This window comes from Helicobacter pylori (assembly GCF_015904775.1).
GTDB classification, from domain to species: Bacteria; Campylobacterota; Campylobacteria; order Campylobacterales; family Helicobacteraceae; genus Helicobacter; species Helicobacter pylori_DM.
On record NZ_JADZNC010000011.1, the window covers coordinates 1 to 52555 of the forward strand.

Annotated in this window: 46 protein-coding genes, 4 tRNA genes and 2 pseudogenes; 16 read left to right on the forward strand and 36 right to left on the reverse strand. The window is 38.6% G+C overall.

All coding sequences use genetic code 11. The features are described 5' to 3' along the window. Positions 1-474: 474 nt before the first annotated feature. The 9 genes and pseudogenes from I6852_RS05925 to I6852_RS05965 form a co-directional block, all read right to left on the reverse strand. Positions 475-1854, reverse strand: a complete 1380-nt coding sequence (locus I6852_RS05925) for an MFS transporter (protein WP_197291805.1) — start codon at positions 1852-1854, stop codon at positions 475-477. A gap of 256 nt (positions 1855-2110) precedes the next feature. Then, a complete protein-coding gene (locus I6852_RS05930; protein ID WP_231626143.1) occupies positions 2111-3367 on the reverse strand; it encodes a DUF262 domain-containing protein in 1257 nt (418 codons plus the stop codon). Positions 3368-3661: 294 nt separating this feature from the next. Next, positions 3662-3805: pseudogene (locus I6852_RS08015) on the reverse strand (DUF262 domain-containing protein); the annotation flags it as partial. 62 nt (positions 3806-3867) lie between these two features. Next, complete coding sequence (locus tag I6852_RS05940; RefSeq protein ID WP_197291803.1) at positions 3868-4581, reverse strand: amino acid ABC transporter permease; 714 nt, start codon at positions 4579-4581, stop codon at positions 3868-3870. Beyond that, positions 4565-5335 (reverse strand): amino acid ABC transporter substrate-binding protein, encoded by a 771-nt coding sequence (locus I6852_RS05945; protein WP_197291800.1) that lies wholly within the window; start codon positions 5333-5335, stop codon positions 4565-4567. Before I6852_RS05945 ends, I6852_RS05940 begins: the two co-directional genes overlap by 17 nt. Positions 5336-5402: 67 nt before the next feature. Beyond that, positions 5403-6536, reverse strand: a complete 1134-nt coding sequence (alr, locus tag I6852_RS05950; protein WP_197291799.1) for an alanine racemase — start codon at positions 6534-6536, stop codon at positions 5403-5405. A 6-nt stretch (positions 6537-6542) separates the two neighbouring features. Next, positions 6543-7895, reverse strand: a complete 1353-nt coding sequence (locus tag I6852_RS05955) for an alanine/glycine:cation symporter family protein (protein ID WP_197291798.1) — start codon at positions 7893-7895, stop codon at positions 6543-6545. 40 nt (positions 7896-7935) lie between these two features. Next, positions 7936-9168, reverse strand: a complete 1233-nt coding sequence (locus I6852_RS05960; RefSeq protein WP_197291797.1) for an NAD(P)/FAD-dependent oxidoreductase — start codon at positions 9166-9168, stop codon at positions 7936-7938. A gap of 22 nt (positions 9169-9190) precedes the next feature. Further along, positions 9191-9568, reverse strand: a complete 378-nt coding sequence (locus I6852_RS05965; protein ID WP_197291796.1) for a RidA family protein — start codon at positions 9566-9568, stop codon at positions 9191-9193. A gap of 314 nt (positions 9569-9882) precedes the next feature. Here I6852_RS05965 and I6852_RS05970 point away from each other — a divergent pair. From I6852_RS05970 to I6852_RS06005, 8 genes are all read left to right on the forward strand, one after another. Beyond that, positions 9883-9957: transfer RNA gene (locus I6852_RS05970), tRNA-Gly, on the forward strand. Positions 9958-9996: 39 nt separating this feature from the next. Beyond that, positions 9997-10083 (forward strand) — tRNA-Leu (locus tag I6852_RS05975). 58 nt (positions 10084-10141) lie between these two features. Beyond that, positions 10142-10216: transfer RNA gene (locus I6852_RS05980), tRNA-Cys, on the forward strand. A gap of 47 nt (positions 10217-10263) precedes the next feature. Continuing rightward, a tRNA-Ser gene (locus I6852_RS05985) sits at positions 10264-10351 on the forward strand. 126 nt (positions 10352-10477) lie between these two features. Then, positions 10478-11968, forward strand: coding sequence for a Na+/H+ antiporter NhaC family protein (locus I6852_RS05990; RefSeq protein ID WP_197291795.1), 1491 nt, complete (start codon positions 10478-10480; stop codon positions 11966-11968). 315 nt (positions 11969-12283) lie between these two features. Next, positions 12284-12646 carry a hypothetical protein gene (locus I6852_RS05995; RefSeq protein ID WP_000953827.1) on the forward strand — a complete coding sequence of 121 codons (363 nt, stop codon included), beginning with the start codon at positions 12284-12286 and terminating at the stop codon, positions 12644-12646. 101 nt (positions 12647-12747) lie between these two features. Then, a complete protein-coding gene (locus I6852_RS06000) occupies positions 12748-13401 on the forward strand; it encodes an IS607-like element IS607 family transposase (protein WP_001042546.1) in 654 nt (217 codons plus the stop codon). Beyond that, positions 13376-14653: an RNA-guided endonuclease InsQ/TnpB family protein gene (locus I6852_RS06005; protein ID WP_197291794.1), complete on the forward strand. Its 1278-nt coding sequence runs from the start codon at positions 13376-13378 to the stop codon at positions 14651-14653. The genes I6852_RS06000 and I6852_RS06005 overlap by 26 nt, the downstream gene beginning before the upstream one ends. A gap of 225 nt (positions 14654-14878) precedes the next feature. Here the strand turns inward: I6852_RS06005 and I6852_RS08120 are convergent, their stop codons facing one another. The 4 genes from I6852_RS08120 to accD all read right to left on the reverse strand — a co-directional run bounded on the left by I6852_RS08120 (position 14879) and on the right by accD (position 17434). Beyond that, complete coding sequence (locus I6852_RS08120) at positions 14879-15004, reverse strand: hypothetical protein (RefSeq protein WP_269434517.1); 126 nt, start codon at positions 15002-15004, stop codon at positions 14879-14881. 71 nt (positions 15005-15075) lie between these two features. Then, positions 15076-16089: a LapA family protein gene (locus tag I6852_RS06010; RefSeq protein ID WP_147746617.1), complete on the reverse strand. Its 1014-nt coding sequence runs from the start codon at positions 16087-16089 to the stop codon at positions 15076-15078. Positions 16090-16098: 9 nt separating this feature from the next. Continuing rightward, the gene (rlmH, locus tag I6852_RS06015) at positions 16099-16551 is read right to left on the reverse strand and encodes a 23S rRNA (pseudouridine(1915)-N(3))-methyltransferase RlmH (protein WP_150145589.1); all 453 of its coding nucleotides are present in this window, start codon (positions 16549-16551) and stop codon (positions 16099-16101) included. A gap of 13 nt (positions 16552-16564) precedes the next feature. Then, positions 16565-17434 carry an acetyl-CoA carboxylase, carboxyltransferase subunit beta gene (gene accD, locus I6852_RS06020; RefSeq protein WP_197291793.1) on the reverse strand — a complete coding sequence of 290 codons (870 nt, stop codon included), beginning with the start codon at positions 17432-17434 and terminating at the stop codon, positions 16565-16567. An 80-nt stretch (positions 17435-17514) separates the two neighbouring features. Between accD and recO the strand changes: the two genes are divergently transcribed. Both recO and I6852_RS06030 read left to right on the forward strand, forming a co-directional pair. Continuing rightward, positions 17515-18129, forward strand: a complete 615-nt coding sequence (gene recO, locus I6852_RS06025; RefSeq protein WP_001161261.1) for a recombination protein RecO — start codon at positions 17515-17517, stop codon at positions 18127-18129. A 10-nt stretch (positions 18130-18139) separates the two neighbouring features. Beyond that, on the forward strand, positions 18140-18796 hold the full coding sequence (locus I6852_RS06030; RefSeq protein WP_197291792.1) for a CinA family protein: 657 nt from the start codon (positions 18140-18142) through the stop codon (positions 18794-18796). Positions 18797-18798: 2 nt separating this feature from the next. On the opposite strand, the gene I6852_RS06035 is transcribed toward I6852_RS06030, so the two are convergent. From I6852_RS06035 to glyS, 17 genes and pseudogenes are all read right to left on the reverse strand, one after another. Next, entirely contained in the window at positions 18799-19365 is a 567-nt protein-coding gene (locus I6852_RS06035) for a hypothetical protein (RefSeq protein ID WP_000476715.1), read from the reverse strand. 64 nt (positions 19366-19429) lie between these two features. Further along, positions 19430-20062, reverse strand: a complete 633-nt coding sequence (rdxA, locus tag I6852_RS06040) for an oxygen-insensitive NAD(P)H-dependent oxidoreductase RdxA (protein WP_197291791.1) — start codon at positions 20060-20062, stop codon at positions 19430-19432. Further along, positions 20059-20913, reverse strand: a complete 855-nt coding sequence (gene lgt / locus I6852_RS06045; RefSeq protein WP_197291790.1) for a prolipoprotein diacylglyceryl transferase — start codon at positions 20911-20913, stop codon at positions 20059-20061. Before lgt ends, rdxA begins: the two co-directional genes overlap by 4 nt. 8 nt (positions 20914-20921) lie before the next feature. After that, on the reverse strand, positions 20922-21650 hold the full coding sequence (locus I6852_RS06050) for an RluA family pseudouridine synthase (RefSeq protein ID WP_197291789.1): 729 nt from the start codon (positions 21648-21650) through the stop codon (positions 20922-20924). An 11-nt stretch (positions 21651-21661) separates the two neighbouring features. After that, positions 21662-22843, reverse strand: a complete 1182-nt coding sequence (waaA, locus tag I6852_RS06055) for a lipid IV(A) 3-deoxy-D-manno-octulosonic acid transferase (protein WP_197291788.1) — start codon at positions 22841-22843, stop codon at positions 21662-21664. Next, entirely contained in the window at positions 22844-23623 is a 780-nt protein-coding gene (locus I6852_RS06060) for a zinc ribbon domain-containing protein (RefSeq protein WP_197291787.1), read from the reverse strand. Between the two features lie 9 nt (positions 23624-23632). Continuing rightward, positions 23633-24364, reverse strand: coding sequence for a GTP cyclohydrolase I (locus I6852_RS06065; protein WP_197291786.1), 732 nt, complete (start codon positions 24362-24364; stop codon positions 23633-23635). Position 24365: 1 nt separating this feature from the next. Next, positions 24366-25262: a glycine--tRNA ligase subunit alpha gene (glyQ, locus tag I6852_RS06070; protein WP_197291785.1), complete on the reverse strand. Its 897-nt coding sequence runs from the start codon at positions 25260-25262 to the stop codon at positions 24366-24368. A 13-nt stretch (positions 25263-25275) separates the two neighbouring features. Continuing rightward, a complete protein-coding gene (locus I6852_RS06075) occupies positions 25276-26214 on the reverse strand; it encodes an NAD(P)H-dependent glycerol-3-phosphate dehydrogenase (RefSeq protein ID WP_079357176.1) in 939 nt (312 codons plus the stop codon). Positions 26215-26345: 131 nt separating this feature from the next. Beyond that, a pseudogene (gene acpP / locus I6852_RS06080) lies at positions 26346-28214 on the reverse strand (acyl carrier protein). After that, the gene (locus I6852_RS06085) at positions 28211-30547 is read right to left on the reverse strand and encodes a dynamin family protein (protein WP_197291784.1); all 2337 of its coding nucleotides are present in this window, start codon (positions 30545-30547) and stop codon (positions 28211-28213) included. The pseudogene acpP and the gene I6852_RS06085 overlap by 4 nt, the downstream one beginning before the upstream one ends. A 2-nt stretch (positions 30548-30549) precedes the next feature. After that, the gene (locus I6852_RS06090; RefSeq protein ID WP_197291783.1) at positions 30550-32196 is read right to left on the reverse strand and encodes a dynamin-like GTPase family protein; all 1647 of its coding nucleotides are present in this window, start codon (positions 32194-32196) and stop codon (positions 30550-30552) included. Positions 32197-32727: 531 nt separating this feature from the next. After that, positions 32728-33009, reverse strand: a complete 282-nt coding sequence (locus I6852_RS06095) for a DUF3240 family protein (protein WP_000880322.1) — start codon at positions 33007-33009, stop codon at positions 32728-32730. A gap of 10 nt (positions 33010-33019) precedes the next feature. Further along, a complete protein-coding gene (locus tag I6852_RS06100) occupies positions 33020-36079 on the reverse strand; it encodes an efflux RND transporter permease subunit (RefSeq protein WP_197291801.1) in 3060 nt (1019 codons plus the stop codon). Further along, positions 36079-37143: an efflux RND transporter periplasmic adaptor subunit gene (locus tag I6852_RS06105; protein ID WP_197291782.1), complete on the reverse strand. Its 1065-nt coding sequence runs from the start codon at positions 37141-37143 to the stop codon at positions 36079-36081. The genes I6852_RS06100 and I6852_RS06105 overlap by 1 nt, the downstream gene beginning before the upstream one ends. Further along, positions 37140-38435, reverse strand: coding sequence for a TolC family protein (locus I6852_RS06110; RefSeq protein WP_197291781.1), 1296 nt, complete (start codon positions 38433-38435; stop codon positions 37140-37142). Before I6852_RS06110 ends, I6852_RS06105 begins: the two co-directional genes overlap by 4 nt. Then, positions 38425-40530, reverse strand: coding sequence for a glycine--tRNA ligase subunit beta (glyS, locus tag I6852_RS06115; protein ID WP_197291780.1), 2106 nt, complete (start codon positions 40528-40530; stop codon positions 38425-38427). Before glyS ends, I6852_RS06110 begins: the two co-directional genes overlap by 11 nt. A 112-nt stretch (positions 40531-40642) precedes the next feature. Here glyS and I6852_RS06120 point away from each other — a divergent pair, with 112 nt between their 5' ends. Genes I6852_RS06120 through gatC form a run of 3 tightly spaced genes read left to right on the forward strand, consistent with a single transcriptional unit; the run spans position 40643 to position 43509 of the window. After that, positions 40643-41725 carry a hypothetical protein gene (locus tag I6852_RS06120; protein WP_197291806.1) on the forward strand — a complete coding sequence of 361 codons (1083 nt, stop codon included), beginning with the start codon at positions 40643-40645 and terminating at the stop codon, positions 41723-41725. Positions 41726-41737: 12 nt separating this feature from the next. After that, positions 41738-43213, forward strand: coding sequence for a 2,3-bisphosphoglycerate-independent phosphoglycerate mutase (gpmI, locus tag I6852_RS06125; RefSeq protein WP_197291779.1), 1476 nt, complete (start codon positions 41738-41740; stop codon positions 43211-43213). A 14-nt stretch (positions 43214-43227) separates the two neighbouring features. Then, positions 43228-43509, forward strand: a complete 282-nt coding sequence (gatC, locus tag I6852_RS06130; protein ID WP_197291778.1) for an Asp-tRNA(Asn)/Glu-tRNA(Gln) amidotransferase subunit GatC — start codon at positions 43228-43230, stop codon at positions 43507-43509. Between the two features lie 105 nt (positions 43510-43614). Here gatC and I6852_RS06135 read toward each other — a convergent pair whose 3' ends face one another. After that, entirely contained in the window at positions 43615-44925 is a 1311-nt protein-coding gene (locus I6852_RS06135; RefSeq protein ID WP_197291777.1) for an adenosylmethionine--8-amino-7-oxononanoate transaminase, read from the reverse strand. Positions 44926-45054: 129 nt separating this feature from the next. On the opposite strand from I6852_RS06135, the gene I6852_RS06140 reads away from it, so the two are divergent. The 3 genes from I6852_RS06140 to ftsZ all read left to right on the forward strand — a co-directional run bounded on the left by I6852_RS06140 (position 45055) and on the right by ftsZ (position 49303). After that, the gene (locus I6852_RS06140) at positions 45055-46518 is read left to right on the forward strand and encodes a peptidylprolyl isomerase (RefSeq protein ID WP_197291776.1); all 1464 of its coding nucleotides are present in this window, start codon (positions 45055-45057) and stop codon (positions 46516-46518) included. Between the two features lie 15 nt (positions 46519-46533). Beyond that, positions 46534-48015: a cell division protein FtsA gene (gene ftsA, locus I6852_RS06145; RefSeq protein WP_197291775.1), complete on the forward strand. Its 1482-nt coding sequence runs from the start codon at positions 46534-46536 to the stop codon at positions 48013-48015. Positions 48016-48145: 130 nt separating this feature from the next. Then, positions 48146-49303 carry a cell division protein FtsZ gene (gene ftsZ, locus I6852_RS06150; protein WP_079336012.1) on the forward strand — a complete coding sequence of 386 codons (1158 nt, stop codon included), beginning with the start codon at positions 48146-48148 and terminating at the stop codon, positions 49301-49303. Positions 49304-49659: 356 nt separating this feature from the next. Here ftsZ and I6852_RS06155 read toward each other — a convergent pair whose 3' ends face one another. From I6852_RS06155 to I6852_RS06170, 5 genes are all read right to left on the reverse strand, one after another. Then, positions 49660-50484, reverse strand: a complete 825-nt coding sequence (locus I6852_RS06155) for a hypothetical protein (protein ID WP_197291774.1) — start codon at positions 50482-50484, stop codon at positions 49660-49662. Continuing rightward, positions 50466-50801: a hypothetical protein gene (locus I6852_RS06160; protein ID WP_197291773.1), complete on the reverse strand. Its 336-nt coding sequence runs from the start codon at positions 50799-50801 to the stop codon at positions 50466-50468. Before I6852_RS06160 ends, I6852_RS06155 begins: the two co-directional genes overlap by 19 nt. 183 nt (positions 50802-50984) lie before the next feature. Next, positions 50985-51116 carry a hypothetical protein gene (locus tag I6852_RS08125; protein WP_258220373.1) on the reverse strand — a complete coding sequence of 44 codons (132 nt, stop codon included), beginning with the start codon at positions 51114-51116 and terminating at the stop codon, positions 50985-50987. A gap of 42 nt (positions 51117-51158) precedes the next feature. Beyond that, on the reverse strand, positions 51159-51983 hold the full coding sequence (gene mscS, locus I6852_RS06165; RefSeq protein WP_077648538.1) for a small-conductance mechanosensitive channel MscS: 825 nt from the start codon (positions 51981-51983) through the stop codon (positions 51159-51161). A gap of 134 nt (positions 51984-52117) precedes the next feature. Next, positions 52118-52309 carry a hypothetical protein gene (locus tag I6852_RS06170; protein ID WP_128029371.1) on the reverse strand — a complete coding sequence of 64 codons (192 nt, stop codon included), beginning with the start codon at positions 52307-52309 and terminating at the stop codon, positions 52118-52120. Positions 52310-52555: the final 246 nt, after the last annotated feature.

Consider the following 52555-nt stretch of genomic DNA (forward strand, 5'->3'; position numbering starts at 1 on the left):
GATTACACGAACTCTTTTGTTTTTAATGAAGGGGCTAGCCATTTTAAGGTGTTTTTTAATTATGGGTGGGTGTTTTAGGGTGAGAAAATATTAGAGGGCTTGACTTTAATCAAGCGATAATCTCATTGTGATGCGCTCCATAGGGGCTATGGAGTTTTAGTGAGGTTGCAGAGAGGAATTATACCCCCCACCCCCTTAAGAGTTTTACAACAAAATGAAATCTAAAACAACAAGTTCAAAAATCTTTGAATGTTAAAAATCTCATCATCACCAAAAATCCACCAACGCTAAAACACCCCATTAAGACTTAGATAATCACACTTCCTTTAATTTTTTAGCTTCTTCCCTTGTTTCACGAAATTCCTCTATATTTTCCCATTCTAATTTTAGGTTCAATATAGTTTCTTTTTTTAAACATGGTCTGATGAAAATCGGCTCAATCTTGATTGAATGATTCAAAGGTTTGCGCATCCTTCATGCTGTGGGCGACACTTCGGTATCACTGGATTTGCGGTAAATTGGCGCCATTAAAAGCGATGTAATAAAGGCAATTAAAGAAACTATGAGGATATAAAAGCTTAAACCATAACTTTGCAAACTTTCAGGTGCTGCTATGGCTTTTGCATTTAACCAGCTTGAAAGTTGAGGGGTAAAGCCAGCGGTTATAGCATAGGCTATATTATAAGCGAAAGAAATCCCACTAAAACGGATTCTAGCGCTAAACACATCGCTCATAAAAATAGGGCAAAAATTCATAATACCTGCACAAAAACAAGCTAAAAAGTATAAAACTATGGTATTGACTAAACTTGGTGTGTTAGAATAAAATTCTTTAAAGAATAAAAAGCCAAAAAAGGCAAAGGCCACACTAAAAGCCATACAAACTTTGTGCGGTTTGATTTTATCGGCCAAAAACCCGGTTAAAATAATAGAACTTACAATACCAACAAGCCCTAAAATTTGAAAATAGGTTTTTTCAAACGGAGTGAAATTAAAATTAGGATGCGTAAGGGTAAAATTGGGAACAAAAAGGATAAAAATCAAAATACAAGCGGTTAAAACCCAAGTGATAAGCATGGAGATTGATATACCAAAGAGAGAGTTTTTAAACACCTCTTTAAGCGGGAATTTGACTAAGGCATCGTCTTGCTTCATTTGCTGAAAAATAGGAGTTTCTTCTAAAAAGCGCCTCAAATACACAGAAATGATACCAAAAACCCCTCCAAGACCAAAGGCAACCCTCCAAGCCCAAGCTTCAACAACAGGCTTGTCAAAAACCATATAAATCCCTATATAAACCAAACTCCCAAGCAAAATCCCAGAAACTACGGAAGCGGTTAAAAAACCGATATAAGTGTTTTTTTGGCCTTGCGGGGCATGTTCATGGACAAAAACCCAAGCGCCAGGCAATTCACCACCCACAGCAACGCCTTGACAAATCCTAACAAACACCAAAAAAACAGGAGCTATGTAACCAAGATAATGAGCGTTTTTTAGGCTAAGTCCCATGCTATCAACGCCAAAACTCACCAAATGATTAAAAGTTGGCATCAAAGCGAGCGCAAAGGTTGGGATTACCATCAATAAAATAGAGAGCATGAACATGTTTTTACGACCGAATTTATCCCCAAAGTGGGCCATCACTATGCCACCAAGCGGGCGCGCCAGATAACCTGCGGCAAAGATACCATAAGTGTTGATTTCAGACCAAATAGGGCTGAGCGTGTTTGGGAAAAAGTGCTTGGCAATGATACTCGTAAAAAATACAAAGATGATAAAATCGTAAAATTCTAAAGTCCCGCCAAGCGAAGATAACCCTAAGGTTCTTACCTCTTTTTTGCCTAAATGTTTTATTGATTATCCTTTCATTAAGGCTATCGCCCTGTTTTAAATTTTTCATTTTGAAACTAAGATTGATAAAATTAATATAGCTACCTTACACCTTAAAGGAATTTTTTTAGATAATAAGCAGTAAATGAAATTTATTAGCACTCAAAAAGTGGGTTGTTCTATCTTTTTTATCATTAAGCATCACTTAAACGATTTTACATTTTGTTTTACCCATTTTGTCAAAACGCTTTACTTGATTCTATCAGCCAAAAAAACACTCCTATGAAGACTTGGGCAATAACACTTCTTTTAATTTGGTAATGATAGCTTCTTCTCTTTTTTCACGAAATTCTTTTATATTTTCCCATTCTAATTTTAGGGTAGGGTCAATATAATTTCTTTTTTTATACTCTTCTATGGCTTGTTGATTATCTTTATATTCTTCTTTGAGCCACACCTCAGGGTCTTTATCCTTTTTGGCTTGGTTCTCTGTGCCTTCTAAAAGTTGGAGGTTGTATAAATGATTCTCACACTTATAGAAATCTTTATCCAATTTTTTATTTTCCTTTTTAAACTTGGACTTTGGATAAATATGGTCTATATGAAAAGTGGCGGTTTTATAGTTCAGGTTTGGGTATAAGATTTGCAAGATAGGAAAGACTAAAGCATGGCTACTAGAACACATCATGTCTTCTATAGCATCGTTAGTGATTTTTAAAGGGCATGTTTGGTGTTTGGCTAAATTGTGGTTGAATGATTCAAAAGTTTGCGCATCTTTCATGCTATGGGCTATGGCACTTAATTTTGTATCCGTTGAAGGAGTGAAATAACTCGTGATTTGAGCGTTACGGACAAATTTTAGGGCTTGTTCTTTATCGTTCTCATTCATTTTTGAATTTAAAAAATAAAAATAGGCTAAACTGGATAAAATATAAGCTGAACCCAGATAGCCCGCATAACCAAAATTTTCTAATAGTTTTGCAGCGTTATAAATGCTTTCTGTAATTTTTTCCCAATTGTCTTCAATTTCTTTGATATTTTTTTTATTAAAATTTTTTAATTCAAAAGTAGTGTCTTTACCAATGAGAAGCAAGCAGGTTTTTAGCACCTGGTCTTTCCCCACATTTGGAAAACCTTTATCTTTTAAAGCATCCACTAGCTCATTCATTTTTTCTCTAATATCGCTTGAAAAGCTTGCTGTCAAAATAGACATCAATAAATCAGAATAGCTTAACTTAACCCCGCCGCTATTGACACGGATAAAAATATTTAAAACTTTATTAAGATTTTTTTCTGTTTCTTCAAAATATGAAATGAGTTGTTTGTCGTGAAAAGCTTTGTTTAGTGTTTCTAGTAATGCTGACTCTTCACCATCTAATTCGTGTTCTCTCGTATAATTTACAACACTTTTTAATTCCAAAATATCCCCCACCTTAAACCACCAATGTTTTTTATCGTTTTCAGGCTTTTGAGCATGAAATTCAAACTGGTAATTGTCTTCTGGGTTGTCCATGTTTGGCTGGCGCTTCAAATTCAAATACAAACGCTTCTCTTCATAAGCGTTAGGGTTGTTGGTTTTAGCGTTCTTTTTCTTAAGCGTTGCCTTTAAGCCCGATATAAAGCGAGGTCAAGCGTTGTTGGCCACAATAGACAAATCATCACGCCTGATTTGTTCAATACGGATTTTTTCATTGTGGGGCTTTCGCTCATCGTAATTTGTAATGAATTGATAGAGTTGGAAATTGAGTTTATCGCTATCTTGTTCATCGCTCTTGGCTATATCCTCCTTTTGTAATTTCCAAAATAAAAAAGAGCCGATAGGATAGCCCCTAAGAATGGAGTCAAAAAGTTGCTCTATCTTTTTTTCATCGGCTTTTTTGAGCCACACATATTCACGCTGAATGTCAGGCAAAAAATAACGGACATTCAATTCATCTACCACTTCTTTAATGCTCTTATCTAAAAACACACCCATGAGAATCTCCTTATTTTGTATTATTTAGGCTGTATTATAATCAAATATTAGAATGAGCCAACCTAATTTAAGATTTTTTCCACGCGCTTTTGGATCACTTCTAAAATCAAGCAAAAAAGCCAATAAATCAAAGCGGCTTCCAAATAAATAGGGAGAAAGTCATAGCTGGCGTTCGCTTTTTGCTGCGCGATCCTAAAAACCTCTGCGATGGTTACCACAGAAGCTAAAGAAGTTTCTTTAAAAAGGCTGATGAAAGTGTTACTCAGGCTTGGCGTGGCGACTTTGAGCGCTTGAAAAAAGATGACATGCCAAAAGGTTTGCAAGTAATTCAAACCCAAACTCAAGCTTGAATCCCATTGATCTTTAGGGACAGAAAGAAAGCTCGCCCTTAAAGTCTCTGAAGCGTATGCCCCTACATTAAAGGAAAACGCAATAATGCTTGCCGGGATTGGATCCATATAAACCCCAAGAGCGGGCAAACCATAAAACACCACCACGATTTGGACCAATAAAGGCGTGCCTCTAATGAGCGAGACATAGAAATTCACGCCCGCTAATAAAGCCCTATGAATGAAACGTTTAGGGGGTGCGATTTTAATGAGAGCCACCACAATAGCAATCAATAAGCCCAAAATAAAAGAAATGATCGCTAAAGGCAAAGAAATGCAAAAAGCGGCTTTTAGCATGGGGTAGAAAGCCTCTAATAATAATTCCAAACGCTCCTTGCTCAAATCTAAAGATTCAAAAAACAAAGACAGGTTATGGTTGGCTGACATCTTTTCCAAAAAATTGTTCGCCTAAGCGTTTTAAAACCCCTTTGTTGATCAATCTTTGCATCGCCTGGTTGATAAGCTCTAAAGCTTTTTCTTGGTGCTTGTTAATGACAAAGGAAGCGCCCCCGTCTTTTTCTTTGGACTCCCATGCGATTTTAAAGGGGCTATTTTTATGGGTGTTTAGGTAGTTTAAGATCGCTAAAGAACTATTTAAGGTCAAATCGGCTCGTTTTTGCGCCACCAACAACAAGGCTTGCGCCATAGAATCCACCGAAACGATTTGAGCGTCATATTTGGAAGCGATTTCCCCATAAGTGGAGCTTAAAGTGTTAGCCGCTCTCAAACCCTTGATGTCTTTAATATCTTTAATGCGGTTTTCATCTTTTCTAACGAGCATGATCGTGCCTGAATAGCTATAAGGCAAACTTTTATCAAAAGCCGCTTGGCGTTTTTTAGTCGTCAAACTCACTTGATTAGCGACCATATCAAAACGCCCCGATTTCAAACCTGTCAGCATGATATCCCATGAAGTTTCGTGGAATTTGATTTTCACGCCAAGCTCTTTAGCCAACTCCCTAGCCACTTCCACATCATAGCCGGTGAGCTTGCCCTCTTTATTGTGGTAAGTGAAAGGGGGGTAAATGCCTTCTGTGCCAACGCTGATCGTTTCTTTATTAACCAGCTTTTCATACAAGCCAGAAGCGTTCAAAAAACCCCAAAAAAAGCTTATTACTAATAAAAATAAAACTTTTTTCATTTTATATTTTAATCCTGAATTTTTTCAAGCATTCTAACACAAAATAAAAATTTTGCATGGTTTGATTTTAAATATAGACGCGCTCCAAGCGTTTGGATAGGGTGCTGATAGTTTCATAAGGAATGGTGTTTAAAAGCATAGCGATTTCGCTTGCGTCATTAGCCTTGGTGCTTTTATCCCCAAATAAGATGACCTCATCGCCCTCTTTGGCTTCAATACCATTGAGTTTGACAAAGCACTGATCCATGCACACCTTGCCAATAAGGGGAGCTAATTGGTTATTGATTACTACTTGAATGCGATTGCCTAAAGCGCGCATTAACCCATCTGCATACCCTAGAGCTAAAACGCCCACTAAAGTCTCTTCATTGGTGTAAAAATGCTTGCCATAGCCAATAAATTCGCCTTTTTTAACGCTTCTGATTTGAACGATTCGGGCTTTCAAACTGATAACATTTTTCAAGATGGTTGGGCATGATTCTTTCATTTCATTAGAAGGGTAAAAACCATAGAGCATGATGCCTGGGCGATAAAGGTTTAAGAAGCGGTTTTCATTCCCATTGCACAAAGAAAGGATACCGGCGGAATTATAGGCATGGCGGTATTGGAACTCTATTTTTTGATCCAAAAGCTGCTCTAAAAAAGCGTTAAAGGCTTTCATCTGGTTTTTAGCATGGGTTTTAATCTTAGCATCAGCGTTGCTTAAATGCGTGAATATTCCTTCCACTTCTAAGCCCTTTAAAGCGCAGATTTTTTTAATGATTTCTATGCTTTTAAAATTAGGCTCTAAACCCAAGCGGTGCATGCCGGTATCAATTTTGAGATGAATTTTTAAGCGTTTTTTGGATTTTAAAGCCATTTGAGAAAAAACTTCTGCTTGTTCAAGACTAAAAACCATAGCGCTCAAATCGTTATCAATCAGCATGGAAGCGTTAGCGTTAGGGCTATAGCCTAAAATCAAAATGGGGGTTTTAGGGAAATGAGAGCGCAATTCTAAAGCTTCATCTAAAGTCGCTACCCCTAAATAATTAGCCCCTTCTTGTAAAAAAATTTCGCTCGCTTTAATCGCTCCTGCCCCATAAGCGTTCGCCTTAACAACCGCCATGATATGGGCGTCTTTAGGGACAATGCTTTTGACTGCGCTAAAATTATGCCTTAAAGAAGCGGTATCCACTTCTACAAAACTCGCCCTTTTTAACATGCCATCTTACTTGTTAGAATGCTTGCTAAAATACCAACGAGTTTCAGAATAAACCACTTTATGCAATAAGATTAAAGCGATCAAATTAGGGATAGCCATAAGCCCGTTAGAAAGATCCGCTAAATTCCACACAAAATCAATTTTAGCCATAGCCCCCACCATCACGCTCGCTAAAAAGATCAAGCGGTAATATTTCACTTTTTTTTCACCAAAGGCGTATTCCGTGCATTTTTCTCCATAATAAGCCCAACCAATAATCGTAGAGTAGGCAAAAAAGATCATAGTCAAAAAAATCACCACCGCCCCTAATGAGCCTAGAAAATACTCCGTGCTTTTTAAAGTGAGCAAATTAGCGCTTAATTTTTCCCCATTAGGGAGCAAGGTGTTGTATTCTGGCGCCATTAAAATCACGCTCGCTGTTGCCGAACACACTATTAAAGTTACAATAAAAGTTTGGAGCATGGACACTAAGGCTTGACGCACCGGGTGGCGTGTTTGAGCGCTTGCAGCAATAATGGCTGAACTCCCCAACCCCGCTTCATTAGAATACAACCCCCTAGCCACGCCCGTTTTTATCATCGTCGCTACCAACGCGCCGCTCGCTCCGCCCACAACGGGTTTAGGGTTAAAGGCTTCTTCAAAAATGAGTTTGATCGCTTGAATGGCTAAATCAAAATGGCTGACAATGATATAAATAATAGCGATCAAATATAAAAGCACCATAATAGGAGCTAAGTAAGAAGTGAATTTACCAATGGATTTAATCCCCCCTATGACAATGAAAGCGGTTAAAAGAGTGAGCAATAAACCTGAAACCCAAGTAGGCAAGTTCGCTTGTTCGCTCAAAATGGAAGAAACCGCGTTAGATTGCGTCATGTTACCGGTGCCAATGCTCGCAATAATCGTAAAAATCGCAAACGCCATGGCGAGTTTGGGCATGTTAAGGCCGTTTTTGATGTAATACATAGGCCCTCCGTTGTATCCAAACGCCCCTTTTTCCCTGTATTTCACCGCTAAAATCCCCTCAGAATACTTAGTCGCCATGCCAACAAGCCCAGTAACCCACATCCAAAACACCGCTCCTGGCCCTGCGATGCTGATAGCGGTCGCTACGCCTACGATACTCCCAATGCCTACAGTCGCCCCCAAAGAAAGCATGAGAGCGGAAAATTGCGAAATGTCGCCCTTAGATTGGGACTCTTTGTCAAAAAGGATTTTGATCGCATAAAAGATTTTACTGAATTGCAAACCCCTAAGATAGAAGGTTAAAAACAAGCCGGTGCCTACTAATAAAATTTGCATGGGAATCCCCCACACAAAATTAGATAATAAACGCACCACCGAATCAATCGTTTCCATAAAAACTCCTCAATAAACTAGGGTTTAAAAAAGAAATTCCTTAATCCCTAAAAAATGCAGAAAAAAGCATAATATCGGCATTTTTTTCATTCGCGCCATCTTGGCTCAAATTGGCGATGATTTTACCAATGGCCGGGCCAAAAGTGATGCCAAGCCACCCTAGCCCTGTCGCGTGGATTAAGTTTTTATAGCGTTTGTCATAGCCCAAATAAGGAATATCATTAGGGGTTAAGGGCCTGAAACCGCACCATTCTGTGGCGTCTTTCATTTCAAAAGGCTGCGTGAAAGCGGCTAAATTCTTTTTCATGTTAGCGATTTGCTCTTTATCAATGAGAGCGTTGTTGGTGTTTAATTCTAATTTAGAAGTGATCCTAACAGTGTCTCTTCGTGGGGTCATTGCCATGAAAATATCCGCAAATAAAGAAGAAGTCTTGGGTTTCAATTCTTCAGGCATTTTAAAGGTGATGCTATATCCTTTAGCCCCCATCATTAAAAAATCGTTCTTGGTTTTTTTAATGAGAGTGGGGTTAGCCCCGGTGGCTAGAATGATTGTTTCTGCTTGGATTTTTTCTTTATGCGTGATAACGCCCTCAATAAGGTTGTTTTTAAACTCAAAATCGATCACTTCTTCATTATAAAGGAACTCCACGCCCGCGTTTTGCAAATATTGTTGCAAAGAGCGCATCACTTCGCCCGGATCCACATGCACGTTTTCCGTTAAAAGCACGCTCCCGCAGATATTGTCATTAGCGATAGGCATGTATTCTTTGGTTTCTTTCACATTCAAAATCTTATAAGCACCGCTGTTATCGCAAGTTTTAAGCTTTTTTTCAAAACTTTCTTCTAAAGTGTAGATCATTAAAAGCCCATCTTCTTTATACCAAAAATCCATGCCGTCTTTTAGCATTTGATGATACGCATCAATACTCAGCCACCCGTAGCGTTCAAATAACGCCATGGTGCGGTGCGTGGATTTGGCGTTCGCGCTTTTCATAAACTTTAAAATCCATTGATAGAGCTTTAAATTAAGCCCAAAATGGAATTTTAAAGGGGCTTGGTTTTTGAGCATGAGCTTTAGGGTGTCTAACACCACACCAGGGCATGAGAGCGGGGCTTTTTTAAACGCAGAAATGAGCCCAGCATTCCCAAAAGAAGTGCCGTTTGTGCCATCGCTTTTTTCAATCACGCAGACCTTATGCCCTAATTTATGCATAGAATACGCACAAGAAAGCCCTACAATCCCACCGCCTATGACCACGACTTCTTTTTTCATGCTGATAGTCCCTTAAATAGAATTACTTAATGGCTATCGCTTCAATTTCTACTAAAGCGTCTTTAGGCAGTTTAGCCACTTGAAAGGTCGCTCTAGCCGGATAAGGCTCTTTAAAATAACTCCCATAAATTTTATTCACCACCGCAAAATCGTCTAAACTTTTCAATAAAATAGTCGTTTTAACCACGCTATCCATCCCTAACCCTGCTTCTTTTAAAATCGCTTTGATATTTTCCATGGACTGCGTGGTTTGAGAATGAATGTCTGTGCCTTTAAATTCGCCGGTACTCGCATCAATGCCTAATTGCCCAGAGACAAAAACAAGATCGTTAGTAGCGATAGCTTGAGAATAAGGGCCTATCGCTTTTGGGGCTAGCGTTGAATGAATGACTTCTTTCATGATTGAAACTCCTATGATGATGTGTTATGTCAGCTATTATTATGCAATCAAATTAAAAAGAAATAAAAAATGAGTGCAAAACGCCATGAATTTTCATCTTATTATAAGGTATTGTATATTTTTTACCCACATTTAGAAATTCTTAAACGGGTTTTGTTTGAATGGAAACTCAAAACATTATTGCTCATTTTTTAAATAAAAGGGGTTTTGGCTGTTTTGATTGGTTTTAAAATCAGTTTTGAAATTTTTCATAAGCCCTTGACTTTTATTATTGAGTTTAGATACAATAACAATCGTCTTTTTGAATAAAGAGCGCGGGAATAGCTCAGTGGTAGAGCACGACCTTGCCAAGGTCGGGGCCGCGGGTTCGATCCCCGTTTCCCGCTCCATATTGATTTAACTTCTAGAGCATGGTTTCTATTTAGTTTGCCCAGGTGGTGGAATTGGTAGACACAAGGGACTTAAAATCCCTCGGTAGCAATACCGTGCCGGTTCAAGTCCGGCTTTGGGCACCATTTTCAAATTGAGCACGATTTGATTTTATTTTTTGAATACGCTAGTGTTAAAATTTAAGGCGACATAGCCAAGTGGTAAGGCATGAGTCTGCAAAACTTTGATCCCCCGGTTCGAATCCGGGTGTCGCCTCCATATTGTAGTCATTTAGGGACTTTTGCAAGGGACTTTTATAAAAATAGCGGGAGATGGCTGAGTGGTTGAAAGCGGCGGTCTTGAAAACCGTTGAGGGTCATACCTCCGGGGGTTCGAATCCCTCTCTCCCGGCCACTTGATTAAAATCTTTTAAGCGATTGGTTTTGGCAAATTCATCTCTTCTTTTAACAAAGAATTTTGTGAATATTGATTGTCTCTTTTAATTGAAATTTAAGGATTGATTTAAAGGATTTTATTATAGTGGGATTGTCAGCGTCAAGCCTTATTGTTCCTCTTAGCGTTATTTTAATGGTGGTTTTCACTAAAAGAGTCGCACTCTCGTTATTTACAGGCATTTTAGTGAGCGCTGTTTTAACACATTCGTTGCACCTTTCCCAACTCGTAGAATATATTTATCACAAAATCACTTCCGTTTTTTACACTTACGAGCCAGAAAAGGGGCTTAATTTCAATCTTTCCAACCTCTATGTTTTTGGGTTTTTAATCTTTTTAGGCGTTTTAAGCCAAGTGATTTTAAAATCCGGTAGCGTGCAGAACTTTGTCAAAAAAGCCAAAAAATACTCTAAAAACGCCAAAACCCCCGAATTTATCGCCTTTTTTTCAGGCATCATTATTTTTGTAGATGATTATTTTAACGCTTTAACCGTGGGGCAAATCTCAAAATCTTTAAACGACGCTCATAACTCCACACGAGAACGCTTGGCTTATATTATAGACTCCACTTCAGCGCCGGTGTGCTTATTAGTCCCTATTTCTAGCTGGGGGGCATATATTATGGGGATCATGAATAACGACAGCTCGCCCTTATTAAAAGATAGTTTTTCGGTGCTTGTGCAAAGCTTGAGCAGTAATTATTATGCGATTTTTGCACTCATTGCGGTGTTTCTCACCATTTTATGGCAAATCAACCTCCCTAGCATGAGGAAGTATCAAAACATAGGCGTGAAGGATTTTTATAGCGAACAAGAAGAAGGCTCTTCAAAACTAGCCCCCTTAAGCTTGTTACCCCTTTCCATTTTATTATTGATTGCGTCCATTTCATCATTGATTTTTTATACAGGAGTGATCTTAAAAAACACTGATGCGAGTTTTTCGCTCTTTTATGGGGGGCTGTTTTCGCTCATTGTTACTTATCTTTTGGCTTATCCATTTTTAGAAAAAGGGAGTTTTTTTAAACTCATTGTTGAAGGCTTTAAGAGTGTGGGGCCGGCGATATTAGTCTTAACGCTCGCTTGGGCTATTGGGCCTGTGATTAGAGACGACGCTCAAACGGGGCTTTACTTGGCGCAAGTGAGCAAGGGATTTTTAAATAGTGGGGGAGGCGTGTACATGCCTTTAATCTTTTTTTTAATCTCTGGGTTTATCGCCTTTTCTACCGGCACAAGCTGGGGGGCGTTTGCGATCATGCTGCCCATTGGAGCGGGCATGGCCAATGAAAGCGATATTATTTTGATTGTTTCAGCGATCCTCTCAGGTGCGGTTTATGGGGATCACACAAGCCCCATTTCTGACACGACTATACTATCAGCTGCAGGGTCAGGGTGTTCGGTGCAAAGCCATTTTATCACGCAACTCCCTTATGCGACTATTGCGATGCTTTGTAGTGCGGTGAGTTTGGGGGTGGCAAGTTTTATGCATTCGCACTCGCTCGCGCTTGTAATCGGTGTGGCTTTGCTTGTGGGGGTGTTTTATCTTTTAAAAAGGTTGTATGGTGAAAATCTGAAAACTTGAATATTGATTGAAGTAAAGCTTAAAAATCCCATTTTTTAAAATTAAAATAAGGTTTTAGCGATCCCTATTGGATTAAAAAAGAGTCTTATCTCATTATCAATCAATTTAAAAAAATTATTCAAAAATAACCATCAATTATAAAAATCTTCACAAACCTCTAAATCGTAACGCTTTTTTAAAAAATACATTTTTTTTTAATTTTTTAATCAACCATTAAGGTGTTTTAGGTTAAATTTCCTTATCTGTTAAACATACGGATAATGTTATATCTTAAGGAAAGAAAATGGGGTTAGGACACTAATAAGTTTAGGGATTTTGTTAAGCGTTTTGAGTGGCGATGATCTGAGATTGTATTCAAAACCTTTAGTCTATTCGGCTGGAAGTGGGATTATTGGGATTGATATTGACAAACGGACATTTTACAAACGAGCGTTCGCTTTCACGATGAAGTCGTTGTTCGGTGAAAACTTGCTTTTGTTTGTCAAATTAAAGCATTCTGCGTTGACGAGCAAACACATGAAAGGGCCTTTAGAAAACCGCCATCATCATTCTTTCACTAAAAATTATGAAAAAGCGGTTAATGGTTGTCAAAAGTATTTCCATATCAAATTGCCTGAAGGCGCTCCTAGCAACTTCAAATCAGGTTCATACATGGCCACTATGGTGGTGCGTTTTTAAAGCGTTATTTGGGGCTACAAACAGCAACTAAAATCCTATAACAATCCATAAAACACTATAATTTTTGTATAGGTTATTAAGTTTTGTGTTATACTGCTCGCATGAATAAAAGAATGCTATCCATCGGTCAAGCGAGTAAGCTTTTAGGTGTAACTATCCAAACCTTACGCAATTGGGATAAAAAAGATTTGTTAAAACCTGATGAACTCACTAAAGGCGGTGAAAGGCGTTATAAGTTAGAAAGTTTAAGGCGTATCAATAGAAGCGTGGTCTTTAATCAAGATGAATTAAAAACAATAGCTTATGCTAGAGTAAGCTCGCATGACCAACAAGATGACTTAATCAGACAAGTTCAAGTTTTAGAGCTTTATTGCGCTAAATGCGGCTTTAACTATGAAGTGATACAAGATTTAGGGAGTGGAATGAACTACTATAAAAAAGGCTTAACCAAGCTTTTAAATTTAATCTTAGACAATCAAGTCAAGCGCCTTGTATTAACGCATAAAGACAGATTATTACGCTTTGGAGCCGAATTGGTATTCAGTATTTGTGAAGCTAAAGAAGTAGAAGTGGTTATCATCAATAAGGGCGATGAGAATGTGAGGTTTGAAGAAGAATTAGCCAAAGATGTTTTAGAAATCATAACCGTCTTTAGCGCTAGATTGTATGGCTCTAGGTCTAAAAAAAACAAGAAGCTCTTAGATGAAATGCAAGAAGTAATAACTAACAATGTCAGCTATCTCAATCACGCATAAAATCGCTTTAAAGCCTAACAACAAGCATATTACTTACTTTAAAAAAGCTTTTGGGTGCGCTAGGTTAGCTTATAATTGTGGATTAGCTAAATGGAAAGAAAATTATCAACTAGGCATTAAAACTAACCATCTACAGCTTAAAAAAGAATTTAACGCTCTTAAAAAATCGCAATTTAATTTCGTTTATGAAGTAACTAAATACGCCACCCAACAGCCTTTTATCCACTTAAATCTAGCCTTTAATAAGTTTTTTAGGGATTTAAAAAAAGGTTTAGTGAGTTACCCTAAATTTAAAAAGAAAAGAGAGTTTCAAGGTTCTTTTTATATAGGGGGCGACCAAATTAAAATCATTCAAACAGCTAATACTGATTATTTAAAAATACCTAACTTACCCCCAATCAAACTCACTGAAAAACTAAGATTTCAAGGCAAAATCCATAACGCTACCATCACTCAAAAGGGCGATCATTTCTATGTTTCAATCTCTTGTGGTATTGATGAGAGTGAATACAAGCGAACCCATAAACTCCAAGAGAGTCATAATAAGCTAGGGATTGATACAGGGATTAAATCCTTTGTGAGTTTGTCTAATGGCTTAAATATCTATGCCCCTAAGCCCTTAGATAAGCTTACTAGGAAGCTTGTAAGAATTAGCAGACAACTGAGTAAAAAAATCCACCCAAAAACCAAAGGGGATAAAACCAAGAAATCTAATAATTACTTAAAGCATTCTAAAAAGCTTACCCACTTGCATGAAAAAATCGCTAACATCAGACTTGATTTTTTACACAAGCTCACAAGCTCTCTTATAAGACACTCAAACTCGTTTTGTTTAGAGAGTTTGAAAGTCAAAAACATGTTTAAAAATCACAAGTTAGCTAAATCTTTAAGCGATGTTTCTATGTCCATGTTTAACACGCTATTAGAATATAAAGCTAAATACTCTAATAAAGAAATTCTAAGAGCTGGTACTTACTATCCAAGCTCTAAGATTTGTTCTAATTGTCAAAAGGTTAAACAAGATTTAAAACTTAAAGATAGGATTTATCAATGCCTAGAGTGTGGCTTTGAATTAGATAGAGATATAAACGCTGCTATCAATCTTTTAAAGCATTTAGTAGGTAGAGTTACTGCCGAATTTACGCCTATGGACTTGACGGCTCTGTTGAATGACTTATCCAATAATCGTTTAGCAACTAGCAAGGTTGAACTAGGAATACAACAAAAATCCCAAATTGAGAGAATTTTATAGCTCTTTATAGGATTTTATAGGTTTGTAGTAACGGCATTCTTTAATACCCTTATCATCTTTTAAAATACCATCTCTTAAAAACACAAATTTATTTTTTAGCCCTTTTTTTAAATCTTCTTAAAACTCTTTTGTTGTAGTAATGAATGAAGTATTTTTAAAATACGGATAAAATTCATAAAAAATTTAAAAAATAAAAAAAGCTCTGTTTTCATCAAATACGGGTTACTAAAACTTTTTATGGTGGGTTAAAGCGTATTTTTGGCTTTGGCTGTTTCTTTTAGGATTAGTTTCATCAAGGTTTAAAAGATTAGCATCTTTCCTCTTATCATTTGGCGCTAAAGGCGACTCCATTAGCCCGTTCCTTGAATTTTTTGTAACCATCTATTTCTATCTACCCTAAAAATATGAAGCAAAACAAACCCCTACAAAAACGCTTCTAACTTATAGGCTTTTTTATGCTCTTGTTTCAAATCCATGTAAGCGTTTAAAAGCATGTATTCTTCAAAAGATAAAACCGCTAGATGTTCCTTAGCGAGATCGTTCATTTCTAATTCTAACAACACGAATAAAAAGGCTTTTTGCGCCTTATCGTCTTCTTGGCTTAAAATCTCAAAAAACTGGAACCATTGATCGGGGACAAGAAATTTTTGCGCTTTTTGCGCGAGCTTTAAATAATCGTCTTTGTCATAACCCACCTTTTTGCAAAGCTCTGAAATTTTTAAAGTGTCTGTGTTTAAGGATTTTTCAAAAAAGGCTTTTAAAAAAGCTTTCACGCACTCTTTATCCAAATCCTCTTGCATCGCATTCACAGCCTTTAAAACCTCTTTTTTGCTGCCTTTTTGGGCGATTTCTATAAAAGCGTAGCGGCGTAATTCCAAAGGGATTTGCACGTTTGTTAAAACTTCAAAGGCGTTTTTTAAATCGTTATGAATGAAAGCCTTCAAGCGTTTAGAAAAATAAGCATGCTCATAAGCTAACGAATGTTTAGCGTGATCTTTAGGCTCAAGGGTGTTGTTTTCTATATTGTGGTAATGTTTAAAAAGGTTATCCACTTTTTCGCACCCGCTACTTGGCGTGTTTAAATCAGCCTTTAGATCATAGCGGGCTAAGATTTGGGAGAGGTTTTTAGCGAGATCGCTTTTAAATTTCGTTTTTAAAAAAGTCTTTTGGGTGTCTTGGGACAGGATTTGTTTGAGCAATTTGTCAAAATCCCTTTTTTCGTGGTATAAGCGGATTTTATGGCTGAGATTGTGTTTGAATAAAAAAACCCATGAAAAAAAAGCGAACATGCCTAAAACGCCCATAAGCCATACCGCAATGGGAAGATTAAAGCTATAGCTCCCTAAATTGAAGGCATAAGCTTGCGGATCGATACTATAAACAAACACTCCAAAACCCACAATGAACAAAAATGTAAAGATAATGTAAAAACGCATGCGCACCTCCTATTTATGGTATGGATGCTTAAAAATAATGCTTAAAGCCCTATAGATTTGCTCGCATAAGACAATTTTAGCCACTTCATGGCTAAAAGTCATCTCGCTCAAACTCCAAGCTTGACAATCCTTTAAAAAATTTTCTTCAAACCCATACGCTCCAGCGATAAAAAAATTAATATTAAGATGATTTTCTAACATTTTACTAAACGCAAAGCTATCGCCCCTTTGAGCTTTAGGGTGTAAGGCGATATTTTTTGCCTTAGGGTTTAAATACGGCTCAAAGGCTAGAGAGTAGCTTTTTTGAGCCAGTTCTTTAGAAACTTTTTGAGCGTTGGCGGTATTTTTAGGGAATAAATCCACTAATTCCAGCTCGCAACCAAATTGCCTGCATTGCTTTTGATAGATTTTCACTAACTCTAAAGGCGAACTTTTAGCGATAGAATACACCACGCAACGCATCAATGTTAAAACTTTAAAAAATCTTTGAAGTCTTATGCATCATCATAGCGATGAGATCGCTCAAAGTCTTCTTCAAATCCTTCCTATGCACAATCATATCAATCAAGCCATGCTCTAATAAAAATTCCGCTGTTTGAAAGCCCTCAGGCAAATCCGCCCCTATGGTTTGTTTAATCACCCTAGGCCCTGCAAAGCCTATCATCGCCCCAGGCTCTGCGATAATGAGATCCCCTAAAAAAGCAAAAGACGCGCTAACGCCCCCATAAGTGGGATCGCTTAAGAGCGAAATGAAAGGGAGTTTAGCCTCACTCAATCGGTTCAAAGCCGCGCTCGTTTTAGCCATTTGCATGAGCGAATAAGTGGATTCTTGCATCCTAGCCCCCCCACTCGCTGAAACAATCAGTAACGCTTCTTTTTTGGCGACCGCGCGATTGATCGCTCTTACGATCTTTTCGCCTTCCACAGAGCCTAAACTCCCCCCCATAAAGCTAAAATCAAACACCACGATCTGCAAAGGCATGCGGTTGATTTTAGCCTCACCGCTGATCACGGAGCTTGGGCGGTTAGCCCTTTTTTCGTATTTTTTAATGCGTTGCTTATAGCTCTCTTTATCCACGAAATTTAAAGGATCATTAGGGCGTAAGTGTTTGTCAAACTCTTCAAAACTCCCCACATCGCATAAAAATTCAATCCTTTCAGCCGCATTCATGCGGAAATGGTAATGGCATTTCAAACACACGCTGTATTTGCCAAACACTTCTTTATGATACATTAACGCATAACATTTAGGGCATTTCACCCAATGGCTTGGCTGTTCTTCCTTACTTGGTGTTGTCCGCAATTTGTTGATCTTAAAATTTTTAAAGAAATCTGCAAATCCCATGTTTTTCCTTAATTTTGCAGTTTTGTTAGGATTGTATCCAAGTTTTGCTTATAATAAACCAAATTATCTTAAGAGTAGTGATGCAAGGGTTTCTTTTACAAACACAAAGCATAAGAGATGAAGATTTGATCGTGCGCGTTTTAACCAAAAACCAGCTCAAAACCCTCTATCGTTTCTATGGCAAACGCCACAGCGTGCTGAATGTGGGGCGTAAAATTGATTTTGAAGAAGAAAACGATGATAAATTTTTACCCAAGTTAAGGAATATTTTGCATTTAGGCTATATTTGGGAAAGAGAAATGGAACGCTTGTTTTTTTGGCAACGCTTTTGCGCTCTTTTGTTCAAGCATTTAGAGGGCGTGCATTCTTTGGATAGCATCTATTTTGACACTTTAGATGATGGGGCCAGCAAACTCTCCAAACAGCACCCCTTAAGAGTGATTTTAGAAATGTATGCAGTCCTTTTGAATTTTGAAGGGCGCTTGCAAAGTTACAATTCTTGTTTTTTATGCGATGCAAAATTAGAGCGTTCTGTCGCTTTAGCGCAAGGGTTTATTCTAGCGCACCCCTCTTGTTTGAAAGCTAAAAGCTTGGATTTAGAAAAGATCCAGGCTTTTTTTCGCACTCAAAGCACGATTGATTTGGAAACAGAAGAAGTGGAAGAATTGTGGCGCACGCTGAATTTAGGGTTTTGAAAGGTTAAAAATGAAATTTAAATTTTTGAATATGGATAATGAAAGCGGTTTTATTTTGATTAAAAAGGAATTGAAACGATTGGACATTCTCGCTCAAGTCAAAGAAGATGGCATTGAATTAAAAGGCGAAAATACAGAACAAGCGAGAATTTATCTTAAAACGCTTTTTAATTCTAATATTGTGGAATTAGACGATAACAAAAAAAGCGCAAACGCTGTAATAGAGTGCTTGAAATCTTTAAATTTAAAAATGGCGGTGGCTGAAAGCTGCTCTGGTGGGTTATTATCGCATGCATTCACTTCCATTAGTGGGGCTTCAGCGGTTTTTATGGGGGGTGTTGTGTGTTATAGTGAAGAGGTTAAGCGCGAATTATTGAAAGTCAATGCCACGACTTTAAAAGTCTTTGGGGTTTATAGCGAAGAATGCGTGAAAGAGATGCTATCAGGCGTGTTTTTGAATTTTAAAGTGGATTTAGCGCTAGCGATCAGTGGGGTGGCTGGCCCTAATGGGGGGAGCAAGGCTAATCCTGTAGGCACGATTTATATTGGTGCACAAAAGTTAGGATCTCAAGCTTTAATTGATCGCTGTTTTTTTGAAGGCAATAGAGAAAGCATTCAAAATAAAAGCGTAGAGCATGCCCTAAACATGCTCGCTAGAATGCTATAAAACTACCTTAAAGCGCAAACGCTACCAAATTCTTTTTGAGCGACCTTAGCGATGTAAGCGATTTCATTATCGTTAAGGTTTTCAACGCTCGCTTTTAAATACCTTTTGATTTGCTCAATCTGGCAACCCACTAGCTTGATTTTCACCACAGCCACCTCCGATTTTAAATTCGTATAGGTGTAGGCTACCTGGATCTTAGTCGCTAGGTAATTATAGATAGCGTAGCTGATATTCGTAGCCGTTTGCTCGGACTCATGGAATTGCTCCATGAAGCGTTTTTTATACTTCAACATGATTTCATGAAAAACCACGATCAAGCTCAATTTAGCGTTTAAGGTCGCTTGCTCAATCCCTAAATATTTGTTATTAACAGGGATATACGCCACGCCCATTTCTTCGTAGGGGACTTTAGGGTCTTCAAAAACCCAAGCAGGCGCATCAGATAGTTCTGATTTCATGCCCTTTAAATCAGAAACTAAAATCCCATCATCTCTTAAAAGACTCTTAGCGCTTAATGAAACGCTTGAAAACACCCCTAAAAGAGCGATTAAAACCATTCTTTTAAACAAAATGCCACTCCTTAAACTTTAATTTAGGTTTGATTATAATTAAAAAGTTTTTGATTTCGTTTAATCACAACCAAGTAATTGCAGCAACCTTTGATTTCCTTGATTTTCTGCTCGCTTCTGCCACCCTCTTACCCAAAGCGATCAAACACACGATTTTAGGCTTATTGATACGCTGTTCTAAAATCTCGCCCACTTTTAAAGGATCAAAGCCTCCAATAATGCAACTATCCAATCCCATTAAGCTCACGCCCATGCAAATTTGCCCCACAGCGATATAGCATTGCTCTAAAATATAGCTTTCTAATCTTTGCATGCTGTGGTTGAATCTCACGCCAAGCATTTGAGCAAAAGACGGGATCACCCTAACTTTATAAGACTCCGGATAGAGATTTTGCATGTAATGGCCGTATGGTAACAACTCGCTGGGTTTTAAAGAGCATACCACCATTAACGCTGAAGCGCTTTTAATCATTTCTTCATTAAAATAGCTGTGTGCTGCAATTTGTTTTTTTAAATCCTTATTAGTAACTATCACAAAATGCCATGGCTGGGTGTTATAAGAGCTTGGCGATAGTCTGGCGATTTCAGCGATTTCTTCTAATTCTTCGCTAGAAAACTCATAATGGCTGTCAAACATCTTGCAAGAATGGCGCTCGTTCAACAATTGTCTTCTTTTTTCTTGATCCAAAAATTTCATTGATTTTCCTTTATTTTTTTAGAATTTTTCGTAGCATACAATAAAATCCCTAACGAAACAATTACCATAAATAAGCTTAAAATCTGCCCCATGCTCAAATTCAAAAAATAAACCCCCAATTGGCTGTCTGGCTCCCTGTAAAACTCCGCAATAAAGCGCATCAAGGAATACCCCAAACCATAAACCACAATGAGCAACCCATGCGTTTTGGTGTGTTTTTTAGCCCACATTACCATTAAAAACACGACAACCCCCTCTAAAAACGCTTCAATCAATTGGCTGGGATAACGCAACTCGTTATCCACCATAATGCCTATGATTTGCCCTAAATGGCTGTCTTTAGGGACAACCCTCCCCACAAGCTCCTGGTTTAAAAAATTCCCAATCCTCCCAAAAACATACCCTAAAGGCAGGCTAATCGCAATCAAATCCAAATAAATCAAAAGCTTTTTCAAATCCTTACGGCTATAAAGATACGAAGCGATCAAAAACCCCACCAACCCCCCATGATAGCTCATCCCACGAATGCCTACAAAATTCCCATGACTATCAAAAGGGTTAAAGATTTGCCAAAAATGCATCAAATAATAGCTGGAATTAGGCTCATAAATAAGAATGTATCCTATCCTTGCCCCTAGCACAATGCCAAGCTCCGCCCATAAAAAATAGCTCTCAAATTCCTTCCTTTCAATGGGGAATCGCTTGGGATCTTTTTGGATCATTCTTAACGCCATATAAAAAGCGATAACAATCGCACACGCATACGCCAAACCATACCAATGCACTTCAATACCGCCAAGACTAAAAGCGATGGGGTTAAATCGTTCATAAATCGTATTCCAAGCGTTCATGCTCATCCTTAAATTTCAAATTCTTTAGGAGGGATCGCTTCAAATTCATACCCTAACAGCGCGATTTTATGCGCATGGAGCATCAAGCGTTTGGCGGAGTGTTGGCTATCGCCATAGATTGTATCGCCTATAATGGGGTGGTTGATATGCTTTAAATGGACTCTGATTTGGTGGGTTCTTCCGGTTTTGATCCCCACTTTTAAAAGGGTTTTTTTGTTGATGATTTTTAAGGGCGTGATGATCGTAACCGCTTCTTGCCCTTTTTTAGAGATCTTGCTAAACGCTTTAGTGGTTTTAATCGTAAGAATGGGGGCGTTGATTTCTCGCTCTTCTTCTACAATCCCTTGAACGATCGCTAAATACTCCTTTTTAACCGCCCTATTTTTAAAAGCCTTTTTAGCTTTTAAGTGGAACTCTGAATTTTCTTTCACCAATAAAATCACCCCACTTGTTTCTTTATCCAAGCGGTGCAACAAAACCCAACCTTTGAAAAAAGAAACTAAATCATAGCTCTCTATAAAGGGGGGTTTAAAAAGGGCTAGAACGTTTTCATCTTCAAAAATCACGCCGGGTTTTTCAATTTTTTGGACATTAAAGCGTGTGTTTTTAGGTAATTCTTTTCTGGCAACCATCAATTTCTTCCCCCCTATGCTCACTAACCCCAAATCAATCAAAGCTTTGGCTTTTTTATGCGAAACGTTTTCTTGAACGCTCAATATTTTATAAGCTTTTTCCATGTTTATCCTTTTTAATGTTTAATGAAGGCGAGCAATTCGTTTAGATCATGCCCGTTTTCTAAAAAACGCGCCACGCCTAAATTTTTGTAATCTAAAAGAGCGCTTAACAAATCCTCTTTTGGAACGATTTTATAAGGCTTGACTAACTCAAACAACGCTACTTGGTTGAAAAGATGCTCCCCTGTGATTAGGCGTACATTAAAAAACGCCGGCTCTAAAGGGTTATGTCCCCCCATTTTGACAAACGAACCCCCTAAAATGACAATATCTGCGATCGCATAGAAGTTATTCAATTCCCCCAAGCTATCCACTAACAAAATATCGCATTCCACAAAACCCTTTGAAGAAAAACACTCCCAACTAAAAGGCGTCGTTTTTAAAATATCTTGCAACAAATTCCGCACGCTTTTAAAACGCTCGGGGTGGCGCGGCACAACAAAAAGTCTTGCGTTTTTAAAAGTCTTTTTCAATTCTAAAAACGCTTTTAACCCTAATTCCTCTTCGCCCTCATGCGTGCTGGCTAAAACAATATTTAAAGCGCTTGGGTTTTTAGGGTAAAACGAAGTGATCACAGGCTTTGAAAAACGCTTGATATTCAAAAAATCCACCACTTTTTTAGCCCCTAGATTCAACAAACGTTTTTGATCGTCCTTGCTTTGCGCTAAAATCAAATCAATGCGTTTGAATAAAAGCGTATAAAAGAAAGAAAAACGCTGATACTTAGGGTAAGAGCGAACGCTGATCCTAGCGTTAATGAGCATGGTTTTTGCCCCTAATTTTTGAGCCGTATCAAACGCGTTAAACCACAATTCCGCTTCTGTAACCACCAAAGTTTTTAAGCGTTTTAAGTTTTTTTTCCATGCAAATAATAGAGTTTCAAAAGGCAGGTAACGCACTTCTATATGTTCCAAATGCTGATAAGTTTGAGCGGCTAATTCAAAGCCGGTATTAGTGGTAACGCTGATTAAAATCGGCTCTTTTAAAGCTTGAATGATTGGCTCTAAGGATTTGATCTCCCCATAAGAGCATGCATGGAACCAAAAAGTTGGCTCGCTTTTTAAAAAATTGTCTTTGAGAAAAAAACGAGCCTTTAAAGAATGGCGGTATTTTTCTTTAAAACTCAAAAGCAAGATGAAAGGCGCACCAAAAAGATGCCCCAAAGTTAACAATAAAAGGTAGAAAAACTTAAACAATCAAACTAATTCTTGGCTTTCTTCTTGACTTTCTTTTGGTTGGCTTTCTTTTGGAGGTTGAACGCTGTTTTCATACGCGCCCTCAGCGTATAAAATACGCCCGCAATACGGGCAAGTGATCATGTCCCCACTCGTTAGCACTTCGGTATAAATCTTATCGTTTAGTCTAATAAAACAACCCCCACAAGCCTGTTTTTTGATCGTTACAATGCTCGTGTTTTTCGCCCATCTCCTAATCCTTTCATAAAAGCTATAGATTTTAGGCTCGGTTTTTTCCACTAATTCTTCTTTCTTTTTGAAGATGATCTGTTGGGTTTCTTTGATGTTTTTGACTTCGTTTTCCACTAAGTTTTCCAATTCCAGCGCTAATTTTTCAAGCTCTAGCATTTCTTTTTTCAAATCCTCTTGTTTTTCGCTTTTGCGCTTGATTTCATTTTGCAAGTTTTCAATTTCTCTGTTGGCTTGGTTGGAGCGTTCTTTAGCAATATCTTCTTCAATGTTTAAAGAGCGCAATTCCCTTTCGGATTTGATCTCGCTCATTTTCTTTTGAATGCTAGCGATTTTAGCGTTCGTGTCTTGTAGGGTTTGCTCGTTTTTAGAAACCTGTAATTTTAGGGCTAATTTTTCCTCTTCTAAATTCAAAATCGCTTTATTTTTAGCTTCTTTATCATTCAAAGCCTTATCCAAGTCTTTCCGTTTTTCTCTGATCAACGGCTCTAAGGAGTCAATTTCTTTATCCAAATGCGAAATTTCAATCAATTGTTTGAGGTGGGTGTTCATCGCTTTCCTTTAAATGATTTGCAAGGGGTTTTTAAAATTCTCTATTGTAACCAAATAATTAAAAGAATGCAAAATTTCAGCCACAATGAGTGCAAAACCCCTTTCGCTATAATAATGCGTGGCGTCAATCAAGCTTATCCCTAAAGATTGAGCGATCATAGCGTCATGGTATTTCACATCGCCTGTAATCAAACAGCTTTGCGCTTTTAAAGAAGAAAACATGGACGCCCCCGATCCGCACACAAACGCTAAATCTTTAATCATTTGAGAACTTTTGACACACGCTAAGGATCCCACCCCTAAAGAAGATTTAATCCTTTCTACAAGCGCATCAAATTCTATATTAGCGTTTTCTTTCACTAACATAAGGCCTTTTTCCATCAAGCCATCAAACCCTAAAAGCGCGTGCGCGAAATGCTTGTTTAAATGCGTTTTGTCAAAATTCGTGTGCATGCTGATGACTGAAATGTTTTTTTGGATTAAGATTTTTAAAATATTCCCCGGATAAGCCTCATAATTTAGCGTTTTTAAGGGCTTGAAAATTAAAGGGTGGTGCGTGATGATTAGGGCGTTTTTGGGAGCGTTTAGAGCGATTTGAAGCGTGATTTCTAAGCATGCGATAATCTCGCTAAACTCGCTATTTTCACTCCCCACATTCAACCCGCTATTATCCCACAATTCTTGGAGTTCAAAAGGCGAAAGGCGGTTCAAAATTTCCAACACTTCCTTAACTAACGCCATTTTAAGCCTTTGTTAAAGCTTTTTTTAAACGCTCTTCTCTTTCTTCTTCTTGCTCTTTGTAAAGAAGCGCGCACCCTTTGGCTAAATCCCTGATTTGTAAAATATAATTTTGCCTTTCAGCCACCGAAATCGCTTTTCTAGCGTCTAAAATATTGAAAAAATGCGAGCATAGCATCACAAAATCATAAGCCGGCAAGGGGAGCTTGTTTTTTAAGCAATGCAAGGCTTCGGCTTGGGCGTTTTTAAACATTTCTAATAGCCTTGTTACGCTCGCTATTTCAAAATGATACTTGCTGAATTCGTATTCGCTTTCTAAATGCACTTGCATATAACGCACGCTTTCATTATCCTTTTTATCCCATTCAATCTCTAGGATATTTTCCACTTTTTGGACATACATCGCCAATCTTTCTAAGCCGTAAGTGATCTCCACTGGGATAGGGCTGCAAGGAATGCCCCCCACTTGCTGGAAATAAGTGAATTGCGTAACCTCCATGCCATCAAGCCACACTTCCCAGCCAAGCCCCCATGCCCCTAAAGTCGGACTCTCCCAATTGTCTTCTACAAATCGTATATCATGCTCATTAAGGTTTATCCCTAACACTTCCAAGCTTTTTAAATAGAGTTCCTGGATATTAGAAGGGCTAGGCTTGATGACCACCTGAAATTGGTAATAACTCCCCAAGCGGTTAGGGTTTTCCCCATAGCGCCCATCAGTAGGCCTTCTAGAGGGCGCGACATACGCCACATTCCACGGCTTTTTATCCAAACTCCTTAAAAGCGTTGCCGGATGAAATGTCCCGGCTCCTGCAGGAATATCATAAGGCTGGATCACCAAACAGCCTTGATTCTTCCAATACTCTTGTAATTTTAATAATAAACTTGAAAAATCTTGCATGCTCTCTTTCCTTTTAAGCGCGTCTGATCAAATCGTTCATGCTCTCTAGCACACTCTTACCCTTTAAAAGCAAGGCTAGTTCGCTCGCAATGGGCGTATAAATGCCGTATTTTCTAGCGATTTCCACAATGGCGTTGGTCGTTTTCACCCCTTCAGCCACTTCGCCCAATTCTTCTAAAACCACCTCTAAAGGCTTGTTTTGGGCTAGCCCCAAGCCCACACGATAATTCCTAGATAAAATAGAATTAGCGGTTAAAAACAAATCCCCAGCCCCAGAAAGCCCTAAAAAAGTCTCTGTCTTGCCCCCAAAGAACGCCCCAAAGCGTTGCATTTCCACTAAACCCCTAGACAATAAACTCGCTTTAGCGCTATTGCCTAATTTCAAGCCATCACAAACCCCCCCCGCAATGGCTATCACGTTTTTATACGCGCCGGCGATTTCACCCCCTATGATGTCTTGTTGGGCGTAGGCTCTGATAAAAGAGGGGGTTTTATTGGCAAATTCTAGCGCTAAAGCCTGATTATTAGAATGAATGACTAGCGCGCAAGGCAGGCCCTGAACGATTTCAGCCGCAAAACTCGGCCCCGCTAAAAAACACAAAGAATTAGGATCGATAAAATCCTTTGCGATCTCGCTCACAAACGCCCTGTTTAAAACCTCTATCCCTTTAGAAGCGATTAAAACCTTAGCGTTTTTGGGTAAAGAAGCGTTTTGGAACCATTCCCTTAAATGCTGCACGCTAATAGCGATGACATAGAGCACTGCTTTTAGGCCTCTTTGTAAATCCACTTGCTCTATGGGGGCAGAACCTTTAGAAATCAAGGCGTCATTGAGCTTTTTTAGAGGCTCGTTTAAATCCCGCCTTGAAATGATTTTGACTTCATTCTTTTCTCCAAAAGCAAAGGCTAAAGCTCTCCCCCACGCCCCGCCACCAAATACTGCAATTTCCATTAAATTCCTAATCTCATTGATTGTAAAACTCACCATTTTACAATAATAAGTTTAAAATAGCCCTTACATTCAAAACGCTGTCTTTGATTAAAACATATACATATTAAATAATATTTTAAAATTAAAAAGCGTTAAATTAGTTGTTTCTCAATATATCTCATTACATCGCCCACATTGACGATTTTTTCCGCTTGCTCATCAGGAATCTCAATGCCAAACCTTTCTTCTAACGCCATGATCAATTCCATAATATCTAAAGAGTCCACACCCAAATCCTTCACAAATTTCGCTTCTGGCGTAACTTGTGATACATCTATGTTCAACTGATCAGCAATAACTGCCCGAATAGTTTCAAATAAATTCGTATCATTCGTATTGAAAGCTTTATTGTTATTTTGTTAATTTTTTGATCGCCTCCACTCCCGCAAATCGTTTTGAAGCTCCTCATCGTTTAAAGACTCTTGATAGTCATTGTTCTCTTCTTCTTTAAATTCTCTAAGCCTTTGTAGATTTTTTAAAGAATAATCTAGTTGGAGTAACTCATTGCATTTATCTAAATTATCTCTAATTTCTTGGATTTATTCTTCACTCAATTCATACCAATCTAAATGAAACATGCACCAGTCCCTGAAATACAGCACCATTTCTTTGATTTCTTCAAATTCCCTGTAGTTTGCTTCGTCATCCTCTTCGTCGTCGTTTTGTTCTTTGTATTTTTCAAAAGTGAAAGCGCTCACGCGATCAAAAACCTTATCAATGCTTTCCTTAAATAAGCTGATCACTTCGTTCAATTGCGCTAAACTCTCTCTTTTGGATTCTTCTTTCTCAGAAAATTCTTTTTTGAGCGAATGAATTTTATTAAAGGTAGCATCGTTGAAATCATCAAAGCCTTTTTGCATCAAATCCAATTTGACAGAATGCAAAGCCTTTTGGTAGCGTTTGAATTGGCTAGCGTCTTGCTCAATAGCCTTTTCATACATGGAATGCACCTCGTATAAATACCCTAAAATTTCGTTTTGTTTCTCGCTCCTTTGATTTAACTTCATTAGAAATTCCTCAAGCGAGTTAAAAACATGGCTTTTTTCGCTGAACTCTTTAATTTCTTGATACCTTGTAGAGCTATAAGCGCCAATCCCTAAAAACTCAATGCCATGATCTTTTAAAGTTTCTCTAATTTGTTTAGCGACTACTTCTAATTGGCTTTTGGTGCGCCTATCAGCCCTACTCAATACGATAAAAACCTGCTTGCCTTCTTCGTATAATTCTTGCAAAAACTCTAAATCATCGCTTTCAATGCCCCCACGCTCGCAACTAATAAGCCATAAAATGTGTTTGGCGTGCTTTAGGGATTCTTTAGAGGCTTCTTTGTCCCCACCCGTATAGCCTTGATTGCCGGGGTTATAGCCAGGCGTGTCTATGAAGCATAAAAATTCAAAAGGCACGCTAGGAGCGCTTAAGAGCATGAAAGGCATGATCTCTTTCAAATTAAAGCCAAGGGATTTTAAAAACTGATGGTCAAAAGCGAGATGTGGTAATTCCACCATGCCCCCATTTTGAGAAAACCCCATTAAAACCTCTTTTTTACCCTTTAAGCAATAAGTGGGGATAGCTGTGGTGGGATCTATGTCTTCAGGGAGTTTTAATTTCAAGCCCAACAAGTTGTTTAAAAAAGTGGATTTGCCCGCGCTAAACCCTCCCCCCACCGCAACGATGGTTTTTTGGAACAAACTAGGGTAGCTCGCCACTAATTGCAATTCTTTTTGGATTTCTTGGAGCGTCAGTAACGCTATTTCCTTTTCTTTGAGCGAATCCACGCCGCTAGCGAACTCTAAAAACTCGTTGTCTAAGACGCTCTGGTATTCTTCTAGCCCTTCATTGTTTGTTTTAGCGTTTAAAATACGAGCGATCAAATCGTAGCGCTCCTCTAAGCCCTCTGTATTGTGGTGGTTTTCAGCCTTGCTATTGTTATTAAAAATGCCCTTAAAAAAATTAATACTCATTGGATCCACTTTAAAGCTTGGATTTTTGCGTCTAATTGAGCGATGGATTGTTCTTTGTTTTGCGCTTGATGTTGCAAGTTTTGCATGTTTTCTTTAAGTTTTTGAAGCGTATCGCTGGCGAAGTTTTGCCTTTCTAAAGCCTCTCTTAAACCTTGGATATAGCCTTTCACATCTTGTTTAGCCTCAGCTTCAAAATTCCTCACATAATTCCCCACGCTTTGTATGAAAGCATTAGCTTTATCGCCTTTTAAAAAGCCCGTTTTCCCCCTTATCTCGCCAGGAAGCTTATCAGCATAATCAAACTCTTTAAATTCAATGGAATCTAAAACAGCATCCACGCTTCTTTTGAAAGCCACCTCATCAATCAAATCATCAGAGATGATTTCGCGCAATTGCTTAAAGACTTTAGCGTAGAGTTCTTTTTTGAAAACGACTTTAAAAGAATTAGCGCTGTCATTCAAAGCGCTTTCACAGCGTTCATGCATCTCTGTCAAATAGTCAAGCACCGCTCCGGCTTTAATGACTGCTCTTGTGCGTTCTACTTCATCATAGCCCGCATCATCATCAGCCCAAAACAAAAAATTCCTTTTAAAGCTCCCCCAAGCACCGCCTTGCTTCACTCTTTCAGTGTAACGCTCTTCTTCCTCTTCTTCTCTAGAGCGCGTTTTAGCCGTTTGGATAGCTTTCTTCAATGTTTCTTCCAAGCCAGCTCTAATCTTGTTGATGAAATGCAGGATAAATTCTTCATACGCTTCCCTAAATTTCATTTCAATGTTACCAGAGAGTTTTTGATAAGCCTCTATTTGCTTTTTAATAACGCCCATATCAGCGTTTTTAACCCTCTTTTTTTCTTCTTCCAGGTCTTGCAACAACTGCGCTATGAATTTATGGAGGTTGTTGGCTTGGCTCTGTGCATAACCTTGCAATTTTTGAGGAATGATTTTTTCTTTCTCTTTTGCGGCTTTTTCTAAACGCTCTTCAATCGCGCCCATATTGCTTAAAAATAGTAAGCTTTCTTTAGACTTGTCATCGCTACTAAAAGCGTCAGGGTAAGAATCTTTTAAATTCCGTAAGGCGTTGTGATACTCTTCTGTTTTTTGGCTTCTTTCCCAAGAAGCTTGGTTATTAAAATCTTTGTGCATGCTAAAGCAAACCCCTGAAGCCAAAATGACGCCATTTTTGATTGCTTTTTCAAAAACCTTTCGTTGGTTAGGGTAGTTTTGAATCAACGCTCCCATGATATTATTTAATTGAGATGAAAGGGATTTTTGCGCGTTTTCTAAGGCTGTAGGGAGGTGTTGGTTGGATTTTTCCACTTCACTCATAGAAAGAACGGCGCTGTCGGCTTGGCTTGCCACGAAATAAATTTCTTGAAGGCCTTCTTTATTAGAAACCCTGTCAAACAAATCCATATCGCTATCCGTTAAAAACTGATTAGAAGGGCTTATGATAAACACCACATCGCAATCTTTCAATAAGGCTTTGGTGCGTGCCTCTCTTGAGACAACCGGATCGTTCACACCCGGGGTGTCAATCACTTCCAAATCTTTAAGATTGGGGTTATTCAAAGAAATTTGCACCGCTTTAGTGTAGGGCATATACTTCCCGTCCGCGCCCACGAACTGGAGCAATTTTTGATTCAGCTCTTGTAAGCTGTTGGCTTGAATGCGCGGATCTAAGTTTTTCGTGTTGAGCAAACCGCTTTTTTTCATTTTTTCGCATTGATCGTATGATGAAACGAGTTTTTCGTCCCCTTTTAATTTATCTTTAGCGATCCTTTCAGCCCTTTTTACTATTTCTTCATCGCTTAAAACCCTCTCTTTGGGCACTGCTTCAGGGTTTTTGTTTCTGCTAAGCTTGTTGCTAAGACTCTTAATTCCCTCTTTAGCCCTATTTGCCAAGCTCTGTTTTTCTTTTTGTTTTTTGATTTCTTCTTCAACAATCCTGTTAAACTCCCTTACATACCTTTCATGTTCGTTTTCAAGCTCTGCAATATCCTTTGGGCTATAAAACTCCACTTCAGCGCTCAGATTTTGAGCGTATTTTAAAATGGTAAGGCTAGCGGTCATGGGCGTTGCCGCTTTGGGTAAAACCTCTACACCCTCAAAAATCAAAGCGTTTAAGAGCGAGCTTTTACCCGCTTTCACGCGCCCGATGATACCGACTTTAAGATCCCTATCTTCAGCCTGCATTTCTTTTAGCGTTTTCTCTAACTCTTCGGTTTTGATCACAGCGTTATCGCTCATAAAAGGCATCGCTTTTTCTTGTAAGCCTTGTTCTTTTAGCGTTTTTTCAATTAAAGCGCTTTTTTGAATGAGTTCTTGAGCGTTCATTATTAATCCTTTAAATATTGTTGTTCTAGATCGCTTAAAGCGTTGATCTTGTTTTCTAAGATTTGTTTTTGTGCTTCTAGATCGTTTAGGTGTTTTTCTTTTTCCTTTTGAGCGAGCGCGATTTCTTGTTTTTTATGCGTGATTTCTAATTCGCACCGATCTTTTAAACCTTTTAGGGAATTTTCCAAGCATTCATTAAACAAGCCCGGTAAAACTTTTTTAAGATTGTATTGAACCTCTGGTATCACTTTTGCTCCAATCAGATTTTCTAATTTCGCCCGCTCTTTTTCCTCGTTTCTAAAGAATGAAGCGATGATATTGGGCAACAATGTCAATAAATCTTTTAAAAGAGGTTTTAACCCTTGCAAAATCAGCGCGAAGGGCCTTGTAACCGGGTTTTTGGCTAAAATCACGCTTAAGGCGTTGATCCCTAGTTCAAGGCTATGCTCTAAATTTACAGAAAAACCGCTAGAAAGCTGCGTGTTGTTCAAGCTTGCAAATTCTGCACAAAAATCTTTTGAAAAAGAAAGGTTGATCTTTTCAATCTCTAATTTAGCGTTTTTGATCAAGCTTTGTTGCATGATGCTTTCTATTTCGCTATTGAACTCGTTAGGCTTGTTGATTAAAGAGGCTAAATAGGATTTTTGCTCCCTGACCTCTTCTACCACTTTTTTAACCACAGAATTTACAGCCACGCTAGAATATTTTTCTTCTAAATTAGCCCTTAATTTTTCATAGGTTTTTTCAATGTCTTTAACGCTCAAATCCAAAGCTTGTATTTCTTCTAAAGCCTTTTCTTTAGAGTAATCAAAGCTTTTAATCACGCTTTTTAGGCTATTTTGTAACTGGGAATTTAAAAACTTCAATCGTTTCAAATACAAAGCGCTAAAAAGCTTTTCAGCGTCTATTTTATCCGCTACCTCTAAAAGAGCGTTATTGTCTTTATTGGAATAAATAAGATGCGTTGTCAAATCAAGGTGATCTTGGATTTGATCTTGAATGTAGCGAGAGATTTCTCCCACTTGCGAGGGCGTTCTTAAATTCGTTTTACTCAAAATAAAGCTAAGGCCTTTGTCAAACTCTAAAAGGTTTTTTAATTCCCTAACCATGCGTTTAGTAAGGTTACCCTCTTCTACGCTTGCAAGAATGACAAAATGCACGCCCCTTTCCAAATATTCCAAAATGGCATGGGTGTGGCTTGAAATGGGGCTATCAAACCCTGGCATATCCACAAACACTAAAGGAGCGCTGTTTTTCAAAGCTTCATTATTCAAATAAACCTTAAGGTAGGAATACTTCGTGGCATTGTCTTTAATCGCCTCAAAACTTTGCTCATTCAGTTCAAAACTCTCTGTTTTTTCATCATTGTTTGAAAAAGCCTCTATGCGTTCATTAGCGCTATAATGTAATTCAGTGGCTAAAGAAGTCTCTGGCGTGATACCGGTAGGCAAAACGCTACTGCCTAAAAAGCGGTTTAATAGCGTGCTTTTGCCTGCACTAAAATTCCCCACAACGGGTATCACAAGCTGTTGTTTTTGAACGCTTGCTAAAAGAGTAGAGCATTCTGTTTTATCGATCTCCACTTCTTTTAAAACTTCTAAAACCTGTTCTAAAAACTCCACGAAATTCGTTTGCGTGCGTAAAATCATTACCAATCCTTTAAAATTAAAAATTAAAATCTAAATCAGACGCAAAAATCCCTAAAATATGAATAGGGTTTATATGGGTATGGGTTTATATGGGGGTGAAAAGATAAAGCGGCTGACTAGAGAGAGAGCGAATTTTTAAGAATAACAACCATTACAAACTCCTAGCACCATTTAATGGCTCTCATTATACTCAATTTTGATACTCTATTCAAGGTTCTTTTTATTAATCAAAAACTCGTTTTTTCTTTCATTTTGATATGGTCAAACTTCTTTCCTTAAGGGGATGAGGGGGGATTTTGCGATAACCCCCCCCTTAACCCCCTTAAAAACCCCCTATCCCCCAAGACCGCTTAAAGAATTATCGCTTGATTAACATCAAGCTCTTTTGATATTTGATTGCAAAAAATGCTTCAAGCATTTTTATTGCCTTACATTTTATTTGATTGTAGAAATTTTTTATAAAGCCCGATTTCTTTCTTTTTAGCTCAAACCCTTCCCCCACTTTAAGAAACTATCGCTTAAACAAGTATTCTACAACCCATGCGTTTGAGAATAAAACAATTTCATTTCTTTAGAAGCGAACTGATTTTTTAGTGCTTTTGCTAGAGGTAAAGCGACTTCCTCGCTTAAAAAAAGCTTGAATTTAGCGTAGTCTTTACGCCCGCTCACCTGCTCTTTTTGGCTTAAAAGCAGCGAAGAAGCGGCGTATTTATAGCATTCCACATAAAAAAAATCATCAAAGCCTTTTTCAAATAAATAATCTATTAAAGCATCTTTCAAGCAAATATCAATATAAATTTCTAAAGCGAGCATGTGAAATCCCTTAATTGATTTTAATCTTTTTAGCGATGAGCATGAACATGGGCGGCAGTAAGAGTAAGGTTAGAGCGCTTGAGGTAACCAAACCTCCAAGCACCACGATCGCTAAAGGTTTTTGGACTTCGGATCCCACGCTATGAGAAAATAATAAAGGTATCAAACCCAAACCGGCAATGCAAGCGGTCATTAAAACCGGCCTCAAACGCCTTTTAGCGCCCAATAAAACGCATTCTTCTACGCTTTTTCCTTGCAAGAGAAGCTCTTTAAAATAGCCTATCATCACCACGCCGTTTAAAACCGCAATCCCAAAAAGAGCGATAAAGCCCACGCTCGCTGGCACTGAAATATATTCCCCTACCACAAACAACGCAATAAGCCCTCCGGTAACCGCAAAAGGGATATTCAAAAGAATGAGCAAAGCTAAAGGAATGCTTTTAAAAGTGAAAAAAAGGATGAAAAAAATCGCTAAGATGCTTAAAGGGATAACGGTGGAGAGCCTTTTATTGGCCCGTTGCTGGTTTTCAAACTGCCCCCCATAAGTGATATAGTAGCTAGGAGGGAGCTTGACATTTTGAGCGATGACTTTTTTAGCCTCTTCTACGAAAGAGTTTAAATCGCGCCCCACCACATTACTGCGAACCACGCTCATGCGCCTTGAATTTTCGCGCACGATAGAAACAGGGCCATCCACTTCTTCAATTTTGGCGATAGAAGTGATAGGCACTAAAACGCCATATTTTGAAGTCAAGGCCAAACTTTTAATCTTTGTGATAGAGCTTGCAAAATCGCTCTCTTGGCGGATCATCACTGGCGTGCGTGAAATCCCTGTAGGGATCACATCCACGATCAAACCCTCTAAAGCGGATTTTAAAAACTTGGAAAATTCATCGCTAGTGATCCCCACATCCGCCATCGATTCTTTATTGGGCGTTACATACAAGTAATTCACGCCCTCATTAAGCGTGGTTAAAACTTCACTAGATCCTTTAATCCCTTTTAAAACTTGCGCAATTTGAAAACTCAACTCGTTTAAGGTGCTAATATCATCTCCAAAAATCTTAACCGCTAAATCCCCCCTAACCCCTGTAAGCATTTCAGAAATCCTCATTTCAATGGGTTGGGTGAAAGAAAAGTTAATCCCCTTAAAGTCTTTTAAAGAATCCATGATTTTTTCTAACAATTTGTCTTTATTTTTCACGCTCCATTCTTTTTTAGGAATAAAGGAAATAAAAGTATCGGTTTGATTCAATCCCCCCAAATCCAGCCCCAATTCATCGCTCCCTGTGCGCGCGACAATGCTTTTAACTTCCTTGACATGCTTTTTAATCGCGCTTTCAATGTTTAACATGAGATCTTTGGATTGATCTAAGGAAATAGAAGGGGTGGTTTCCACGCTCAAAACCACATCGCCCTCATCTAAAGCGGGCATGAAATTCTTCCCCACAAAAGGGAATAAAGAAAGGCTTGCGATCAAAAACACAAACGCTCCTAAAATCACTTTTTTAGGGTTACGCACAAAAAAATCCAATAAAGGGGCATAGATTCTGTTTAAAAATCTCGTTAAAAAGGTTTCGCTATGGGGCGTGGCTTTTAAGACAAGAGAGCTCACTACAGGAATGATAGTGATAGATAACACTAAAGTGCCTAAAAGCGCATACACAATGCTTTGCGCTAAAGGCCTAAACATCTTGCCCTCTAACCCCTGCAAGGTTAAAATCGGCACAAAAAACACCATAATAATCACCACCCCGCTCACCACTGAAACAGCGATTTCTTTACAAGAGCGATAGATCGCATGGAGTTTAGTGGTTTTAGTGTTAGCGCTCAATTTTTCAAAAGCGTTTTCCACCACCACCACGGCTGAGTCAATGAGCATCCCTATAGCGATAATCAGCCCCCCCAAACTCATCAAATTTAAAGTCAAATTATTGAGCTTGATAAAAATAAACGCCACGGACAAGCTTAAGGGTAAAATCACCCCCACAGCCACGCTCGCCCTCAAATTCCCTAAAAATAAAAAAAGCGTGATGATGATTAAAACAACGGCTTCAATGAGGGTTTTAGAAACGGTGGCAATGGCTTTTTGCGTGAATTCTGAGCGATCATAAAAAACATTAATGGACACGCCATTCGGTAAAAAAGGTTTTAATTCTTCTAGTTTTTGATACACTTGAGTGATGATTTCTTTGGTGTTAGCGTCTTTTAAAGAAAGCACTAATCCTTCTGTGGTCTCGCCCACGCCATCTTTAGTGACAAACCCTAATCGGGTGCGAGACTGGCTGATGACTTTCGCAAAATCCTTAATGTGCAAATGCCCTAAATTCGTGGAAACGGTGATTTTGCCAATGTCTTCTAAACTCAAAGAAGCGGTTTGGATTTTGACTAAAAAAGTCTCGCCATCCCTATCCACACGCCCCGCTCCGCTGTTTCTTAAATTCACTCTCACAGCCGATTCTAAATCAGAAATACTCACCCCAAGCCTTGCCATGTCATTAAAATCCGGCACGATCACAAACGCTTTACTAAAGCCTCCAATAGAATTGACATCCGCCACGCCGCTAATCATTCTTAATTGCGGGCGGATCACAAAGTCTAAAAGCTGTCGTTTTTCTATTTCGGTGATATTGCCATCAATGGTGAACATAAAAATGTCCGATAAGGGCGTAACAATGGGTGCCATGCCCCCTTCAACCCCAACGGGTAAATCTTTCATCACGCTGCTCAAGCGTTCATTAACAATATTCCTCGCTAAATAAATATCCACGCTGTCATCAAAATCTATCGTGATGTCTGAAATAGAATATTTTGAAACGCTCCTTAAAGATTTTTGCCCTTTCAAGCCTAAAAGCTCTAATTCTAAAGGGCGCACGATGTTATTTTCCATTTCTTCAGGGCTAGAGCCGGGGAGTTTTAAAATGATTTTAACTTGAGTGGGCGAAATATCCGGGAAAGCGTCTACTGGAGTGTGGATAAAACTATAAGTCCCAAAAAACAAAACAAGAATCGCACCAACAATCACGATCACTCTTTGGCGTAAGGAAAATTCAATAATGGAAGCGAGCATCATTCTTCCCCTAGATTGTTGATCATGCCTTTTAACCCTATCAATGACCCCACTGCCACGCTGTCATTGGGGTGTAAATTTTGAGCGTTCACGATAAAAATCTTGCTGCGCTCTTCTAAAACTTGAACCACCACAGGCCTAAAACCTTTAGGCGTTCTCACAAACACCAGGTAATCCTTCCCGTTTCTGATTAAAGCGTTTGAAGGGATTAAAACGGAGTCTTTGGGTTGAGAGCCTTGAATATACATTTCTACCATTTCCCCCACATGGTAATTGCCCTCATCTAATAAAGCGGTGGCTAAAATCGTGTTAGAGCCTTTATCTAACACCACCGAAACGCTTTGGATCTTTCCGATTTTTTCCCCCTCTTCATTATAGACCGGCGAATCCCTTTTAATGGATTTAGAAACGCCTACAGGCAATTTGATTTGAGCGATCAAATCATCGCTTTTTGAAATACGCACATAACTAGTGAAAGCCAAAATCTTCTCGCCCACATTTTTAGGCGCTAACGCTAAAAGACCGCCATCTCTAGCCACAATCCTAAAACCATACTGCCCTTTAGGGTTTTTAGGATCCACGCCAAAGCTTTTAAAAGTGGATTCTAGTTGATTGACTTTTAAGCCCATTTCTTCACTGGTTAGAAAGCTCGTTTGATACTCCCTTTTAGGGATCACCCCGGCCCTATAAAGCTCTAAATCTTTTTTAGTAATATCTTTAGCGATTTTTAATTTATTTTGGTTGTTTTGCAATTCAAAATACAAATTGCTCAAATCAATAGAGCTCACTTCACAGATCGCATCTCCAGCCTTCACCTGCTCGCCCTCTCTTTTATAAACCGCAACCACAGACGCATCAAAGCTCAAGCTCTGCACCACAGAACTCTTACTATCAAAATCAATATAAGCGTTAAAAGGAAGCCCTTTACTGAAAATCTCTTTATCTAATTTAACCACCTTTAACCCCATGGGTTGCAAGTTTTTTTCTTCTAAAACAATTTCTGGATACTCTTTAGCTTCCAAAAAAACGCCCATTAACATAAGCCACCATAACGCCCGCTTCAATGCAATTCTCCTAATCTGGTCAAGCTCTCCCCTAAAGTCTCTTCTAAAAGCGCGCTAATATCAATGTATTCGATCTTAGCTTCCGCTAGAGTGATGAGAGCGTCCATGTAAGAATTTTGATAAATCAAGTATTCAAAAAGCCCGATTTTTTGGGCTTCATAAGCGATGCGCCCCATTTCCATCAAACGCTTCTTATTGGCAATGGCTTCTTTTTGGGTTTCAATGTATGCTTCTTTGGTTTTGAGCTGGTTTAAGTAGGAGTTGGCGTTAATTCTAATGTTTCGCTTCATCACTTCATTTTGCGCGAGCGTCCCGCTTTGCAAATCCAAGAATTTACGCTTTTGATAGATATTTTTAGGCGTTACCGGCAAAGGGATACGCACTTCCACAGAAAGGTTAGTGGAAGAGTTATAGCTTTCAGAGCCAATCCCAAACTCAAATGCATTAAACACATCTCTATTAGCCAATTTCGCATTCACCTGATAATCTTTAGCCGTCAAATCCAAAATATCCACATACAACGAGCGATCCAATTTAAACTTTAAAGCTTCAGGTTCTAAGCGCACGTATTCAAAATCCAAACCGATCACCTTGACATCATGCAAATGGTCTAAATAAGTGTCAAAATGCGCCCCCTCTTTGACCGGCTCCACAATCGCTAGCATCGTGTCTAGCATCTTTTCTAAATCTATGAGTTTAGTTTCCACATTGGTTTTAGCGAGTTTGGATTCCAAATAAGAATTATTAAAGTTGATATAATCTTTTTCGCTCATGCTGCCGGCTTTAACTTTTTCTTTAGCGATTTTGAGCTGCGAATAAAAGTTCGCTTCTCGTTGCACATACACCTGATACTTTTCCTTAGTCATCACATAAGTCAAATAAAGGCGTTTAGCGCCAATAAAAGCGAGATTTTTACTCAATTGATAACTTTTATCGTATTGAATGGTTTTAATAGAAAGGCTTTTGGATAAAAGCGAACTCACCCATGGGAGCTTGGGTCTTACTATTAAAAGGGTTCTGGGCTGCGCTTCTATAATGCCTTGGAAGTTTTTCACCATAGAAGTTTCATTATCAATATAGGGAAAATCCCAAGCATTCACGGAGCGTTGCTCATTCAAACGGCTTTTAAAATCGGCTTTTTTGCCGATCAACTCCATAGAATTGGTTTCCACTTCTTTAAAAAACTCTTGTAGGGTAAAGGTTTTCGCATCAAGCATGCCCACACCGCTTATTAAAAAAGCTACCCCCAAACAAAAACGCCGGACTTTGCGTTTGACAGAATTAAATCGCAATTTCTTTAATATCCCCAATTTCTAAGAAACTTTGATACACATCCCATAGGAAATTTTTACGATTTTTTTGGATTTCTATGTCTTTATCCATGACCAGCACGCTTTTAAAATATTCTTCTAAAGGCGCATGCAAACTGAAATAAGCCTCTATTTTGCTATCCAAACTCTCAAAAGCGCTCGTTTTGATCGCATTGAACGCTTCAAAAAGGGCATGCTCTTGCGATTCTTTAAAAAGATGGGTAGAAAACTCGCTTGACTCGTTAGGGTTTCTGTCTTTATTGATATTGGCTAGGCGTTTGAAAGCGCTAAAAAGCAACTCTTTTTTTTGAGCGTTCTTGGGATCGTCCAAAAAGCGTTTTAAGGCCTTGACTTTTTGAATGATTTTAACGATGTCTCGCTCGTTGGTGTTTAACACGCTTCTTATAATAGAGGGGTTGCAATCTATTAAATTATTAAAGCGCTCCAGTAAAAACTTTTCTAAAATTTCTAAATCAAAGCTTTGATAAACGCCCACTTTTTGAAAGAGGTTTTTTAAATCCACTTTCAAATCAAATTCTAACCCATAATGCGCGATGATTTTCAATAGCCCAAAACTCAAACGCCTTAAAGCAAAAGGATCTTTAGATCCGCTAGGGATTTTACCCACGCTAAAAAGAGAAAACAAGCTGTCTAATTTCAAGCTCAAAGCCACGATCGCGCTAGAAACACTAGAGGGCAAGGGAGCGTTTTCGCTTGCGGGCAAATACTGCTCTTTCACACTCAAAGCGACTAACTCGTTTTCGTTTTGTTTTAGAGCGTAGTAATAGCCCATGATCCCTTGAAGTTCGCTAAATTCATACACCACTTCACTGAGTAAATCCGCCTTAGCGATTTGAACGGCTCGGCTAATTAACTCAAGGGCTTTTTCTAAAGGCATGTTTAAAGATGAAATATATTTTTGCGTCAAATATTGAGCGATGATTGATTCGCGCTCCATTTTATCTTTTAAAGTCCCTAAACCTTGCACAAAAACCACGCTCTCTAAAGGGGCGTTATCTAAAGGCTTTTTGAGATCGTTTTCATAAAAGAAAACCGCATCGCTCAAACGGGCTTTTAAAACCTTTTGATTGCCTGCAATGATTTTTTGCTTGTCTTTATTGATAGCGTTACTCACCACAATAAAGCCGTTGTGTAATGTTGGGCTTTCTTCTTGGCTTTTTTGACAAAAGGTTGCAAAATAGCGCTGGTTTTCTTTCATGGAAGTAATGATGATTTCACTGGGTAATTTTAAAAACGCCCTGTCAAACTCCCCTAAAAGCGCGCTGGGGTATTCCGTGATCGCTACAACTTCATCTAATAAATCCCTATCTATTTCTACGCTAATGCGATGCTTTGTTTCTAGCTCTTTAATTTCTTGTAAGATTTTAGCTTCGCGCTTTTTAGGGTCTAAAATGACATGGTTTTTTTCTAAAACTTCAAAATAGGCTTTAGGGCTATCCACCTGGATAAAATCAAAACCCTCTTGTCGGTGCGCTTTGGTGGCTTGTTTGGTTTTAAAACCATACCCTTTAACTTCAATATCGTTAAAATTTTCCCCATTAAACAACACGCAAATATTATGAATGGGTCTGATAAAGCTTTTTTCCACATTGCCCCAACGCATAGACTTCCCAAAATTCAAACCCTCTAAAAACTCTAACACAATGGGCATGATTAAATCTTTTGTAGGCTCTTTCGCATGGATTTTAGCGTGATAAAGCACTTCTTTATTGTTTTTAAACGCTGTTTGGAAATGCTGGTGATCCTTTAGTCCTAATTTTTGATAAAACCCTAAACCTAGAGCGTTCAACCCTTGCGTTTTATCTTGATTGTTGCATGCGATTTTAACGGGAGGCCCAAAAAATTCCTCTTTAGTTTCTTGAGTTAAAAGGGGAAAGCCTTTAACGAACAAACACAAGCGCCTAGGGGTGTAAAAAACCTCTATAGTTCCCACTTCTAAAGCGCGTTTTTGAAAAAGAGCGTGGAGTTTTTTAGGCATTTCTTTATATTCATTCAATAACGCTTGCGCGGGCAATTCTTCAACTAAAATCTCTACTAACAATTCATCTGAATGCAAAATCTCAATTCTCCCTAAAAAACAAAATCACTTTTAAGACTAAATCATGTTAGAATTATACTTGAATTTATTTTTAGTTTAGTTTATTTTTTAAATACAAAAGGTAGGCGTTTTGAAACATTTAACCCCACTCACTCACACCCTTTTTAAAGCCTTATGGCTAGGCACGGTCTTAAGCGCATCTTTAAGCTTAGTTGCAGCAGAAAGCCCCACTAAAACAGAGCCTAAGCCCGCTAAGGGGGTTAAAAACAAGCCCAAATCGCCCGTTACTAAAGTCATGATGACCAATTGCGATAATCTTAAAGATTTTAACGCTAAGCAAAAAGAAGTTTTAAAAGCCGCCTATCAATTCGGCTCTAAAGAAAATTTAGGCTATGAAATGGCAGGCATTGCATGGAAAGAATCATGCGCAGGGGTTTATAAAATCAATTTTTCCGATCCGAGTGCGGGCATTTACCATGCGTATATCCCTAGCGTTCTAAAAAGCTATGGGCATAATGATAGCCCCTTTTTGCGTAATGTGATGGGGGAATTGCTCATTAAAGACGATGCGTTTGCTTCTGAAGTGGCTTTAAAAGAGTTGCTCTATTGGAAAACACGCTACCATGACAATCTAAAAGACATGATTAAATCTTACAACAAGGGCAGTCGTTGGGAAAAAAACGAAAAATCTAACGCTGATGCTGAAAAATATTATGAAGAGATACAAGACAAGATCAGGCGTTTGAAAGAATCTAAAATCTTTGATTCTTACTCTAACAACGAAGAAGCCTTGCAAAAAAGCGCTAATAGCAACCTAGATTTAGACCCTATCGGCAACGCCATGCCTCAAACTTTAGCCGCCCAAAAATCTCAAATAGAAAAATCTCAAACAGAGGAAACCCAAGCAGAGAAATCCCAAGAAATGAAAGAGACAACTAGCGAGCAAATAACCAACAAGCCAGAAAAAGCAAAAGATAAACCCATGTATTTGGCTCAAATCAACAGTGCTGATTTCACACCCGCTAAAAAACGCTCTCAAAAACCGGCTAAAGTGAGTCCAAAACGCTTCTCTAAAAATAATATAAATAATATTAAAAGCCACGCTAAAACCGCTTCCAAAAATTCCAAAAAACAAGAAGTGTGCAAAAATTGCTCTCCAGGGCAAAGGAATGCGATTTTAGCCAACCACATTACCCTCATGCAAGAGCTTTAAAAAGTCTTAAAAATGGCGCAAAAAACTCTTTTGATTATCACTGATGGCATCGGATATTATAAAGATAGCGACTATAACGCATTCTTTCATGCTAAAAAACCCACTTATGACTTGATGTTTAAAACCTTGCCTTATAGCTTGATTGATACGCATGGCTTGAGCGTGGGCTTACCTAAGGGGCAAATGGGAAACTCTGAAGTGGGGCATATGTGCATTGGGGCTGGTAGGGTGCTTTATCAGGATTTAGTCAAAATTTCTTTAAGCCTTCAAAACGATGACTTAAAAAACAACCCCGCTTTTTTAAACACGATCCAAAAAAGCCCTGTGGTGCATCTTATGGGTTTGATGAGCGATGGGGGCGTGCATTCACACATTGAGCATTTTATCGCTCTGGCTTTAGAGTGTGAAAAATCCCATAAAAAAGTCTTTCTGCATTTAATCACCGATGGGCGCGATGTCGCTCCTAAAAGCGCTTTAACTTATTTAAAACAAATGCAAAATATCTGCAATGAAAACATTCAAATCGCTACCATAGGTGGCCGTTTTTATGCGATGGATAGGGATAATCGCTTTGAAAGGATTGAGCTTGCGTATCATAGCTTAATGGGGCTTAATCACACGCCTTTAAGCCCTAGCGAATATATCCAAAGCCAATACGATAAAAATATCACTGATGAATTTATCATGCCCGCTTGTTTTAAAGATTATTGCGGCATGCAAGATGATGAAAGCTTTATTTTTATCAATTTCAGGAATGATAGGGCTAGAGAAATCGTGAGCGCTTTAGGTCAAAAGGAATTTAGCGGCTTTAAACGCCAAGCTTTTAAAAAACTCCATATCGCTACCATGACGCCTTATGACAACACTTTCCCCTACCCTGTTTTATTCCCTAAAGAAAGCGTTCAAAACACGCTCGCTGAAGTGGTGTCTCAACACAACCTAACCCAAAGCCATATCGCTGAAACTGAAAAATACGCGCATGTAACCTTTTTCATTAATGGCGGAGTGGAGACGCCTTTTAAAAATGAAAACCGGGTGCTTATCCAAAGCCCTAAAGTTACCACTTATGATTTAAAGCCTGAAATGAGCGCTAAAGAAGTAACCCTTGCGGTGTTAGAGCAAATGAGATTAGGCACGGATTTGATCATTGTGAATTTTGCCAATGGCGACATGGTGGGGCATACAGGGAATTTTGAAGCGAGTATTAAAGCGGTAGAAGCGGTGGATGCATGCTTAGGAGAGATCCTTTCACTGGCTAAAGAATTGGATTACGCCATGCTTTTAACAAGCGATCATGGGAATTGCGAACGCATGAAAGATGAAAACCAAAACCCCTTAACCAACCACACCGCCGGGAGCGTGTATTGCTTTGTTTTAGGGAATGGAGTCAAATCCATAAAAAACGGAGCCTTGAACAATATCGCTAGCAGCGTGTTAAAGCTCATGGGCATTAAAGCCCCAGCAACGATGGACGAACCCCTATTTTAAACTAAAGGAAAAGAATGCAAATTGATGACGCATTATTGCAACGCTTAGAAAAATTGAGCATGCTAGAGATTAAAGACGAGCATAAAGAGAGCGTTAAAGGCCATCTAGCGGAGGTTTTAGGCTTTGTAGAAAACATTTTCGCTTTAGAAACTAGTGCGCTAAAAACAGATACAGAACTATGCACCCCTTTAAGAGAAGACGAGCCTAAAAGCCAATCTAACATCGCCAAAGAGATTTTAAGCCACAACAAACACAGCCAGGATCATTACTTCGTTGTGCCTAAAATCATTGAATAGGTTTGATTGAATAGGTTTTATATCAGGTTAAAAACTTGATTTTTAAAATCAAAGAGAAAAAGAGACTATCGCTTGACTAAAATTCAAGCTCTTTACTATTTGTTTTCAGCCTTTTTTTAATTCATCAAGAATTTCCACTAACCCCACAACCGCCTTTGTGATTTCTTCATGCGTGATAATATAAGGGGGCATGAGATAGATCGTGTTGTTTAAGGGGCGCAGTAACAAACCTTTTTTTAGAGCTTTTTTAAAAACCGCCAAACTCAAACGCTCTTTAGTTTGAAGAAAAACTTCAAAGGCAAAGACCATGCCCAAACGCCTTAAATGAGACACCACTTGTTGCTCTATCAAGGGTTTTAACGCATTTTGGAGCGTTCTAAAAATAAACTCGCTTAAAGCCTTGTTTTTTTCAATAACATTTTCTTTTTCAAAAATATCCAGCGTGGCGTTCGCGCATGCGCATGCTAGGGCGTTTCCTGTGTAGCTGTGCGAATGCAAAAACGCTTTATTTTCCTCATAGGGGGCGTAAAATTGGTTATAAATTTCATTGCGGGTTAATAGCGTGCTTAAAGGCAAATATCCCCCACTAATCCCTTTAGACAAGCATAAAAAATCAGGCTCAATTTCGCATTGTTCATAAGCAAACATGCTCCCTGTGCGCCCAAACCCGGTAGCGATTTCATCAAAAATAATGTGGATATTTTTTTGCTTGCATAATAAAACGGCTTGTTTTAAATATTTTGCGCTATAAATATGCATATTCCCTGCGCATTGCAAAAGAGGCTCTGCAATGAAGGCACAAATTTCTCCACCATGTTTATCTAACAAACGCTTTAAAGCGTTCAAACTATTTTCTATTTCATGGTCGTTTTTAGGCACGGGCGTGATGAGATTTTTGAGTAATAAAGGGGTGTAAGTGTCTTTATAAAGTTTCACATCGCCCACGCTTAACGCTCCCAAAGTCTCGCCATGATAGGAATTAGAAAGCGATAAAAAAAGCTTTTTGCGGCGCGTTTGATTCTTTAAAAAATGGGCGTGATAGCTCATTTTTAAAGCGATTTCAATACAAGATGAGCCGTTATCCGCATAAAAGCATTTATCCATATGAGTGAGCTGGCAAAGCCTTTGAGAGAGCGTGATAATGGGCTTATGGCTAAAAGAAGCCAAAAGGACATGCTCTAAATTATCAATTTGATTTTTGAGCTGCTGGCTGATGTAGGCGTTATTATGCCCAAAAAGATTCACCCACCATGAGCTGATCAAATCCATGTAAGCGTTATCATTAAAATCATAGAGGTAAATCCCTTGAGCCTTTTTAATGGGGATAATGGGGAAATTTTGATGCTCTTGCATTTGCGAGCAAGGGTGCCAAAGATACTCCAAATCCAAAGCGGCTAAATTTTCTTGAAAATTCATGTTAAAAACTCTCTATAATAAGGATAATTTTAATAACCTTTGGTTAAAATAAGGTTATTTGATTTTACTATAAGGTTGTTTAAACCTGAATTTCATATTTTTGATTTTTTAAAAGGGATTAGAGTTCTTATGATTGAATGGATGCAAAATCATAGAAAATATTTAGTGGTTACAATATGGATAAGCACGATCGCTTTTATTGCTGCCGGAATGATAGGCTGGGGGCAATACAGCTTTTCTTTAGATAGCGATAGTGCTGCCAAAGTGGGACAGATTAAGATTTCTCAAGAAGAATTAGCCCAAGAATACCGCCGCCTTAAAGACGCATATGCTGAGTCTATCCCTGATTTTAAAGAACTCACTGAAGATCAAATCAAAGCCATGCATTTGGAAAAAAGCGCTCTAGATTCGCTCATCAATCAAGCCTTATTAAGGAATCTCGCTTTAGATTTAGGGCTTGGCGCTACCAAGCAAGAAGTGGCCAAAGAAATCAGAAAAACGAGCGTTTTTCAAAAAGATGGCGTTTTTGATGAAGAATTGTATAAAAATATCTTAAAACAAAGCCATTACCGCCCCAAGCATTTTGAAGAAAGCGTTGAAAGGCTTTTAATCCTTCAAAAAATCAGCACTCTCTTCCCCAAAACCACTACCCCTTTGGAGCAGTCTAGTTTATCGCTTTGGGCAAAATTGCAAGACAAATTAGATATTCTTATCCTAAACCCTAATGATGTTAAAATCTCTCTTAATGAAGAAGAGATGAAAAAATATTACGAGTCTCATAAAAAGGATTTTAAAAAGCCCACAAGCTTTAAAACACGCTCTTTATATTTTGACGCTAGTTTAGAAAAACCTGATTTGAAAGAGTTGGAGGAATACTACCATAAAAACAAGGTGTCTTATTTGGACAAAGAGGGGAAATTGCAGGATTTTAAAAGCGTTCAAGAGCAAGTCAAGCATGATTTAAGCATGCAAAAAGCGAATGAAAAAGCCTTAAGGAGTTATGTCGCTCTAAAAAAAGCGAACGCGCAAAACTACACCACGCAAGATTTTGAAGAAAACAACTCCCCCTATACTGCTGAAATCACGCAAAAACTCGCCGCTCTCAAGCCCCTTGAAATCCTAAAACCAGAGCCTTTTAAAGATGGTTTTATTGTGGTGCAGCTCATCTCTCAGATTAAAGACGAATTGCAGAATTTTGATGAAGCCAAAAGCACTCTTAAAACCCGCCTGACTCAAGAAAAAACCCTTATGGCATTGCAGGCATTGGCTAAAGAAAAGCTTAAGGATTTTAAAGGGAAAAGCGTGGGCTATGTAAGCCCTAATTTTGGAGGCACTATTAGCGAACTTAACCAAGAAGAAAGCACTAAGTTTATCAACACCCTTTTTAACCGCCAGGAAAAAAAGGGGTTTGTAACCATAGGTAATAAAGTGGTGCTTTATCAAATCACAGAGCAAAATTTCAACCACTCCTTTAGTGCAGAAGAAAGCCAGTATATGCAGCGTTTAGTCAATAACACTAAAACGGATTTTTTTGATAAAGCGTTGATAGAAGAATTGAAAAAACGCTATAAGATAGTCAAATACATTCAATAAATGCAAGGGGAAATCATGGAACATAAAGAAATCGTTATAGGGGTTGATATAGGCTCTAGAAAGATTTGCGCGATAGTGGCTGAATTTAAAGACGGGATTTTGCGTATCATTGGCACCGCCCATCAAGACTCTAAAGAAATCAATTCAAAAGCCATTAAAAGAGGGCGCATCAATAGCCTTGCTCACGCTTCTAACGCCATTAAAGAAGTGATTAATAGCGCTAAAAAAATGGCGGGTTTGAACGCTGATGAAGACAGGAATAACCCCATTTCATCCTTTAGGGAATCGTATTACCCTAAAACTAAAGCGATTGTTTCTTTTTCTGGTGCTTATACTGAAAGCATTAGAGATGTGACCGGTGTGGCTAGCACTAAAGACAATGTGGTTACTATAGATGAAATCAATCGTGCTATTAATAACGCATGCGCTAAAGCAGGCTTAGATAACGACAAACATATTTTGCATGCCCTCCCCTATCGCTTCACTTTAGACAAACAAGAAGTGAATGACCCTTTAGGGATGAGCGGGACTCGCTTGGAAGTCTTTATCCACATTGTCTATACAGAAAAAAACAACATTGAAAATTTAGAAAAAATCATGATCCAATCTGGAGTAGAGATTGAAAACATCGTGATCAATTCTTATGCAGCCTCGATTGCCACCTTGTCTAATGATGAAAGGGAATTGGGCGTGGCTTGCGTGGATATGGGCGGAGAGACATGCAACCTTACGATTTATAGCGGCAATTCCATACGCTATAACAAATACTTACCCGTAGGCTCTCACCATTTGACCACGGATTTATCGCACATGCTCAACACCCCATTCCCTTACGCTGAAGAAGTTAAGATCAAATACGGGGATCTTTCTTTTGAAGGCGGAGAAGAAACGCCCTCTCAAAATGTCCAAATCCCTACCACCGGCTCTGATGGCCATGAAAGCCATATTGTGCCGCTTAGTGAAATCCAAACTATCATGAGGGAAAGGGCTTTAGAAACTTTTAAAATCATCCACAGGAGCATTCAGGATAGCGGTTTAGAAGAGTATTTGGGCGGAGGCGTTGTGTTAACCGGTGGGATGGCTTTAATGAAAGGGATCAAAGAATTAGCCAGAACCCATTTCACTAATTACCCTGTGCGTTTGGCGGCCCCTGTGGAAAAATACAATATCATGGGCATGTTTGAAGATTTGAAAGACCCTCGCTTTTCAGTCGTGGTTGGCTTGATTTTATACAAAGCAGGGGGGCATACCAATTATGAAAGAGACTCTAAAGGGGTTATCCGCTACCATGAAAGCGATGATTACACAAGAACAGCCCATCAATCAAGCCCTACCCCCCATATCCATTCATCGCCCACAGAAAGGAATTTGAGCGATTTAAAAACCCCTAACGCTCCTTTAAACACCGCTAAAAACGATGACTTCTTGCCTATAAAACCCACCGAACAAAAAGGTTTTTTTAAAAGTTTCCTTGATAAGATTTCTAAAATCTTTTAAGATACAGCCATTTCTTTATGCGATAAAAACGCCTTGATAGTTATCAAAAGCCAGAAAACATGGTATAATCCTTTAGCTATTTATCAAAGTTTAAGATTTGCAAAAATCGTATCTCAAGGGGAATGTGGCTATGGTTCATCAATCAGAGATGGAAAATTATAATATCGGTCAAGCGAGCATTGAAGAAGTAAGCGATCCAGCTTATAAAGGGGCTAAGATTGTCGTCATCGGTGTTGGAGGTGGGGGGTCTAACATGATTAAACACCTGGTTGAATATGGCGTGCATCAAGATGTTACCCCCATTGCAACGAACACTGATGGCCAACATCTCAAAAACAATCCCGCTCCGGTTAAAATCCTTTTAGGCAAAGAATCCACTGGAGGTTTAGGCGCTGGAGGGGTTCCTGATATTGGTAGGAAAGCCGCTGAAGAAAGTGCTAATGAAATTAGAGAAGCGATTAAGGACGCCAAATTAGTCATTGTCTCTACAGGGCTTGGAGGAGGGACTGGGACTGGAGCCACCCCTACTATCGTTAAAATCGCAAAAGAAGTGGGAGCACTCACGATTGCTATCGTCACTAAGCCTTTCAAATACGAAGGATCTCAAAAAAGCAAGAAAGCCGAAGAGGGGTTAAAGGAGTTGGAGCAATCTAGCGATTCTATTTTGGTTATCCCTAATGATAAAATTCTTTTGACCATGAAAAAAAACGCCAGCACCAAAGAATGCTATAAGGAAGTTGATGATGTCTTGGTTAGGGCTGTGAGCGGCATTTCTACGATCATCACTAAGCCCGGTGATATTAATGTTGATTTTTCCGATTTAAAAAGTGCTCTTGGTTTTAAAGGCTTTGCGTTAATGGGTATTGGTGAGGCCACTGGCGAAGAATCCGCTAAATTAGCAGTGGAAAATGCGATCCAATCGCCTCTTCTTGATGACGCTTCTATTGATGGGGCTAAGAGCATTATTGTCTTTTTTGAGCACCACCCTGATTATCCTATGTATGCTTATTCTCAAGCTTGCATATCTATTCAAGAACGAGCCAATCAAGATGTTGACGTTAAGTTTGGCCAACACACGAGCGAGAGTATCCCCATTGATCATGTGCGCGTTACTATCATTGCAACCGGTGCTGAAAGAAACAGCGGTGGAGCGGGTTTGGAATCTATCGCTACGCCCTCTCAGCCTATGGTGAAACAAACAAGAAAAGTGGGTAATAGCGATTTTTTAAGAATCCCTACTGAAGAAGAACTATCCACACCCACAGCCATAAGGATCCAGCAAGATTGATTGCAAATCTCGCTTTCCCCCCTATTTTTATAGGGTCATAATAAAGCGGTTTGTTGGGTTTGCTCTCATTCATTTTTAGAATAAAATTAAGAAGCTTTGATTTTGGTGTGCTGACTTTTAGAGCGTTTAGAGGGTTTTAAGGCACTTAAAGGGGGAAATTATCCCAAAATACCCCCTAATTCTTATAGTTAATAAAACGCTATAACTCAATCTAGTATAAATCCAGGTGTTTAGTATTCACTCCTATACGCATCATCTCTAAAACTATACACCCCATTATGAATTTGTGGAGTCAATACATTTTTGACTTGATTGAGTTCTGCATTCTTAAGGGCGGATTTGGGGGACTTCAATGACTAGCTGATTGAAATCCTCACCGCTTTATCAATCTCAAAGATAAAATCATAGCGCTTATTCAAGCTGTTATAAGTGGTGTCTTTAATCAAAGCATAAACTAGGTCTATGTTTTCTGTTTGTCTTATCGCTAATGAGGTGTCGTGGGATAGTTTCGCACTCACATTGATGAACTGATTGAGTAGGTCTTGTTCGTTAATGGAACAATACCCAGCGTTAGTATCAAATTGATTAGTTTTAAGGGGTTTGGGTTTGTATGTGTTATCTAGAACGCTATCCATAGTAAAGAAAGCGTTCGAGTCGTAGGAGTATCCAGGAACCCACTTGCTCCAATTTTCCCAACCATCCCTAGTTCCTCTTATTTTTCTCTGCCCGTTCTCTATCAAATTGGCTTTTAATTTAGCAAGAACGCTGTTAGCGGTATTACCTTGAGATAAGGCTTTATAGCCACCAAACCCAAATCTGCTTGTTTTTCCACCAGCTTTTATTTTACGCATAAACTCCGTGAAAGCAATCAAAAAGTCAGGGTTTGACTGACCATTAGGTAAGGCTTCATCAGCGATAGAGTTCCTAAATTTAGGGTCTTTTAATTCAGCAAAGGGTTCTCCAAGTCTTGTTTTTTCCCCATCAAGCATCAAGTAGGGATAAGGGGTAGTGCATATTAAAGTGAATACAGCCCCACGCTTATCTTTAGGGCTGTTGATAATAATGCTGTCTTGGTTGAACTCCCCACCCAAATTCACTATGATGTCTTTGAACTGATTTTTATTATGGAATGGTTTGAGTTCAAAACAAATGAAGCTAGTTTCTATGTTAGCTTGTAGCATACCTGATTCTCTGTATAACCTTTAACAATTTTGTATCCTATGTAGCCCTTGTATAGGTCTAGCTTTTTTCTCAACCACTTGGTTCTTTTTTCGTTATCAGTGTTAGTGAGCATAAAGGGTTTTAAAAGGGCTTCAACTTCCTCTTTTTTCTCGCCCTCTGTTGTCGCATTCAGTTCTAAAATCTTGGTGGCTTCTTTTAATCCATAATCCGCAATAATGGCTTTATCGTTATAAGTCCTACAACCAGAGATAACTGCTACTGGGCAGTTTAGCATCCGATCGTATAATCGGCTCATAGATAAAGCGGTGGTATTCATTTTTGAGCCATAGTCAAATCATCATAATCCACTAGGTTATTATCTCTTTTTGACCTTGTGTTTAAAACGGCTCTTAACACTGACTTTTTCTTATCATGCTCTTTTAGTTGGGCTGATAGGGGTTGGTTAGAGTTGACAGAGATTTTAAAGAGAGGTAGTTGGCTTCTAGCTTCCTTGTATTCCTTAAAGGCGAGCATCAATGAGAGATGATAACGAGTTAGAATTGATAGGGGCTTTTTCGCTACCCAATAAGTTAGACTGGGTGCGTTTAGAATTATCCGCACCGATGAAAAGGTTTTTGAAATCGCTTGACATAAGTTCTCCTTTAAACACTACAATCAACGCATCTCACACCAATCACTTAGAAGAGTCTTGTTTGTTGATAGAAATATCTAACTTGTTGAAAGGGATTTCAATGTGGTTAGCGTCTAGGGCGTTTTTGATGCGTTCAATGAGTTCGCTGCGCACATTAAAGATCCCATCTTCAATCTTTGCCCAAACCCTAATGGTGAAATTCAATGAACTTTGTCCAAAATCCGTGATCCCAATAAAAGTGGGCATGTTTTTATCAATTTTTTCCATTGCGTCAATAACATCTTTTATAGTCTTATGCACCAGTTCAATATCGCTCCCATACCCTACCCCACAAACCCATTCAATGCGCCGACACGCCGTGTTATTGCTATTGATAATATTAGAATTAGCGACACTTCTATTGGGTAAAACCGCCAAACGCCCGTCATGCAAGCGTAAAGAAGTGTTAAAAAAATTAAGCGCTTCTACTTTGCCCTCTAGGCCAGAGATTTCAATGATGTCTCCTTTTTTGAAAGGGTGTAAAATAATAAGGATTATCCCTCCAGCAATGCTTGAAAGGTAATCTTTTAAAGCCAACGCCACAGCGATCCCCACTGTTCCTAAAACAGTGATAATAGAAGTGGTTTGCACGCCTAGCGTGCTGAGTGCAATGATTGTGGTGATGATAAGGATTAAGATAAAAGTAACCTGCGCGACAAAATTCGCTAAAATCTCATCCTTTTTGGATAAAAGCTTCATGGTTTTGTTCCGTAAGAAAAACGAAAAATAAAAACCTATACAAAAGACAACAATAGCCTTGATTAAGATTATCCCAAAATGCTTTGCCTGCGGAAAAAAATCCACTAACAGCGTTTTAATTTCATCCATAAATTTTTCCTTGCAAATCACAAAATCGCTAAAAGAGACAAGATAACTTATTCTTATGTAGCTAATTTTGACATGTTAGCATGTTTAGGACTAACCTTATTACCACAGCTCAAACGCTCAATCCAATGCCAGTGTCAAAGGGATTGGCTTTTAGCACGCTGTCTAATGAAAAAGGGTTTTTGAGTGTTGAACCTAGAGATTACTTTACGCACACCCCCTACTTGATGGCTACCGCTTACTATATGGCAATGGTTTTTCCCTAGCTTGGCTTTAATGGATTTTATCGTTACTCTATCAACAGATACCGCTCTATAAGATTTTCGCATAAAGGCTATGGTGTGTTTAAAAGTCTCTGAGTAATTCTTTAAGAATTTAGGGGAGTTGGGGCTTTCTAAACTTTGGTCAATATTGATGTGGTTAGCAATCTTAATTTTTTGACCCCTTTTATAAGGCTTATAACCTTCACCCTTCCTTTTTCTCAAACAATAAAACAACAAAACAATAAAACCCCAAACCAAAACAACTAAAAATAAAAGAAATGAAAAAAGCAACAGAAGAATAAAGCACTAAAA

Excerpts from the sequence above, each read along its gene's own strand:
- accD (WP_197291793.1), bottom strand. The coding sequence starts at position 17,434 with ATGGGATTTGCAGATTTCTTTAAAAATTTTAAGATCAACAAATTGCGG.
- I6852_RS06135 (WP_197291777.1), bottom strand. The coding sequence starts at position 44,925 with ATGAATTTTCAAGAAAATTTAGCCGCTTTGGATTTGGAGTATCTTTGG.
- I6852_RS06160 (WP_197291773.1), bottom strand. The coding sequence starts at position 50,801 with ATGAATACCACCGCTTTATCTATGAGCCGATTATACGATCGGATGCTA.
- I6852_RS08120 (WP_269434517.1), bottom strand. The coding sequence starts at position 15,004 with ATGGAGTCGCCTTTAGCGCCAAATGATAAGAGGAAAGATGCTAATCTT.
- I6852_RS06095 (WP_000880322.1), bottom strand. The coding sequence starts at position 33,009 with ATGCTCGCTTTAGAAATTTATATTGATATTTGCTTGAAAGATGCTTTA.
- I6852_RS05965 (WP_197291796.1), bottom strand. The coding sequence starts at position 9,568 with ATGAAAGAAGTCATTCATTCAACGCTAGCCCCAAAAGCGATAGGCCCT.
- recO (WP_001161261.1), top strand. The coding sequence starts at position 17,515 with ATGCAAGGGTTTCTTTTACAAACACAAAGCATAAGAGATGAAGATTTG.
- ftsA (WP_197291775.1), top strand. The coding sequence starts at position 46,534 with ATGGAACATAAAGAAATCGTTATAGGGGTTGATATAGGCTCTAGAAAG.
- I6852_RS05945 (WP_197291800.1), bottom strand. The coding sequence starts at position 5,335 with ATGAAAAAAGTTTTATTTTTATTAGTAATAAGCTTTTTTTGGGGTTTT.
- I6852_RS08125 (WP_258220373.1), bottom strand. The coding sequence starts at position 51,116 with ATGTCAAGCGATTTCAAAAACCTTTTCATCGGTGCGGATAATTCTAAA.
- ftsZ (WP_079336012.1), top strand. The coding sequence starts at position 48,146 with ATGGTTCATCAATCAGAGATGGAAAATTATAATATCGGTCAAGCGAGC.
- I6852_RS06140 (WP_197291776.1), top strand. The coding sequence starts at position 45,055 with ATGATTGAATGGATGCAAAATCATAGAAAATATTTAGTGGTTACAATA.
- I6852_RS06065 (WP_197291786.1), bottom strand. The coding sequence starts at position 24,364 with ATGGCGTTAGTTAAGGAAGTGTTGGAAATTTTGAACCGCCTTTCGCCT.
- alr (WP_197291799.1), bottom strand. The coding sequence starts at position 6,536 with ATGTTAAAAAGGGCGAGTTTTGTAGAAGTGGATACCGCTTCTTTAAGG.
- I6852_RS06060 (WP_197291787.1), bottom strand. The coding sequence starts at position 23,623 with ATGAACACCCACCTCAAACAATTGATTGAAATTTCGCATTTGGATAAA.
- I6852_RS06030 (WP_197291792.1), top strand. The coding sequence starts at position 18,140 with ATGAAATTTAAATTTTTGAATATGGATAATGAAAGCGGTTTTATTTTG.
- I6852_RS06085 (WP_197291784.1), bottom strand. The coding sequence starts at position 30,547 with ATGAACGCTCAAGAACTCATTCAAAAAAGCGCTTTAATTGAAAAAACG.
- rdxA (WP_197291791.1), bottom strand. The coding sequence starts at position 20,062 with ATGAAATTTTTGGATCAAGAAAAAAGAAGACAATTGTTGAACGAGCGC.
- gpmI (WP_197291779.1), top strand. The coding sequence starts at position 41,738 with ATGGCGCAAAAAACTCTTTTGATTATCACTGATGGCATCGGATATTAT.
- I6852_RS06000 (WP_001042546.1), top strand. The coding sequence starts at position 12,748 with ATGAATAAAAGAATGCTATCCATCGGTCAAGCGAGTAAGCTTTTAGGT.
- I6852_RS05940 (WP_197291803.1), bottom strand. The coding sequence starts at position 4,581 with ATGTCAGCCAACCATAACCTGTCTTTGTTTTTTGAATCTTTAGATTTG.
- I6852_RS06090 (WP_197291783.1), bottom strand. The coding sequence starts at position 32,196 with ATGATTTTACGCACGCAAACGAATTTCGTGGAGTTTTTAGAACAGGTT.
- glyQ (WP_197291785.1), bottom strand. The coding sequence starts at position 25,262 with ATGCAAGATTTTTCAAGTTTATTATTAAAATTACAAGAGTATTGGAAG.
- gatC (WP_197291778.1), top strand. The coding sequence starts at position 43,228 with ATGCAAATTGATGACGCATTATTGCAACGCTTAGAAAAATTGAGCATG.
- I6852_RS06005 (WP_197291794.1), top strand. The coding sequence starts at position 13,376 with ATGTCAGCTATCTCAATCACGCATAAAATCGCTTTAAAGCCTAACAAC.
- rlmH (WP_150145589.1), bottom strand. The coding sequence starts at position 16,551 with ATGCGTTGCGTGGTGTATTCTATCGCTAAAAGTTCGCCTTTAGAGTTA.
- I6852_RS06100 (WP_197291801.1), bottom strand. The coding sequence starts at position 36,079 with ATGCTCGCTTCCATTATTGAATTTTCCTTACGCCAAAGAGTGATCGTG.
- I6852_RS05955 (WP_197291798.1), bottom strand. The coding sequence starts at position 7,895 with ATGGAAACGATTGATTCGGTGGTGCGTTTATTATCTAATTTTGTGTGG.
- lgt (WP_197291790.1), bottom strand. The coding sequence starts at position 20,913 with ATGAACGCTTGGAATACGATTTATGAACGATTTAACCCCATCGCTTTT.
- I6852_RS06010 (WP_147746617.1), bottom strand. The coding sequence starts at position 16,089 with ATGCGTTTTTACATTATCTTTACATTTTTGTTCATTGTGGGTTTTGGA.
- I6852_RS06050 (WP_197291789.1), bottom strand. The coding sequence starts at position 21,650 with ATGGAAAAAGCTTATAAAATATTGAGCGTTCAAGAAAACGTTTCGCAT.
- I6852_RS06155 (WP_197291774.1), bottom strand. The coding sequence starts at position 50,484 with ATGCTACAAGCTAACATAGAAACTAGCTTCATTTGTTTTGAACTCAAA.
- mscS (WP_077648538.1), bottom strand. The coding sequence starts at position 51,983 with ATGGATGAAATTAAAACGCTGTTAGTGGATTTTTTTCCGCAGGCAAAG.
- I6852_RS06170 (WP_128029371.1), bottom strand. The coding sequence starts at position 52,309 with ATGCGAAAATCTTATAGAGCGGTATCTGTTGATAGAGTAACGATAAAA.
- I6852_RS06075 (WP_079357176.1), bottom strand. The coding sequence starts at position 26,214 with ATGGAAATTGCAGTATTTGGTGGCGGGGCGTGGGGGAGAGCTTTAGCC.
- I6852_RS05960 (WP_197291797.1), bottom strand. The coding sequence starts at position 9,168 with ATGAAAAAAGAAGTCGTGGTCATAGGCGGTGGGATTGTAGGGCTTTCT.